At 59.9% G+C, this 43020-nt stretch carries 40 protein-coding genes; 20 read left to right on the top strand and 20 right to left on the bottom strand.

Going from position 1 to position 43020, the window contains the following annotated elements:
* On the top strand, positions 1 to 259 hold a 259-nt coding region (locus tag VK725_RS06045; protein ID WP_325317155.1), incomplete at its 5' end, for an MFS transporter.
* Between the two features lie 120 nt (positions 260 to 379).
* Here the strand turns inward: VK725_RS06045 and VK725_RS06040 are convergent.
* Entirely contained in the window at positions 380 to 913 is a 534-nt protein-coding gene (locus VK725_RS06040) for a dihydrofolate reductase family protein (protein ID WP_325317154.1), read from the bottom strand.
* Positions 914 to 1127: 214 nt separating this feature from the next.
* A complete protein-coding gene (locus VK725_RS06035) occupies positions 1128 to 1706 on the bottom strand; it encodes a helix-turn-helix domain-containing protein (RefSeq protein WP_325317153.1) in 579 nt (192 codons plus the stop codon).
* Between the two features lie 140 nt (positions 1707 to 1846).
* Here VK725_RS06035 and VK725_RS06030 point away from each other — a divergent pair, with 140 nt between their 5' ends.
* On the top strand, positions 1847 to 2581 hold the full coding sequence (locus VK725_RS06030; RefSeq protein ID WP_325317152.1) for an SDR family NAD(P)-dependent oxidoreductase: 735 nt from the start codon (positions 1847 to 1849) through the stop codon (positions 2579 to 2581).
* Positions 2578 to 3270, top strand: a complete 693-nt coding sequence (locus tag VK725_RS06025; protein WP_325317158.1) for an NADPH-dependent F420 reductase — start codon at positions 2578 to 2580, stop codon at positions 3268 to 3270. Before VK725_RS06030 ends, VK725_RS06025 begins: the two co-directional genes overlap by 4 nt.
* A gap of 37 nt (positions 3271 to 3307) precedes the next feature.
* On the opposite strand, the gene VK725_RS06020 is transcribed toward VK725_RS06025, so the two are convergent.
* A complete protein-coding gene (locus tag VK725_RS06020) occupies positions 3308 to 5167 on the bottom strand; it encodes a PDZ domain-containing protein (RefSeq protein WP_325317157.1) in 1860 nt (619 codons plus the stop codon).
* Positions 5168 to 5318: 151 nt separating this feature from the next.
* The gene (locus VK725_RS06015; protein ID WP_325317151.1) at positions 5319 to 5903 is read right to left on the bottom strand and encodes a TetR/AcrR family transcriptional regulator; all 585 of its coding nucleotides are present in this window, start codon (positions 5901 to 5903) and stop codon (positions 5319 to 5321) included.
* A gap of 307 nt (positions 5904 to 6210) precedes the next feature.
* On the opposite strand from VK725_RS06015, the gene VK725_RS06010 reads away from it, so the two are divergent.
* Genes VK725_RS06010 through VK725_RS06000 form a run of 3 tightly spaced genes read left to right on the top strand, consistent with a single transcriptional unit; the run spans position 6211 to position 9070 of the window.
* The gene (locus VK725_RS06010; RefSeq protein ID WP_414648454.1) at positions 6211 to 7209 is read left to right on the top strand and encodes a two-component system sensor histidine kinase NtrB; all 999 of its coding nucleotides are present in this window, start codon (positions 6211 to 6213) and stop codon (positions 7207 to 7209) included.
* The gene (ntrC, locus tag VK725_RS06005; protein ID WP_325317149.1) at positions 7202 to 8596 is read left to right on the top strand and encodes a nitrogen regulation protein NR(I); all 1395 of its coding nucleotides are present in this window, start codon (positions 7202 to 7204) and stop codon (positions 8594 to 8596) included. The genes VK725_RS06010 and ntrC overlap by 8 nt, the downstream gene beginning before the upstream one ends.
* A gap of 21 nt (positions 8597 to 8617) precedes the next feature.
* Positions 8618 to 9070 carry a GNAT family N-acetyltransferase gene (locus VK725_RS06000; protein WP_325317148.1) on the top strand — a complete coding sequence of 151 codons (453 nt, stop codon included), beginning with the start codon at positions 8618 to 8620 and terminating at the stop codon, positions 9068 to 9070.
* A gap of 20 nt (positions 9071 to 9090) precedes the next feature.
* Here the strand turns inward: VK725_RS06000 and VK725_RS05995 are convergent, their stop codons facing one another.
* Both VK725_RS05995 and VK725_RS05990 read right to left on the bottom strand, forming a co-directional pair.
* Positions 9091 to 11577 carry a sensor domain-containing protein gene (locus VK725_RS05995; RefSeq protein ID WP_325317147.1) on the bottom strand — a complete coding sequence of 829 codons (2487 nt, stop codon included), beginning with the start codon at positions 11575 to 11577 and terminating at the stop codon, positions 9091 to 9093.
* Positions 11578 to 11660: 83 nt separating this feature from the next.
* A complete protein-coding gene (locus VK725_RS05990) occupies positions 11661 to 12803 on the bottom strand; it encodes a hypothetical protein (RefSeq protein ID WP_325317146.1) in 1143 nt (380 codons plus the stop codon).
* Positions 12804 to 12920: 117 nt separating this feature from the next.
* On the opposite strand from VK725_RS05990, the gene VK725_RS05985 reads away from it, so the two are divergent.
* Positions 12921 to 14207 (top strand): acetyl-CoA C-acetyltransferase, encoded by a 1287-nt coding sequence (locus VK725_RS05985; RefSeq protein ID WP_325317145.1) that lies wholly within the window; start codon positions 12921 to 12923, stop codon positions 14205 to 14207.
* 137 nt (positions 14208 to 14344) lie between these two features.
* Here VK725_RS05985 and VK725_RS05980 read toward each other — a convergent pair whose 3' ends face one another.
* The 5 genes from VK725_RS05980 to VK725_RS05960 form a co-directional block, all read right to left on the bottom strand.
* Complete coding sequence (locus VK725_RS05980) at positions 14345 to 16240, bottom strand: phospholipase D family protein (RefSeq protein WP_325317144.1); 1896 nt, start codon at positions 16238 to 16240, stop codon at positions 14345 to 14347.
* 20 nt (positions 16241 to 16260) lie between these two features.
* Entirely contained in the window at positions 16261 to 16809 is a 549-nt protein-coding gene (locus tag VK725_RS05975) for a YceI family protein (RefSeq protein WP_325317143.1), read from the bottom strand.
* 11 nt (positions 16810 to 16820) lie between these two features.
* Entirely contained in the window at positions 16821 to 17294 is a 474-nt protein-coding gene (locus VK725_RS05970; protein WP_325317142.1) for a SixA phosphatase family protein, read from the bottom strand.
* A 9-nt stretch (positions 17295 to 17303) separates the two neighbouring features.
* Entirely contained in the window at positions 17304 to 17936 is a 633-nt protein-coding gene (locus VK725_RS05965) for an AAA family ATPase (protein ID WP_325317141.1), read from the bottom strand.
* A 118-nt stretch (positions 17937 to 18054) separates the two neighbouring features.
* On the bottom strand, positions 18055 to 19083 hold the full coding sequence (locus tag VK725_RS05960) for a hypothetical protein (protein ID WP_325317140.1): 1029 nt from the start codon (positions 19081 to 19083) through the stop codon (positions 18055 to 18057).
* A 143-nt stretch (positions 19084 to 19226) separates the two neighbouring features.
* On the opposite strand from VK725_RS05960, the gene VK725_RS05955 reads away from it, so the two are divergent.
* A complete protein-coding gene (locus tag VK725_RS05955; protein ID WP_325317139.1) occupies positions 19227 to 19424 on the top strand; it encodes an antitermination protein NusB in 198 nt (65 codons plus the stop codon).
* A gap of 39 nt (positions 19425 to 19463) precedes the next feature.
* On the opposite strand, the gene speE is transcribed toward VK725_RS05955, so the two are convergent.
* The gene (gene speE, locus VK725_RS05950; RefSeq protein ID WP_325317138.1) at positions 19464 to 20315 is read right to left on the bottom strand and encodes a polyamine aminopropyltransferase; all 852 of its coding nucleotides are present in this window, start codon (positions 20313 to 20315) and stop codon (positions 19464 to 19466) included.
* Positions 20316 to 20582: 267 nt separating this feature from the next.
* On the opposite strand from speE, the gene speA reads away from it, so the two are divergent.
* The 5 genes from speA to VK725_RS05925 all read left to right on the top strand — a co-directional run bounded on the left by speA (position 20583) and on the right by VK725_RS05925 (position 26256).
* A complete protein-coding gene (gene speA, locus VK725_RS05945; RefSeq protein ID WP_325317137.1) occupies positions 20583 to 22472 on the top strand; it encodes a biosynthetic arginine decarboxylase in 1890 nt (629 codons plus the stop codon).
* Positions 22473 to 22574: 102 nt separating this feature from the next.
* Complete coding sequence (locus VK725_RS05940; protein ID WP_325317136.1) at positions 22575 to 23360, top strand: 3-hydroxybutyrate dehydrogenase; 786 nt, start codon at positions 22575 to 22577, stop codon at positions 23358 to 23360.
* Between the two features lie 70 nt (positions 23361 to 23430).
* Positions 23431 to 24171 (top strand): acetoacetate decarboxylase, encoded by a 741-nt coding sequence (locus tag VK725_RS05935; RefSeq protein ID WP_325317135.1) that lies wholly within the window; start codon positions 23431 to 23433, stop codon positions 24169 to 24171.
* 9 nt (positions 24172 to 24180) lie between these two features.
* On the top strand, positions 24181 to 25374 hold the full coding sequence (locus tag VK725_RS05930) for a patatin-like phospholipase family protein (protein WP_325317134.1): 1194 nt from the start codon (positions 24181 to 24183) through the stop codon (positions 25372 to 25374).
* A gap of 18 nt (positions 25375 to 25392) precedes the next feature.
* Positions 25393 to 26256 (top strand): NAD(P)-dependent oxidoreductase, encoded by an 864-nt coding sequence (locus VK725_RS05925; RefSeq protein WP_325317133.1) that lies wholly within the window; start codon positions 25393 to 25395, stop codon positions 26254 to 26256.
* A gap of 76 nt (positions 26257 to 26332) precedes the next feature.
* On the opposite strand, the gene VK725_RS05920 is transcribed toward VK725_RS05925, so the two are convergent.
* The 3 genes from VK725_RS05920 to radC all read right to left on the bottom strand — a co-directional run bounded on the left by VK725_RS05920 (position 26333) and on the right by radC (position 29902).
* Complete coding sequence (locus VK725_RS05920) at positions 26333 to 27031, bottom strand: SPOR domain-containing protein (protein ID WP_325317132.1); 699 nt, start codon at positions 27029 to 27031, stop codon at positions 26333 to 26335.
* A complete protein-coding gene (argS, locus tag VK725_RS05915; protein ID WP_325317131.1) occupies positions 27031 to 28719 on the bottom strand; it encodes an arginine--tRNA ligase in 1689 nt (562 codons plus the stop codon). The genes VK725_RS05920 and argS overlap by 1 nt, the downstream gene beginning before the upstream one ends.
* 511 nt (positions 28720 to 29230) lie before the next feature.
* Positions 29231 to 29902, bottom strand: coding sequence for a RadC family protein (radC, locus tag VK725_RS05910; RefSeq protein ID WP_325317130.1), 672 nt, complete (start codon positions 29900 to 29902; stop codon positions 29231 to 29233).
* Positions 29903 to 30071: 169 nt separating this feature from the next.
* Here radC and coaBC point away from each other — a divergent pair, with 169 nt between their 5' ends.
* The 3 genes from coaBC to VK725_RS05895 are packed head-to-tail and all read left to right on the top strand — an operon-like array spanning position 30072 to position 34100.
* The gene (gene coaBC, locus VK725_RS05905) at positions 30072 to 31277 is read left to right on the top strand and encodes a bifunctional phosphopantothenoylcysteine decarboxylase/phosphopantothenate--cysteine ligase CoaBC (protein ID WP_325317129.1); all 1206 of its coding nucleotides are present in this window, start codon (positions 30072 to 30074) and stop codon (positions 31275 to 31277) included.
* Positions 31274 to 31729 (top strand): dUTP diphosphatase, encoded by a 456-nt coding sequence (gene dut / locus VK725_RS05900; protein WP_325317128.1) that lies wholly within the window; start codon positions 31274 to 31276, stop codon positions 31727 to 31729. The genes coaBC and dut overlap by 4 nt, the downstream gene beginning before the upstream one ends.
* A gap of 19 nt (positions 31730 to 31748) precedes the next feature.
* A complete protein-coding gene (locus VK725_RS05895; RefSeq protein WP_325317127.1) occupies positions 31749 to 34100 on the top strand; it encodes a phosphomannomutase/phosphoglucomutase in 2352 nt (783 codons plus the stop codon).
* Positions 34101 to 34146: 46 nt separating this feature from the next.
* On the opposite strand, the gene VK725_RS05890 is transcribed toward VK725_RS05895, so the two are convergent.
* The 3 genes from VK725_RS05890 to VK725_RS05880 form a co-directional block, all read right to left on the bottom strand.
* Complete coding sequence (locus VK725_RS05890; RefSeq protein WP_325317126.1) at positions 34147 to 34794, bottom strand: DUF4124 domain-containing protein; 648 nt, start codon at positions 34792 to 34794, stop codon at positions 34147 to 34149.
* Positions 34795 to 34885: 91 nt separating this feature from the next.
* Complete coding sequence (pyrE, locus tag VK725_RS05885) at positions 34886 to 35533, bottom strand: orotate phosphoribosyltransferase (RefSeq protein ID WP_325317125.1); 648 nt, start codon at positions 35531 to 35533, stop codon at positions 34886 to 34888.
* Between the two features lie 27 nt (positions 35534 to 35560).
* On the bottom strand, positions 35561 to 36055 hold the full coding sequence (locus VK725_RS05880; RefSeq protein WP_325317124.1) for a GNAT family N-acetyltransferase: 495 nt from the start codon (positions 36053 to 36055) through the stop codon (positions 35561 to 35563).
* Between the two features lie 35 nt (positions 36056 to 36090).
* Here VK725_RS05880 and VK725_RS05875 point away from each other — a divergent pair, with 35 nt between their 5' ends.
* The 3 genes from VK725_RS05875 (at position 36091) to VK725_RS05865 (ending at position 38570) form a co-directional block, all read left to right on the top strand.
* The gene (locus VK725_RS05875; protein WP_325317123.1) at positions 36091 to 36861 is read left to right on the top strand and encodes an exodeoxyribonuclease III; all 771 of its coding nucleotides are present in this window, start codon (positions 36091 to 36093) and stop codon (positions 36859 to 36861) included.
* A complete protein-coding gene (locus VK725_RS05870) occupies positions 36851 to 38152 on the top strand; it encodes an AmpG family muropeptide MFS transporter (RefSeq protein WP_414648453.1) in 1302 nt (433 codons plus the stop codon). Before VK725_RS05875 ends, VK725_RS05870 begins: the two co-directional genes overlap by 11 nt.
* A gap of 133 nt (positions 38153 to 38285) precedes the next feature.
* Complete coding sequence (locus VK725_RS05865) at positions 38286 to 38570, top strand: hypothetical protein (protein WP_325317122.1); 285 nt, start codon at positions 38286 to 38288, stop codon at positions 38568 to 38570.
* A 19-nt stretch (positions 38571 to 38589) separates the two neighbouring features.
* On the opposite strand, the gene VK725_RS05860 is transcribed toward VK725_RS05865, so the two are convergent.
* Together VK725_RS05860 and VK725_RS05855 are read right to left on the bottom strand one after the other, a co-directional pair.
* Positions 38590 to 39717, bottom strand: a complete 1128-nt coding sequence (locus tag VK725_RS05860) for an anhydro-N-acetylmuramic acid kinase (RefSeq protein WP_325317121.1) — start codon at positions 39715 to 39717, stop codon at positions 38590 to 38592.
* An 8-nt stretch (positions 39718 to 39725) separates the two neighbouring features.
* Complete coding sequence (locus VK725_RS05855) at positions 39726 to 41171, bottom strand: OapA family protein (RefSeq protein ID WP_325317120.1); 1446 nt, start codon at positions 41169 to 41171, stop codon at positions 39726 to 39728.
* Between the two features lie 211 nt (positions 41172 to 41382).
* On the opposite strand from VK725_RS05855, the gene tyrS reads away from it, so the two are divergent.
* Positions 41383 to 42594: a tyrosine--tRNA ligase gene (tyrS, locus tag VK725_RS05850; RefSeq protein WP_325317119.1), complete on the top strand. Its 1212-nt coding sequence runs from the start codon at positions 41383 to 41385 to the stop codon at positions 42592 to 42594.
* The last annotated feature ends 426 nt before the right edge of the window (positions 42595 to 43020 follow it).

Below are 43020 nucleotides of genomic sequence, written 5' to 3'. Positions count from 1 at the left end.
GCAGCCGCTGAAAGGCCGCGACTTCGGTATCGGCTGCTCCACGTTTACGAACTGGATCGCCAACATGATCGTGGGCGCCACCTTTCTTACTTTGCTTAACAGCGTCGGTCACACCGAGACATTCTGGCTGTACGCGGCGCTCAACCTGGTTTTTATCGGGTTCACATTCTGGCTGGTGCCAGAGACAAAGGGTGTGACGCTTGAACATATCGAACGCAACCTGATGAGCGGCCGTAGGCTGCGCGATATCGGGCAGTAAATTTCGGCGGGTTTTTCCAGGGGTTCCGGGCGGTAACTTCCGTCCGGAAGCTGTCGATGGAGACTTTGCAGGACGTGCCTACCCGATGCGTCGGCGTTATCCGTCGGGCGCGTTGCGCCATTAAGCAGGAGCGTATATCAACCTGATCACGTCCTCGCCGATTACGTCGCTGGCCACCAAGCGCAGCGGCGGCCGCGGGCCCGTGAAGAATGGCTTGCCGTGACCGAGCACGACGGGGCGGAGGTAGAGTCGATACTCGTCGATAAGACCAAGGTCGGTCAGGCTTCGCGCCAGGTCCGGGCCGGCGACATCGATCTCCCCGGAGTGCTCGGCCTTCAGTCTCTGTATTGCCGCCTCGATGTCATCGTCAACAAGGATGGCGTTGGGGCCGACTGATTTCAGCGAGCGCGACACGACCCACTTCGGTTGGCTTCGCCACAGCGCCGCAAAGTCGTGATCCTCTGCGTCCCAATTAGGCTGGTCCTCATCCCAATAACGCATGATTTCGTATGTACGGCGTCCGTACACCAGACCCGTCAGGCCGCGCACGTGCTCGATGAAGTGGCGAGAGACCAATGGCCCGGGAGGCCCTAATTTCTGATGGTCGACATAGCCATCCAGGGATTGTGACAATACGAACACTAGCTTTGCCATGGGAAACCTCCACTCGGGCGTCGTCAGGAGAGCAGTGGTGCGAGTGCCTTGGAGCCGGTCCATTCATGACGACGACGAGTGGCGAAACCGCAACTCGACAAGACGCCCTGAAAAAATTCTGCTTCTTCTGTATTTGCTATCCCATCAAACGCCGATCGTGCGGGCCATTCCGCAAGCTGACATTACCCTTGATCTATTCGATCGCTGATCTGATTCAACACGCTGCCTTCTTGGCATCGTCGCTCGACGGGTTTGTCAGGATGGCGCTCGCGATAATGTGAAACAGATGATCGGCCCGCGGCGCGAATGCGGGTTGGCCGGCCGTCCAGCCCAGCGCCGACATCAGGGCGAACAGATCGTCCCCATTCATATCGGCGCGCGCCGTTCCCTCGGCCTGAGCACGTTGCAGTAATTGCGCGCCCACCGAGTGCACCGTTGCGCATGACGCGTAAAGCGCGGAGTCCGGGTCGTCGTGGGCGCTCGCCACCAAGTCGACAACGCCGCGATAGCTTTGAACGAATGCCACCACTTCGCGAAACCAGGATACGAGCGCTTCGTCAGGCGGCTTTGACGTTTCGAGTTCGCCCGCCTTCCGCGTCAGTGCATCCAGATTCGTACACAGCAACGCTTCGAACAAGGCTTCTCGCGTCGGGAAATGACGAAGCAACGTGGCCAAGCCGACGTCGGCCCGGCGGGCAATGTCTCGCATGGACGCATCGACACCATGCTCGGTGACGACCTCCCGCGCGACGGCAAGTAGATGACTGTAATTTTTTCTGGCGTCGGCTCGCATGGTTTGCCTTGACAAACGGATCAGTGATCCATATATTTGGATCAGTGGTCCGTATATACGGATCGGTGATCCACAAGATACAGCGCACCTGTCCCAATGGAAACAGAGACGCTGTCCAACGCGACGAAAGGTGTGCAGTCATGGGAAAGCTTGAAGGCAAAGTTGCAGTCATCACGGGCGGTTCGAGCGGCATGGCGCTGGCGAGCGCCAAGCGGTTTGTCGAAGAAGGCGCCTACGTTTTCATCACGGGCCGGAGGCAGGAGGTACTCGACGAAGCCGTCAAGTCGATTGGCCGAAACGTGACTGGCGTACGCGGCGACGCATCCAATCTCGACGACCTCGACCGCCTGTTCGATACCGTCAAGCGGGAAAAGGGCAAGATCGACGTCTTGTACGCGAGCGCCGGCATCGGCGAAGCCGTGCCGCTGGGCGAGATTACCGAGCAGCATTTCGATGCGACCTTCGATCTCAATACGCGCGGCACGCTGTTTGCGGTGCAGAAGGCGTTGCCGCTGTTCAACGATGGCGGATCGATCTTCATGACCGGGTCGGTTGCTTCGGTGAAAGGCTTTCCCGGTTACGGCGTGTACGCGGCGAGCAAGGCGGCGTTGCGCGCATTCGCACGCACGTGGCTCAACGAGCTGAAGGGCAGGAATATCCGGGTGAACGTGCTGAGCCCGGGGCCGATCGCCACACCGATGCAGGACCAGGTTCTCACCGAGGAGGCGAAGCAGATGTTCGAATCTCTGATTCCGCGGGGAAAGATGGGGCGTCCTGAGGAAATTGCGACGGCCGCGTTGTTTCTTGCTTCCGACGATTCGAGCTTCGTGAATGGGGTGGACTTGTCTGTCGACGGAGGCTTCTCGGCCATCTGATATCGCGCCGAAAAGCACGTGCGGCGGCTCTTGCACCAGAGAAGGCCCGAGCGGGTGAACGTCGGGCCATCCACTTCAACACGAATCGGAATGACAACATGACTTACGCAATTGTAGGTTTCGGCGCGATCGGTCAGGCGCTGGCTCGCGCGTTCGCCCGCAAGGGCATTGACGTGGCTGTCGCAAGCAGGCATCCGCCCGAAGCGCTTGCGCCGCAGGCAAACGCGATCGGCCCGACGATCTTTCCCATGACCTTGAACGACGCGCTCGAAGCCGACATCGTGCTACTGGCTGTCCCGTTCTGGCAGCACCGAGAAGTTGCGAAGGTACGGGCAAACTGGAAGGGCAAGATCGTGATCGACGTGACGAACACGCTCGACAATTTGGACAGCCTTCCTTCCTCTTCGGTCGTAGCCCAGGCGCTGCCCGGCGCTCGATTGGTCAAAGCGTTTAACCATCTGCCTGCCCGCGTCCTCGCGGAAGACCCGGCTGTCAACGGCGGACGACGGGTTGTATTCCTGTCGAGCGACGATGAAAGCGCGACCGCAACGGTCGTTGCCTTGGTCGAGCAGCTCGGCTATGCGCCGGTGAATCTCGGCAAGATCGCGGAAGGCGGTCTGCTCGTGCATGCGCGGGATGGGATCTGGGGACCCCTGATCTTCCAGGACCTGTTCAAGAAGGAGCAGTAACGGATTTACGACACGAGCGACGATTGAAGGAGAGCCACTAGCTACGGGTGGCTATTTGGAGGAGACGATCCTTTGTCCCGACATCCCGTTCCAAAGCCGGATACTGTTCTCCGCCGTGATATGCAAGGGTGAGTGTCGTGGCAACACCGTTATTCTCAACAACGCACTCAATGGGGGCTGGCGCTCCTTTGGCGTTGCGGATCGCTTGCTGTAGCTGATCGATCGAAAAAGGCTTTCCATTGATTGAAAGAAGTTTCATACCCGACGCAAAGCCTGCCTTATCTGCGATACCGCCGATGAGCACATCGGTGATGACACCGTCCGACCGCACCTTCATAGCGATCGAATAGTCGAAATCCTTTTTGCCCGCAAGCGCGGTCCACGCATTCGGTGTGTCTCGGTAGACCAAACGATAGCCACCTTGCGTAAAGCCTTTCAACGGAGCTTCTGGAGTGAGCTCGTGGAGACGTTCGTTGAAAAAGGACGCCCAGTCGTGCGGATAAACCGCATTCAGCGCATTGACGAGGTTCTCGACGGTGAAAGGAAGCGTGTCGGGTCCCGTGTCCGTGCCCTTGCCGTAAAAAAGGGCCAGAAAGTCATCGAGCGATTTCTTGCCGCCGGTTCCGTTGCGAATCGTGGTGTCGACTTCCAGCCAAATCAAAGCGCCTTCACCGTAAAAATCGAAACCGCCAAGTCGCCAGCTTTCGTAGGCGGAGCTGTCGGCCGCCCAAAGGATCGGTGCCATCGTTGCCGTGTCTTGAAGATCGCGCCAGGTTTTTCCAGGGCGATGGGCGAAGTGGGCAGCCTTCTCACTCCATTGATCGAGGAATTGTTGCTGCGTCCAGATGCCGGATCGAACGGCGAGGACTCCTGCAAGATAGTCAGTCAGCCCCTCGTAGATCCAAAGATCCGTGCCAATGAAGGGCATCTGATAGTTGGCGGTCATCAGGCTGATGGGGCGCCGATATTGTCCATTCCAGCTATGGACGAAGTCGTGCGAAATGAAATCCCCGTACAACGTGAGAGACCTTTCGCTCGTCAGGAAATCGGCCGGTCTGCGATTGTCCAGAGACTGATGATGATCGAAAGCGTCTCCCGCAATCTGATCAGACAGCGTGACCAGCATGTGGAACGAATCGTAGTGTCGACTATGAAAAAGAATCCCGGCCTGACGAACCAGTTCGCTGAGATGATCGATGTGCGATTGATCGATCTGAAGCGATGTCGGCGTGTCGGCCACCATGTCGAGATAGTGTTTCGGAGTGATCTCCGGAGCTAAGAGGATTTCTCGAAAGTAGCGCCCCGAAATGACCGGCGAATCGATGAGCTGCTCAAGCGAGACAGTATGGAAGGTGACGGAATTTGAAAGCTCGGACGGGGCCGATACGTCATTGGGTTGAAGGGCCGAGGCGAAATGCCAACCCGCTGGCATGACGATGGTCGGCGTGATTTCAATCGAAGCCACCTTCGTGGATTGTCCGTGGTACGGATACAGCAGAACCGTATTCCAATTGAGCGCCGCGATGTTTGCGTCGGTTGTTCCTCCGGATGTTGCATCGGCCGCAGTGATGAAGTCGAAGTTCACTTCAATGGAACTGGCACCCTGCGGAACCACCATGTGGTAGAGGTAAAGCTGCACGGGGTCGCGTTCCCAGCGAATCGGCGTGGCTGCGGCGGACCCAACCCCGTGCGCGGTAATAAATAAGCCAGCCTGCTGATCGATAGGTCCAGCGAGGTGAACGCTCGGAAGCCATCGGGGATAGGCGAGCGTCATCGGACCAGGCGCAACGGGAATGATCTCCGTCGTATGGAGGAGTTTGCGCGGTGCATCGCGCAGATCGACCTTGAGAAGAATCGGTGGCTTCGCACTTGAGGCAGCGCTGCACGCAGCGCTCATGGTCAATACCAAGATGGCGATGAGGCCGTAAGAAGTGATGCGTAGCACGCGTAAGGCGCCCATATGGCTCAAGATCGAAAGATTCTCTAAAGGCCCGCCAAAGGCATGGCCGTTCAGTCCTGCAGAGAAAAGGGGACGTGGTGGTGAAAACTCACTTTCGCGGCGCGCGCTTGACGTCACCTTGCTGCTTCAAAAGGGAGATCGCCCCCGCGATCGCGCGATCGTACGGTTCAGTAGAGTTCGCGGCGCGCGCCAGAACATAAGCACCCTGGAGAACGGCGAGAATGGTCGAGGCGGTATCTTCCGGATTCATCTCCGTGCGAAATTCTCCGGCGCTTTGGCCTTCCACAATGAGCGAGGCCAGTTCCTGCGTCAGCTTCGCGAACATCTCCTGGACAGGTCGCCGAAGTTGCGGGTCCGCAATGATCTCCGGGTCTTGAGTCAGCCTTCCGACGCGACAGCCTCGCAGTGCGTCACGCTCGCGATGGAGGTAGGAAACGATGCGATCTAGCGCGGAGCAAGGTTGCGCGAATTCTTGCCGAGCCGCCTCGTACAGTTGCTCAGCGCTCCGCGCAATCGCGGTTGAAGCGAGCGCCGCTTTGTTTTCAAAGTGGTGGTACATGCTGCCTTGCCCAGCGGAAGCTCTGTCCTGAATAGCTTTGGGGCTCATACCTACATAGCCCCGCTCCCATAACAATTGCTGGGCACTCTCAATCAGACGTTCTCTCGCATCCATGCCTAACACTGTACATACTAGTAGGTACAATATGCAACAAATACCGGCATCTCGCCCCGGACTGGGATGGATATCCGGCACGGCTCACGCCTTTAGTGCAAAAAAATACGCAAAAACAGCGCGATGGGAGCGGTGGCTAGATGGGAGCCGTTGAACTCCATAGTTGGTGCAATCGGTACAAACTTTGGAGTTCCGTCCAACACAATACTTGGTGCGTTTTGCTCGATGTGCAACTGGCATTGCACCAAACCGGCGCATTGCCCACTATGGTGCAATGAGAGAGCAATCCCTCCAATGGGCTGAGCAGATGTCGACTGGGCTGGCGCTGGTCGATGGGCAGTTGCGCGTTCAGTGGATCAATCCGGCGCTGGCGGAGTTGCTTGGACTGGGTTTGCGGCATGCGCAGGGGCAGTTTTTAGCCGGGCTTTTGCCGGATACGCGTGTTGCGGAACAGGCGGCGCGCTGCCTCGCGGAGCAACGCACGGTGCAGTGTCGGGGTGTGGCGTTGTCGGGCATGCAAAGCGATGGACTGCGTGCCGATGTGTCGTTGCAGCCGCTCGATGCCGAAAGTGTGCTGGTGGAAGTGCATGCGTTGGCGGAGTCTGCGCCGACGGTTTCGCCGTTGTCGGCCACGCTGCGCGGGTTTGCGCATGAGGTGAAAAATCCGCTCGCCGGTTTGCGTGGCGCGGCGCAGTTGCTGCAGCGTCGCCTGGACGATGCGGATATGCAGGCCTTGGCGGGCATGGTGATTTCGGAAGCCGATCGCCTGGCGGCACTGGCCAATCGTTTGTTGCATCACGATGGCGCGCCGCAGCTGGGTGCGGTGAATTTGCATCAATTGCTTGAACGCCTTGGCGATTTGATTCAGGCCGAACCTTCGCCGCCCCATCTTCGGCACGACTACGATCCAAGTTTGCCGGATGTACACGGCGATGCAGACCGTCTCTTGCAAGTAATGCTCAATCTTGCGCGCAACGCCATTGAGGCTGGTGCCAGAACGCTGACGTTGCGCAGCCGTGTCGAGCATGGCGTGCGCGTGGGTGACCGCATGTTGCGCAGTGCATTACGGCTTGATGTCCTCGACGATGGCCCTGGCGTGCCACTAGCGTTGCGCGACACGTTGTTCGAACCGCTGGTGTCGGGTCGCGCGGATGGCACCGGTTTGGGTCTGGCTATCTCACGTGAAATTGCACACGAGCACGGCGGCGAATTGCGTTACGTCAGCCGCCCGGGCGAAACCGTGTTCTCGCTTTATCTCCCCTTGCCGCCGCGCGTCAGCGCCGCGTCTGGAAAAAACGATGGCTAATCGTTCCGACATATCGGACATCTGGATCGTCGACGACGATCGCGGCGTGCGCTTCGTGCTGGCCGAAGCATTGCGCGATGCCGGTTTGACGGTGCGCGAATTCGAAGACACGGCAAGCGTGCGTGCAGCCTTGCGCGATGCGACGCCGGCGCTGTTGATCACGGATGTGCGCATGCCAGGCGAAGGCGGATTGGCGCTGGTAGACGAACTGCATGCACGACAGATCGGTCCGGTGATCGTGATGAGTGCATACACCGATGTGGCGACAACAGCCGCTGCGTATCGTGCCGGGGCGGTCGATTATCTGGCGAAGCCGTTCGATCTGGATCAGGCCATCGCAGCGGTGCAACGTGCACTGGCGGATAAACCGCATGCCGATGCGCCGGTGCAGGCGCCCGCTGCGCCGTCGCACGCGTTGCTCGGCGAGAGCGCGCCGATGCGCGAGGTTTTTCGATTGATAGGGCGCGTCGCCGCCAGCGATCTGAACGTGTTGGTCACCGGCGAAACCGGCACCGGCAAGGAGTTGGTAGCGCGCGCGTTACACGAAGAAAGTGCGCGCCGCGGCAAACCGTTCGTGGCGTTGAACACGGCGGCCATTCCGAGCGAGTTGTTGGAAAGCGAATTGTTCGGTCATGAAGCGGGCGCGTTCACGGGCGCGACGCGGCGGGTGGCGGGGCGCTTTGAACAGGCCGAGGGCGGCACGCTTTTTCTCGACGAAATCGGCGACATGCCATTGATTCTGCAGACACGGCTGTTGCGTGTGCTCGCGGGTGGCGAGTTCTACCGGGTGGGCGGTCGTGAATTGATTCGCTGCAACGTGCGCATTGTTGCGGCGACGCACCAGGATCTGGATGCACGCGTCGCGGCCGGACTGTTTCGCGCCGATCTGAAGCATCGCCTGGATGTTGTTCGCATTGAATTGCCAGCGTTGCGTCAGCGGCGTAGCGACATCGCGTTGCTCGCGCAGCACTTTCTCGCCAGTGCTGCGCAAGAACTCAAGTTGCCGCCGAAGCGCTTTTCGAAATCTGCGCTGAAGGCGTTGGCGCAGCGTGATTTTCCCGGCAACGTGCGTGAATTGGAAAATCTCTGCCGGCGTCTTGCCGTGATTGCGTCGGGCACTGAGATCTTGCCTGCCGACCTGGGCAAATCCGTCGAAGGTCCGAGTGGCGACTGGACGGATGCGTTACGCGATTGGGCCGAACGCGCTTTGATGCACGCCGAGGCGGATATTCACACGCGGGCGCGCGAGGCGCTGGACCGCGTACTGCTGGAAGCCGCGTTGGCTGCGCATAACGATCATCGTCAGCATGCGGCGGCGGCACTGGGCGTCGGTCGCAACACGTTAACGCGGAAATTGGGTGCGTCGCGTACGCGACGCAAATCGTGAACAGCAGTTGGAGTGTGCAACGTGGCTACAGTGACAACCCGTCACGCCGAACGTCGTGATATTGCCGTTATTGCCGAGTGGAATGCGGCGATGGCGTGGGAAACCGAACAGAAGCGTCTTGATATCCACCTGCTGACGCGTGGCGTTACGGCCGTCTTCGATGATTCGCGCAGAGGCTTCTACATGATTGCCGAACACGACGGGCGCCCCGCCGGCTGTCTGTTGGTGACGTATGAGTGGAGCGACTGGCGTAACGGCGACTTCTGGTGGATTCAAAGCGTTTACGTGGCGCAGGAGGCGCGGCGTAGCGGTGTATTTCGCGCACTGCATACGGCAGTAGCGCAGCGCGCGGCGGACGCCGATGCCGTGGGTTTGCGTCTGTACGTCGAGACGGAAAACAAGCGTGCGCAAGATACGTATCAGAAGCTTGGCATGGATCAATGCCACTACCTGATGTATGAGCAGATCATTTGATCTACACCGCGATGGCGTTGTCAGGCGACCTGTTCGACAAGGCGCTGATGTAACGCGTCGGCACTCATCGGGGCACCGAAAAGGAAGCCCTGCATCTGCGAACAACCAGCTTCGCGCAGGAATCTGCTCTGAAGTTCCGTTTCGACGCCTTCGGCAATCACGTCTTTGTTGAGGCTGCGCGCCATCGCAATGATGGCGCTGGTAATGGCGGCCGTTTCCGGATCCTGCGTGATATCGCGGACAAATGCGCGATCGATCTTTAGTGCGTCGACCGGGAAATGTTTCAGATAGGAAAGACTGCTGTAGCCGGTGCCGAAATCATCCAGCGACAAACGCACGCCGCGCTGGCGGATGCGGCGAAGCAGGCGAATGGTGCCGTCGCCGCCGCTCATCACTGTGCGTTCGGTGAGTTCCAGTTCAAGCAGCGCGGGATCCAGCCCTGTCTCGCAAAGAATGCTGTCGAGGCGCTCGTAGAACCCTGCATATTGGATTTGCAGCGGCGATACGTTGACGGAAATGGGAATGGGCCGCCCTTCGCGCTGCCAATGCCGCGCTTGCACGCAGGCTTCGCGCAAGGCCCAGGTGCCGATGGAAACGATGAGGCCGGTGTCTTCGGCCACCGGAATGAACTGGTCGGGCAAGAAGGCGTCTTTGCCCTCTACTTGCAAGCGCAGCAATGCTTCGGCGCCCACGATATGGCCCAGCGCAGCGTCGACCTTGGGCTGGTATTGCAGCGACAGTTCGCCGTGTGCAAGCGCGTGGCGCAAGACGTTTTCGATGCGCTGACTCGCCACCGAGCGCTGGCTCATTTCCGGCGAATAGAAACAGTAGCCGTGACGACCCTGCGTCTTGACTTCATACATGGCGGAATCGGCGTTGCGCACCAGCGCATCCGGTTCGATGGCGTCGCGCGGGAACAGGCTGATGCCGATGCTCGCCCGCAGGTCGAGCGGTGGCAGGTGCGGCACGGTGGTTTGCGCGCAAGCGTCGAGAAGCTTTTGCGCAAAACTGGCCGCTTCGTCGGCATCGTCCACGCGCGGCAGCAGTACAACGAATTCGTCGCCGGTGTAACGGAAAGCCAGGTCTTCACTTTCGCGTAGCGTGCTGCGTATCTGATGTGCGACCGCCTGCAAAACCTGATCGCCGACACCGTGGCCGAGGGTGTCGTTGATGCGGCGGAAGTGATCCAGATCGATGTATAGCAGTGCGCATTGGCGATGGCGTTGCATGGCCATGTTCGTCGCCTGCTCGATACGTGCGTAGAGCAGGCTGCGATTGGGCAATCCGGTGAGCGTGTCGTGCTGGGCAAGTTGAATCAGCTTCAAGGCCAGCGTGCGGTTTTCGCTGATGTCATGACAAACCAGCACGCCGCCGGTGATATTGCCGGAATGATCGTGAATCAGCGCGGCGGAGTTTTCTATCGGCGTTTCGAAACCATTGCGATGCAAAAGTATCGCCTTGCCGCTGAAATCAACGACGGCGTTGCGCCGCATGGCTTGCCGTAACGGATTGTCCAGCGGTTGCCGCGTGTTGATGTCGCGCAGGCGGAAAACATCGTCGAGCGGTGAGCCTTTGGCTTCAGTGCTGGTCCAGCCTGTCATCGCTTCGGCGATCGGGTTGAGCGAGGTGACATTCAGCGCGATATCGGTGGTGATCACTGCATCGCCGATGGAATTGAGCGTGACTTCCGCAAGTTGCCGCTCGCGGAACAACGCGTCTTCGTATTGCTTGCGCTTGGAGATGTCCTGGACCTGGCTCACCAGATAGTTGAGCTGGCCCGATTCGCTGCGCACCTGCGACACGCTGAGCAACACATTGACGATATGTCCGTCACGATGGATGTAGCGTTTCTCCGTCTGAAACGCTTCGCGCCTGCCATTGGTGATTTGCGCGGCAAGTGCTTCGCTGACCGGCAAGTCGTCGGGATGCGTGATGTCGCGCCACGCCATCGAGCGCATTTCGGTTTCGGTATAACCGAGCATGTCGCACAACGAGGCATTGACGCGCTGATAGCGGCCGTCGGGAAGAACCAGTGCCATGCCGACCGCAGCATGCTGGAACGCCAGCGAGAAGCGTTGTTCGCTCTCTCGCAGTTGCTCTTCCAGCGCGTGGCGTTCGGTGACGTCGGTAAAGACGGTGAAGACGCCGCAGACGTTGCCCTGATCGTCGAAGTCAGGCGTAAAGCTGCCATGTACGTAGCGGCGGCCGGGGCCGCTGAAAAGCTCGCCTTCGTAGCTGGACCCCTGACCGCTAAGGGCTTGCAGTAGCGCTGCGCGGGCGCGCAGGTAACTCTCCGGATCCATCGCTTCGCTGACGAGACGACCCATGATTTTTTTTGGGTCGATATCGAACCACACCCGATGCGCTTCGTTGGCAAAGACGAAGCGCTCGTCGGTATCGATATAGGTAATGAGTGCCGGAACGCTCTGCACGACATGCGCAAGCAAGTCCATCTCCGTTTGGAGGACGGACGTGCTGCCTTCGATGGGCTGCGTCACCTTCGACATGTCGGTTCCCCGGAGCCACCGGTCAGGGTGTTTTTCTGGGTGCTCGTCGCCACATCATGCGCCGGACCGGGGGCACTTGCCACCTAATGGAGGGCTAGGGACGGTGCGCTGAGCTGCCCATTTTCGTCGAGCTGAATGTGGCCCAGGGCGTGCAGGTCGCTGGTTGAACCGAAATGGTCAGCTAGGATCGCCAGCAAAGGCCCCAGCGCAGCAGGCTGCAACGGATAGGCGTGAGCCAGCGTCCGCGCGCGGCCACCCGGGCCGCGTTGGGCCACGGTGATGGCCACGACACCCAAACCGGGCGCCTCATGCGCGAAAAGTGACGGTACACCGTAGGCCGCATCGGGCGAGTCGATGATGTCGATCAGCGCACCATTGCCAGGCTCGGCAACGCTGTCGGGCGTGCTATCCAGTTGCAGCGGTATGCCATGCGCATGCAACAGCGCACCATACTGGCGCAATTCGAACATCGCGCCTGCAAACGCGTGACGACGCTCTGCAACATCGCCGCTTTGATGCGCCAACCATTGCGCAGGCGATTGAGCCCATACTTTGCCATCCGCGTAACGCAGCGATAGCCCGCGCGCGCTGAGTGTGGTTTCTTCGCGATAGGGCGTGAGCAATGCGGCTTCCAGCAATTGCCAGAGCGGTGCCAGATTGACGTGTTCGTATTGCACGCAGGTGAGTGCGAGTAGGTCGTTGCGGCTTAAAAACCGCGCGTGTTCCAGCCGGACACCGAAGCGACGCATCAACCAGTCGGCGGTGCGCGCACCGGCTTCGCCGCGGCCGACGAGTTCGACTTCCAGCCGATCGGAAAGCTCGCCGGCCAGCTCTGCCGGCGCCAGCAGGCTCAGCGGCAAAAAACGCATGGGGCCGCCGGCGTAGTGTGGATCCGGTTCCAGCGGCTGCGCTGGCATATGGCCATCGTGGTTGCCGAACGCCACGACATTTTCGAGCTGACCGCGCGGAACGCGTCGCGCCAATTCGTCCAGCGTGGCCCAGACGGGAAAGCCGGGGCGCAGCAGTTCCACCGCATCGAACAGCGAGCCGGCCAAGGCCAGCCGGGCCTGCGCCACCTGTGGAACCAGTGCGTGCAGATCTTCGGCCACCAGCTCGGCCAGTTCGGCCGCCTCGTCGCGACCCAGCGTCAGTTGCCGGGGTTGTTCGTCCGGGGAAAATTCCAGCGCCAGAACGGCGGGCAGCGCTTGCAAAGGACCAGCTTCCACGCAGGGATATCCGGTGTGACAAAGGGCTACAAGTCTAACATTCGCGCATTCGGGCTTTCGCCCAGGCACAGAGCGGGTTAGCCTTGCCCGATCAGGTGTATCTGGATAAGTCAGGCTATGGAAAACACGCAGCAGCGCGTCGGCATTATCGGCGGTGTGCGCATCCCGTTCTGTCGCAACAATACTGCGTATGCGGATGTGGGCAACTTCGGGATGTCGGTGAAGGTGCTGGGTGCCTTGGTCGAGCGCTTCGGGCTGCACGGCGTGGAGCTGGGCGAAGTGGCGATGGGGGCGGTTATCAAGCACTCCTCCGACTGGAATCTGGCCCGCGAAGCCCTGCTGAGCTCCGGTCTGGCGCCGACGACCCCCGGCATCACCACGGCGCGTGCCTGCGGTACGTCGCTGGATAACACGATCATCATCGCCAACAAGATTGCCGTCGGCCAGATCGAGGCGGGCATCGCTGGCGGTTCGGACACCACCAGCGATGTGCCGATCGTTTTCACGCCGCGTCTACGCAAGCGCCTGCTGGCGATGAATCGCGCGAAGACGCCGATGGAAAAATTGAAAACCGCGGTGCGCGGATTTTCACTGAGCGAGTTGAAGCCGTCGTTTCCCGGTGTGGCCGAGCCGCGCACGGGGATGTCGATGGGCGATCACTGCGAAAAGATGGCGCGCGAGTGGCACATCGGCCGAGTGGATCAGGATCGCGTCGCACTGGAAAGTCACCACAAGCTCGCGGCGGCGTATGAAGCGGGTTTCTTCGACGATCTGGTCATCCCATTTCGCGCGTTGAAGCGCGACGGTTTTCTGCGTCCCGATACCACGATGGAAAAGCTCGCGACGCTGAAGCCGGCGTTCGACAAGACATCCGGGCACGGCACACTCACGGCAGGCAACTCCACCGGCTTGTCGGACGGCGCTGCGGCCGTGCTGCTGGGAAGCGATGCGTGGGCGGCCAAGCGCGGTCTGAAAATTCAGGCTTATTTGCGCGATGCCGAAGTGGCCGCCGTCGACTTCGTACACGGCGAAGGTTTGCTGATGGCGCCCACCATTGCGGTGCCACGCATGCTCGCGCGCCATGGACTGACGTTGCAGGATTTCGATTTCTACGAAATCCACGAAGCTTTTGCGGCGCAAGTGCTTTGTACATTGCGTGCATGGGAATCGGCGGATTACTGCAAGAATCGGTTGGGTCTGGATGCGCCGTTCAGTTCGATCGATCCGGCCAAGCTCAATGTGCATGGTTCCAGTCTTGCTGTGGGACATCCCTTCGCCGCCACGGGCGCGCGCATCGTCGCTACGCTGGCCAAATTGCTGGAACAGAAGGGTTCGGGTCGCGGATTGATTTCCATCTGCACGGCTGGCGGCATGGGTGTCACAGCCATTTTGGAACGCCCGTAAGTCCTTGGAGTCTGCTCAAAATCTCAGTGAGAGACCAACTTCTTCATGGCCGTCATTCCAGCTTTCACTGGAATGACGGCTCGAGGAACTGTCTTTTTTGGCTGCTTCTGCGCGCGCCATAGATTTTGAACAGGCTGTTAGAGAACACCTTGCCAGCCTGCACCGAATGCGGTGATGAAGCGCGTGTAGATCAGCTTGGGCGAAATGTCGACATCCGGGAAATCGCCGGCTGGCGCGTAGCAGTGCTCGAAATTCGGATCGGCGGGCAATAGTGGTGTACATCCCGGTTTGATGTCGTAGCTGCTCGCGTAGCGGAACGGCCAGATATCGAACAGCGGAAGCCTGGCTGATACGTCGCTGATCGCCAGGCTGATGTTGCCAAGCACGGGAATCACGGGCTCGCGCTTCGCAATTACCCACGCATTCTCCGGCAGCGTGGATTGCATGATGGAATCGCGCAGCTGACTGGCGAAACGTTGATCGTAGATGATCACGCCCGCTTCGGTGTTGTAATGATCGGAGCGTGGATCGAAGTTGTGTGTGCCGACCATCGCCAGGTCGTTATCGACGACGATCGACTTGGCATGCAAACCAAATCGGCGACCGGGGCTTCTCAGTGGCGCGGGACGATTGCGTCGGCCGTTAGTGCCGAAAAGGCCCGGCCGTCGTTCCGTGCCTGGTGCACGTTTGTGTTTTAAGCCGGGCGTTGCAGGTTCCGCTGTCGCGTCGTCATCGTCTTCCTCATCGTAGACGTTCGCCTGCTCATAGGCGTCGTTCGCGATCTCCGCGTGCGGCTTCATTTCATAGATGTTGAAGCCGTACTTCGTAAGGTAGGTTCGGCGACGCTTGTACGACACCGCGTAAACCGCAAAAGCATCGGTCGATGCCAGCGAATTGGTGGAGACGATGATCTTCGGCGATGGCGCTTCGTTGTGCAGCTTCTTGAAAATACGACGCGCACGGCTACTCATCACAAGATAGGGTGTTTGCAGCACGACTTCCTGTTTTGCATCGGTGACCAGACGCATCAGGCGCATCGTGAATTCGCGTGCGTCGCGCTTGTCTGGATTTTCCGTCTTGCCCGGACGATCGCTGAAGTATTCCACCTTGCTTGTGATCAGACTTGGTTGAATCAAATGCTCGGTGAGCCATTCAGAATCCTCCGCTTCGGCCTGTGCGCTGGCGACGCGTGACGCATTGGCATAGTGCGGTGCCGGCCACGGCGGCGGATTCGGATCGTGAAGAATCAGGCGATTGACGTCGCGAAGATGCGTCAAAGGCACGGAACGTTTGTGATTCCAGAAAAGCTCGAAGCTGGCGGCCATCGACTTCGCTGCGGGACCGCCCACCATCACATCGCGGTCGACATAGTCGAAATCGTTATCCCAATTGAAGTAACGATCCTGATAGTTGCGTCCGCCTGTGATGCCGATGGCGTCGTCCACCAACAGCAGCTTGTTGTGCATGCGTTGATTGAACCTTATGAAGCAGCAGACGAGGCCGGCGGCAAATTCCAGTGGCGGCGTGCGCGAGTTCTGAAAGGTCGGGTTGTAGATGCGTATCTGAAGATGGGAGCTGGCGCGCGCCACTTTTTCAAGCACCGCGGGATCTTCGAAAGAAAACAATTGATCCGCGACGATGCGCACGTTGACGCCGCGACGGGCAGCGGCGATCAGTTCGTTGAGAATGAGCTGGCCGGTGTCGTCTTCGTCCCAGATATACGTTTGCACGTCGATCGATTCGCGCGCGGCACGAATCAGGTTGATGCGCGCGACCAGTGCGGCCTCGCTATCGTCGAGCAGCGTGACGACATGTTCGGGTTTGTCCGGCGTGGAATGGGCGAGTGCCTGATTGGCGGCATCGAGCAAGGGAGAGGGCGTCGCGCAGCGATCGGAACGATCGCATGTGACCTGCCGATCCGTGTTGGCGGCAACGATCGTATCGGCCCGTTGAATCCGCGCACGCGTCAACGTGCAGCCTTGCAGCAGCACGACCAGCAACACAATGACGAATAGACCGCAGCGCAGACGCATGCGCCGATGATAACCGTGGCTCAACGACTTTCGCGTTGCAGCGTGATGCTCAAATTCAGGTCGACGCTATCCGATAGCGCGAGGCGATCGGCGGTCATACCGAACGCACTTCGCTGCAGGTTACCGTGCAGCATGATCTTGCAGGGGTTGGGCGACATTTCTTCACAGTGCACGGGCTCCACTGCAAAGCGAATCGGCGCGGTGACGCCGCGCATGGTGAGGGAACCCGTCAGCGTACCGCCTCGGTCCAGATCGGCCTGTGAAATCGGGTTGGAGACGAAGTGGATCAGGGGATGATGACCCGCGTCGAAGAAGTTAGGCGCCATGACCCACTGACGCATGCGCGAGGTCGGCATCGCGACGCTGTCCACGGAAATCGTGGCATCGACCACCCAGCTATCCGGACTCGGGCCAGGCACCACCTCGCCCGCAACCTGCGTGAAATGACCGTCGACGTGCTCCAGCCAAAGCACGCGCACTTCGAAGGTCGCCTGCGAGGCAAGCGGATCGATGCGGTAATCCGTTTCGCTGGCCGCTGCCGAGGCCGCAAGAAAAAGCAGCGTCAGCAACCAGAGCCGCCTCACGGCGACCAGAACGCATCCAGCCGTGCGCTTCCCGGCTCCAGCGGGCCATCCAGATGAAGTACGGCCAATCCCGCCGGCGGCATACCACGAAATTCGTCGGAGCGACCTTCCACAAGTAACGCCACCAGCCGTTCGATGCCTGGATTGTGGCCGACCAACATGACGGTATTTACGTCGTCGTGTTGATCGAGCAGGGCCAGCAACTCACCTGGCGTGGCGTTGTAAATCTCCGTCGCTTCCTCCATCGTCGGAGCACGCTCCAGCGCCGCTAGTGCAAGCGTTGCCGTGGCGCAGGTGCGTTCGGACGGCGAGCACAACACGCGGTCGGGCCGAATGCCGTGCGACTTGAGCCATGCGCCTGCGGCGCGCGCCTCCTGTTCGCCACGGCCGCTCAGTCGGCGCACATTGTCGTCGGCGCCGGGGGACGCGGGTTGAGCTTCGGCATGCCGTAGCAGGATCAATTCATGCATAAAAATTCCTTAGTGCTTTCGCTTGATCCAGCGTAACAAAGGTGCCCAGTCCTGTTGGTGCCCGCGAACCTGTTCGGAGTTGTAATCGAAGATGCCTTTGCCCAGCGACGTGAGTAACACATACGCCTGGGTGTCGCGCAGTTGTGCGATGACCGGGAAGGGTGCCTCTTCGGCGAGCTGTTCCATCGCTTCCTGACTGGCATGGGTCCATGGCTTGAGCCGATTGCCGACGAGCGCGACCGGCAATTTGCCACGCTTGATACGACTGATGCTGCGCAAATGCCCGAGAAAATTGAGCGTGGCGTGCATGTCGAAGGACGATGGCAGCACCGGCACCACCAGCATGTCGGCCTTTTCCAGATAAGGCTCGAGTTCGCGCTCATGCGAGCCGGCGGGGGTGTCGATCAATAGGCGATCGGTGTCCTCGGGCACTTTGTCGAGCGATTTTCGTCCGCCTTCCATCGCCAAGACACCGGGCACATTCTCCGGACGCAGACTGGCCCAGCGGAAACTGGAACCCTGTGGGTCGCTATCGATGATGGCGGTGCGCTTTCCGTCCTGCGCCCAATGCGAAGCCAGCTGAGTTACCAGCGTGCTCTTGCCACAACCACCCTTGCTGCTTGCTACCAACACCGTAAGCATCGCCTGCCCCTAGCGTCGTGAATTGGGTTCAAGGGTAGCGGGGGAGAGGGGAACAAGGGAACAGGCAACCATAGCGCACTGCAACGAAGTCGGCGCTGTTCCTGTTCCCCCTGTGCGCTCAGTTGGTTTTGGAAGCCTGAGCGTCGGCGGGTGCTTCGGTGGGTATCCCGTCGTCGTGTAGCGCGGCCAGTATCAGGCTCATCTGGGTGCCGCCGGTGCGAGCCAAGGCCAGCAGATGCTGGGATTGGGCTTTGTCATTCCGGGCGCGGACGGAGAGTTCGGCGAAGTTCTGTACCTGCCAGACCAGGTTGCGTCGCGCACTCTGGGCGTCTTGCTGCTGGGCCGGGTCAGGGCTGAGCACTTCACGCAAATGCAAGCCGAGCGAGCGACCCAGCGGGCTGGAACCCCACTCCAGGATCTTGCCGAGCTTCAGGCAATCGTCCTTGACGGAGGGGTCCTTGGGCGCCTTGTTTTCGCAGTAGGTCGCCGTGTCATGGAGTGCCGGTTGCGGAATGCCGGAGGCACTGCTGAAGGCAATCAGCATTTGAACGCCGCTCGGGCCTGCATTGGAATTGGGGTCCATGGTGGCGGGCGGCGGGGGCAGGGTGCTGACGGTCCCGGCGAGGGCTTTCAGGCCCACGCCGGAATAGTCGTCATAAATCTTGGCGTTGGCCGCATTCGTCAGATCCTGGCGTGCGTCCTGCGACTTCATGGTGTTGACGTCCTGACTGAGCTTCACCAACCAGACCGCCGCATTGTCCGGTGCCTGCTGGACCAGCTGGGCGATGGCATCGGCGTTCGGGCACTCCTTGGCCCTGGCGTCGCAATCGGCCAGGCGGACCCAGTTTTCGGCGGGGCCGGCGTCATCTGCGTGGGCAGCGCGCTCGATCAGCGCATGAAAGGAATTGATTTTGTTCTGATTGGGCAACGGCCGCGCCAGCAGCGCGGCGGCAAGCAATCGATCGGCGGCTGCGCTCGGCGCCAGCACGCTGACCAGATCGCTTTGGAACGCGAGCAGCGCATTGACGCGCGCCTCGTCCGCTTTCGAGGCATTGGGGCCGGGATGATCTTGCGGACTGGCGATGACGACCGTCGAGGCGCCAAGCGTGCAGAGAAGGGTGAGGACCAGGGGGCGCCATCCGCGCATCAGAGATGCTCCGTCGTTCATAAAAGCGGGCAGCATACCCCGCGTGGACTAAGGCTGTTCTGAACGGCTGGATTCAGATGACCCGGTAAGCGGCTGCACTTGTTAGCATGGTCGCTTGCCATTCCGGTAGGTGGGAGAGAGCTGTGGATTCGTTTTTGACGCTGGCACAGGGGAACGTCCCATGGTTTGCGGGATGGGGCACGCTCGCCTTGATCAATGCCGGCCTGGCGCAGGGCAAGAACCGCAGCGGACTGTGGTGGTTCTTGCTGTCGCTGCTATTGGGTCCCGTTACGACCCTGGTACTGGTGGTACTGCCCAAGGTGCGCAGCCGGTTGTTCTGATACCCGCTGCATGAGCGGGCAGCTGATCATTCGCCGCAGTTATTCGCCCAGCGCTTCGCGCATGAATTCGGGCGTCGCCAGCGCGCCCTTATGCACGTCGGCGTTGTAGTAGCGCGTGGGGAAGTTTTTGCTGATGGCACCGCGTTCGCGGAAGCCGACAAGATCGCCACCTTTGCGGGCCATCGTGCAGCTCCACCAGCCGGTCGGGTAGCACGGCTGCGGGAAGGGCAAGGTGCGCACGGCACTGAAACCGGCCGTACGCATCGCAGCGCGCATCGACTTGATCAGTTCCAAATGCGCAATCGGCGATTCGCTCTGCTGCACCAGAATGCCGCCGTGACGCAGCGCCTTGAAGCAGCTCGTGTAGAACGCCGCGTTGAAAAGGCCTTCTGCCGGACCGACCGGATCGGTCGAATCCACGATGATCAGATCCAGCGATTCCGGCTCGGCTTCGGCCATGTATTTGATGCCGTCGATAAACAGCAATTCGGCGCGCGGATCGTTGTTCGATTCGCACAGCTCCGGAAAATACTGTTCGGCAAGGCGCGTGACGCGCTCATCGATTTCCACCTGCACGGCGTGTTCGACTTCTTCGTGCTTGAGCACTTCGCGCAGCGTGCCGCAGTCGCCGCCGCCGATGATCACCACGCGCTTGGCACGCGCATGGGTGAACAGCGCCGGGTGGGTCATCATTTCGTGATAGAGGAAGTTGTCGCGGCTGGTGAGCATCACGCAGCCGTCGATCACCATCAGGTTGCCCCAGTCGGTGGTCTGGTAGATCTCGATGGTCTGGAACGGGGTTTTCTCGGCATGAAGCGGTTTTTCCACGCGATAACCGATGGAGGAACCAGAAGCCTGATGCGCTTCGGTGAACCAGCTGGGCTGCGACATGACGGGACGATCCTGAGAAGCAAGGTTAAAGAGACGCAATTGTACCGATAACGGTGGCGATGCGGTTGACCTCAAATTGTCGCGCCGGGCCTATTACACTAGGCATTCGGGTCGCGCCCACCCCATGCGGACGCCACCTGACGAGTCCTTCCGGCCCCGCGGCGTGCGAGGCTTCCGGCCGGTGGACTTAGCGTTCGTCAAGGCTCGCCGCTGCGACGATGTCATCTTTAGGGTCAATCGAACGGCCCGCATAAGGAGATACCGTCCATGGCGAATTCCTGGAATACCCAGACCGCGCGTCACACCTATGCCGTGCCCTACTGGGGCGATGGCTATGTCGATGTGAACGATGCCGGTCACATCGTGATCCGACCTCATGGCTCGAAAGGGCCAGCTTTTTCGCTGCCCGAGATCGTCGAACGCGCGCGCGCCGAAGGCTTGCGCTTGCCCTTGCTGGTGCGCTTCCCGGACATCCTCGCCGACCGCCTTTCGCGCCTGCAGGGCGCGTTCGCCAAGGCGATTGGCGAGTGGAACTATGCGGGCGGCTATACGGCCGTCTATCCGATCAAGGTGAATCAGCAGCGCGGCGTGGTCGCGGAACTGGTCGCGGCCGGCGAACATGGTTTTGGTCTCGAAGCCGGTTCGAAACCCGAGCTGATGGCTGTGCTGGCGATGGCACGTCCGGGCTCCATCGTGATCTGCAACGGCTACAAGGATCGCGAATACATTCGGCTTGCGCTGATTGGCCGCAAGCTCGGTTTGCGCATTCATATCGTCGTCGAAAAGCCGTCCGAACTGGAACACGTGATTGCCGAAGCGAAAGCGTTGAATGTCGAGCCGTTGCTTGGCGTACGCGTTCGTCTTGCGTCGATCGGCGCGGGCAAATGGCAGAACACGGGCGGTGACAAGGGCAAGTTCGGTTTGTCGCCCGCGCAAGTATTGGATCTCGTCGAGCGTCTCGATGAAGCGGGTTTGAAGCACACGCTGAAACTGCAGCACTTTCATATGGGCTCGCAGATTTCCAACGTGCGCGACATCGCCAACGGCATGCGCGAAGCCACGCGCTATTTCGTCGAACTCACGCGCCTTGGTGTGCCGCTGGAGATCGTCGATGTCGGTGGCGGTCTCGGCGTGGATTACGAAGGTTCGCGTTCGCGTAGCCACAACTCCATCAACTACTCGCTGGAACAATACGCGGCCACCATCGTGCAATCGCTCGCCGAAGCGGTTGAAGCGGAAGGTTTGACGGCGCCGCACATCATCACCGAAGCTGGTCGCGCGATGACCGCGCATCACGCGGTGATGGTGATCAATGTGAGCGAAGTAGAAGCGGTGCCTGCCGGCAGTCTGCCGTCTGCCGAAAAAGACGAGCCTGCGGTCTTGCGTCATCTGCGCGAGGTGTACGAAGAGCTCGATGTGCGTCCGTCGCTGGAGCTTTTCCACGAAGCGCAACATCATCTGCAAGAGGGTCAGACCCTCTACGCGCTGGGTCAGTTGTCGTTGGCCGATCGCGCGCGGCTGGATGAGTTGTACTACGCCATCGCCAACGCGGTGCGTGCACGCTTGCTGCCTGCCGAACGCGCGCATCGTCAGGCGCTGGATGATCTTGACGAAAAGCTCGTCGACAAATACTTCGTCAATTTCTCGGTATTCGAATCGGTGCCGGACGTCTGGGCCATCGATCAGATTTTCCCGATCGCGCCAATTGCACGATTGAACGAAGAGCCGACGCGCCGCGGTGTGCTGGTCGATCTCACCTGCGATTCGGATGGCCGCATCGACCACTACGTCGATGCCGAAGGCGTGGACGTCAGCATTCCGCTGCACGAGCTGAAAAACGGCGAGCCTTATCGCCTGGGCATTTTCATGGTCGGCGCCTATCAGGAAACGCTGGGCGATATCCACAATCTATTCGGCGATACCGATGCAGTGAACGTGCGCGCGGACGGCAACAACTATGTGTTCGCACACAAGCGCCGCGGCGATACCACCGATTTGATGCTCGATTACGTCGGATATGACCTTGAGGCATTACGTCGCAGTTATCGCGAACGAATCAGCGCCGCCGGCGTTAGCGGCGAGCAGGCCGAACAGCTGTTTGTAACATTGAATGAAGGCTTGACCGGCTATACCTACCTATCCGAAGGCGTGCGCTGATGTAGCAGGATCACGGCGTCTCGCAAGCAAGCGAGGCGCTCTGAACCGGATGGATGTGCCGCCCATAATCCTTTCCCCATCCCCCATCCGAAGGAGTGGCATATGGCAAGTCTCGACGGCAAGGTTGCATTGATCACCGGCGCTGCAAGCGGCATTGGCAAAGCGATCGCAGAGCTTTACGCAAAGAACGGTGCAGCCGTGGCGATTGCGGATATCAATCAGCAGGCGGCGGATGCTGCCGCGGCAGAGATCAAGGCAGCGGGCGGCAAAGCTATCGGCATCGAAATGGATGTCACCAACGAAGACGCGGTGAATGCAGGTACCGACAAGACAGTCGCCGCCTTCGGTCATCTGGACATTCTCATTTCCAACGCGGGCGTGCAGATCATCAACCCGATCGATCAGTTCTCTTATGCCGATTGGAAAAAGATGCTCGCGATTCATCTCGACGGCGGTTTCCTAACGACCAAGGCCGCGCTCAAGCACATGTACAAAGATAACCGCGGCGGCACGGTGATTTATATGGGCTCCGTGCATTCGCATGAGGCCTCGAAACTGAAGTCGGCCTACGTCACGGCGAAGCACGGCCTGCTCGGTCTGTCACGCACGCTTGCCAAAGAAGGCGCAGCGCACAACGTTCGCTCGCACGTCATCTGCCCGGGCTTCGTGCGTACGCCGCTGGTTGAAAAGCAGATTCCGGAACAGGCAAAAGAATTGGGCATCAGCGAAGCGGATGTCATCAAGAACGTGATGCTGAAAGACACGGTGGATGGTGTATTCACCACGGTCGAAGACATTGCTGAAACGGCTTTGTTCCTGGCGGCATTCCCGAGCGCAGCGCTGACCGGTCAGAGTTTTGTGGTGAGCCACGGCTGGTACATGCAGTAAGTATTTTTGTCGTGTGCGTGGTGCACGTCTGCGGGCGTGCGCCATCTCGTGCCGCCACAAGGAGACCTTTATGAAAATTGCCGACGTCAAAGCCAACGCGTTCGCCATGCCGCTGACAAGCCCGGCGTTTCCGCCAGGGCCCTATCGTTTCGTCAATCGCGAATTCCTCGTCATCACCTATCGCACCGACATGGACGCGCTGCGTGCTGTCGTGCCCGAGCCGCTCGAAGTGACCGAGCCGCTGGTGAAGTACGAATTCATTCGCATGCCCGATTCCACCGGCTTCGGCGATTACACCGAGTCGGGGCAGGTGATTCCCGTGACATTCAATGGTGAACGCGGCGGTTACGTTCACTCCATGTATCTCAACGATCATCCGCCGATTGCCGGTGGCCGCGAGTTGTGGGGTTTTCCGAAGAAACTCGCCACTCCTGTGCTGGATACCGAAATCGATACGCTGGTCGGTACGCTCGATTACGGCAAGGTGCGCGTGGCCAAGGCGACGATGGGGTTCAAGCATCGCCCTGCGGATCATGCAGCCATTCTTGCCGGTCTCGCTGCGCCCAATTATCTGCTGAAGATCATTCCACATGTCGATGGCACGCAGCGCATCTGCGAACTGGTGCGTTACTACACCAGCAACGTCACACTGAAAGGCGCGTGGACAGGTCCCGCTTCGCTGGAGCTTCATCCCCATGCGTTGGCGCCCGTTGCGGATCTGCCGGTGCTGAAGGTGGAGTCGGCGTTGCATTACATCACTGATCTCACGCTCGATCTGGGAACAGTGGTTCACGATTATCTTGCTGCATAGAGGCGCTCCATGACTGGGCAGAAGACGTCAACGTCGAAGGTCGCCACGCATCATCCCGCGCAGGATGCCTACAAGGTCACTGCGCTGGTTCTGCAGGGCGGTGGTGCGCTCGGTGCGTATCAGGCAGGTGTATATCAGGCGCTCAGCGAAGCGGGCTTGCATCCAAACTGGTTAGCGGGCATTTCCATCGGTGCGTTGAACGCCGCCATCATCGCGGGCAACGCCCCCGAAGATCGGGTCGAGAAGCTCACCGAATTCTGGGAGACGATCTGCAAGTCGGCGTTTTGGCCCAATCGTCCGGCGTTGCCGTGGCCGGAAACAATGACGTGGCCGCAGATATTCCGTGATGGCGTCAATACCTTGTCGGCGTGGCGCGCATTGACCGAGGGGCAATCGGGTTTCTTCCAGCCACGCACGCCGCCGCCGGTACTGCAGTTGCATGGCACGCCCGCTACGGCGAGCTGGTATGACACCGCGCCGCTGCGCGAAACGCTGGAGCGGCTGGCGGATTTCGACCGCATCAACGATAGCCGCACGATGCGTGTGTCGGTAGGTGCGGTCAATGTGCGCACGGGTAATTTCGCGTATTTCGAAAATCGTCATCACAAGCTGCGGCCGGAACACTTCATGGCATCGGGCGCACTGCCTCCCGGGTTCCCCGCCGTCGAGATCGACGGCGAGTACTACTGGGACGGCGGCATGGTCTCCAACACACCGCTCTACAAGGTGCTTTCCGACCAGCCGCATCGCGATGCGCTGATCTTCCAGGTGGATTTGTGGAGTGCGTGCGGTGCGTTGCCGCGCGACATGAGCATGGTCGCCGAGCGCAGCAAGGACATCCAGTTCTCCAGCCGCACGCGCATGGTGACCGAATACATGCGTCTGACCCGCGAGCAACAGAGTTTCCTGCACGACCTGATGAAGCTGGTGCCGGAAGACAAGCGCAACGATCCGGCCTATCGCCGGGCAGAGAAACAAGCCAACGGCTCACTCACCAACCTCATCCATCTGATTTATCGTGACAAGCCCTACGAGGGGCATTACAAAGATTATGAGTTCAGTATCACGACGATGCGTGAGCATTGGCAGAGCGGTCTGACCGATATGCGGCACACGCTTTCGCGGCCGCACTGGCTCGATCCCCCAAAACGAGAAGACCCATTCGTGACGCACGATGTGCATCGTGCGTTGAATAACGACTGAGAAAGTGAAGGACAACGCATGACTTTGAAGGCTGCTTTTATCGGGTTGGGCGCGATGGGCGCACCGATGGCCGGGCATCTCAAGCAACATGGCTTGCTGCATGCAGTGGCCAATCGCACGCACGCGAAAGCGGAGCAGTTGGCGCGCGAGCTGAGTGTCGCCGCGCCGGCGACATTGGCTGAGCTGGCGCCGCAATGCGACGTGATTGCATTGTGCGTGACCGCGGATGCCGATGTACTCGACACCGTCGAAGCGCTCGCGCCGCATGTGCGTCCCGGCACGATCGTGATCGATCATTCCACGGTCGATCCCGAGACGGCGAAGAAAGCGGCTGCACGCCTGAAAGAAGTTGGCGCGCATTTTCTCGATGCGCCGGTTTCCGGTGGCGTTGAAGGCGCAAAGAACGGCAAGTTGTCGGTGATGGTCGGCGGCGATGCGGCGGTGCTGGAGCGCGCCCGCCCGGTGCTCGAATCGTATGCGCTGCGCGTCACGCATCTGGGGGACGTGGGCGCCGGTCAGGCGACCAAGGCGGTGAATCAAGTGCTGGTTGCGGGTATTGCGCAAGCGGTTTGCGAAGGACTGGCACTGGGCGAGGCATTGGGTCTCGATCCGGAACGCCTCATTCCCACATTGGGTGCAGGCGCGGCGGGTAACTGGTTTCTCGAAAAGCGCGGCGCGACGATGTTGAAGAACCAATTCAGCGTCGGATTCAAGCTGGCGTTATTGCACAAGGATCTTGGCATCGTGCGCGGCATCGCTGAAAAGGCTGGCACATCGCGCAATGTCATCGAGCGTTCGCTGGCGGACTATGCCGAGCTGATGAAGCAGGGTCATGGCGATGACGATATTTCGGGACTGATACGCCTGAAGCGGCGCCATTGAGATACCCCGACGTCGCTCCATGTCGTGCAAAAAAAGGCCACGCATTGCGTGGCCTTTTGCATGAAACGCGCGAGGATTACTTACCTTCTTTCAACGCAATGGCAGGAATGCCTGCTGCGGAGAGTCGTTGCTTGGTCGATTCGAGATCGGTCGCCGAATGGAACGGCCCCAATCGCACACGGTGGTAAGTCTGACCGCCGACGTTGACCGATTGCACATTGGCGACGAAGCCCTGCAACGCCAGTTTGGCTTTCAGTGTTTCGGCATCGGCCGCGCTTGGGAAAGCGCCAACCTGAAGCAGATAGCCGCTAGCGGTCGGGCTGGCTGCCGGTGCCGCAACGGCAGAAGCAGGGGCTGCCGTGATGTTCTGCGTGACAGCCTGCGGCGCATTCGGCGGCAGCTGCGGAGTCGTTGCGGGCGTGTTCTTCGTTTGTTGCGCGGCCTGTTGCTGCTGTTCGGCTTTGGCTTGCGCGCTGATTTCCGAATCCGGGATGCGCACTTCCTTCTCAGACAGTACGGAGTAGAAGTCGTATTGCGGTTTCTTCGGAGTCGTTGTGCTGGTCGTGGGCTGCAGACCTTCATCGCTACCCGGCTGCGCGGTCGCTTCCGGATTCGGCTGCGGGCCTTTGGGCGCCATCGGCACCATGGAATGACGCATCAGCACAACCACGACGAGGGCCCCGATCAGTACCCCGATAAGTACTCCCGCCCAAGCCGGAAATCCGCCGCCGTTGTTGCGAACGGCCTGCCGGCCCTTGCCCTTGCGTGTTGCCATTACATGCTCTCCGGGGCGCTGAGGCCCAACAAATCCAAACCATTTTTCAGAACTTGCCGCGTGGCAATCACCAAGGCCACGCGCGCGTCGCGCACATCCTTATCTTCGACCAGGAACTGATGCGAGTTGTAGTAGGTGTGGAACGCATTGGCCAGTTCGCGCAACCATGCAGCGAGAAGTTGAGGTTCTAGATTGGCGGCAGCGTTCTCGACCATTTCCGGATACTTGGACAGCTCCGTCAGCAGGATCTGCTCATGCTCGTTGTCAAGGCGCGATAGATGCGCCTGACCATTCACCAAGTCGACAGCGAAACCTTTCTCAGCCGCCTGACGCATCACGCTGCACACGCGTGCGTGCGCGTACTGGATGTAATACACCGGATTGTCGTTGCTCTGCGAGCGCGCCAGGTCGATGTCGAAAACCAGCTGCGAATCGCCTTTGCGTGAGATCAGGAAATAACGCGTGGCGTCGCGGCCGGCTTCGTCGATCAGATCGCGCAGCGTGAGATAGCTGCCAGCGCGCTTGGAAATTTTCACTTCCTCGCCGCCACGCATGACGGTGATCATTTGATACAGCACGTAATGCGGCCAATCCTTTGGAATGCCCACATCCAATGCCTGCAAGCCTGCTTTGACGCGCGCCAAGGTGCCGTGATGATCGGCGCCCAGCACCGTCACGGCATTTTCGTAACCGCGTTGCCACTTGCTCAGGTGATAAGCCACGTCCGGCACGAAATACGTGTACGTGCCATCGGATTTGCGCATCACGCGATCTTTGTCGTCGCCGAAATCGGTGGTGCGCAGCCATAGCGCGCCACCTTCTTCGTAGGTGTGGCCGTGTGCGAGCAATTCGCGCACCGTTTCTTCGACCTTGCCGTCGGTGTAAAGCGACGACTCCAGGAAATACACATCGAAATCGACGCCGAACGCTTTCAGGTCCAGATCTTGTTCGTGACGCAGCGCCGCCACGGCGAAGCGACGGATGGCATCGAGGTCGTCGGGATTTTTTGCGCCAGTTACCGTGTGACCGTCGGCCGTCACCGATTCGCCAGCCAGATACGCTTTCGCAACGTCGGCAATGTAATCGCCGCGATAACCGTCTTCCGGCCAGCCCGCGTCGCCCGGCGCGATGCCGCGCGCACGCGCCTGCACCGAAATGGCCAGGTTCTGAATCTGCACGCCAGCGTCGTTGTAGTAGAACTCGCGCTTGACGTTCCAGCCGGTGGCGTCGAACAGGCGGCTCAGGCAGTCGCCGATCACCGCGTTGCGGCCATGACCGACATGCAGCGGGCCAGTCGGGTTGGCCGACACAAACTCCACGCCCACCGTTTTGCCCGCACCATCGTGGCTACGTCCGTACGCATCGCCGTCGACGAGGATGCGACGCACCTCGGCGTGATAGGCATCCTGCGCCAGAAAGAAGTTGATGAAACCCGGACCCGCGATTTCCACCTTGCCGATCAGCCGATTGGCGGGCAGGGCGGCGACCAGTTTTTCGGCTAGATCGCGCGGTTTCGCGCGTGCGGGCTTGGCCATCAGCATGGCGGCGTTCGTGGCGAAATCGCCGTGTTCGCGGCTTCGGGTGCGCTCAATCACGAAATGGGGCGGTTCGACGCCCTCCGGCAGGGTGCCATCGCTCTGAAGGGTCTGGATGGCCTTGTAGACCAGTTCGTGCAGCGCGTCTTTCACGGGTGGAGATCAATAGGGATGGGACCGCGCATCCTATCAGACCCAACGCCACAGGCCCTCGTTTCAGCGCTATTTCAAACGGTTCCCGCGACCAGAAGGGTTCCTGCTGCAACGCGACGGATCAGGCTGTGGATAAGTCTGTGGGGAAAGTGAAGGCGGCGTAGGGTCTGCTGCACAAAAGCCCGACGGAAATCAAGCTGTCATCCAATTAATCGTTTTAGATCAATTGATTGAGAGACTAAGTTGATGTGCTCTTCAGTAATATGCCTGTAAATGGCGCTGCGGCGGCAATGTGCATAAGTCTTGCCACTTCGTTCGGACGGAGCTGCCCACTGGATGTCACAACCCAGTCATGACGCGCCGCGACAATGCGCGGGTATCACTGGCGTCTCCCCCGCCGGATCGATACGGGACTGCCGCATCCCGCTATACCCTCCCCTCATGCGGCCACCGGCGCGAACCTCTCGGTCGCGCCGTTTTTTTGGCCGCAAAAAACTTAAGGCAAACCCTACTAGAGCAGCCCGCGCGCCGCCATGGAGACCGGTTGGGCTTGTCCGATGACCAGATGGTCCAGCACCCGGACCCCAACCAACCGCAACGCCTGTCCCAGTTCGCGGGTGATGGCCTGATCCGCCGCGCTCGGTTCGGCAATGCCGCTGGGATGGTTGTGCGCGAAAATCACCGCCGCAGCGTTATGCCGAAGGCACGCACGCACCACTTCCCGTGGATGCACGCTCGCACCATCGATGGTCCCACGGAACAGCTCTTCAAAGGCCAGCACGCGATGGCGGTTGTCGAGATAAAGGCAGCCAAAAACTTCATAAGGCAGATGACGCAGGCGGGCGGTGAGGTAATCGCCACTGTCGCTGGGACTGTCCAGGGCGCGGCGCTCGGCCAGCTGTTCGGCGAGACTGCGGCGAGCCAGTTCGAGTGCCGCGGCGATGCGCGCGCGTTTTGCCGGCCCCAGACCGCTGGCACGAATGTCCTGATCGGGGCCGCCCAACAGGGCGCCGAGACTGCCTGCACGTGTCAGTAATTCCCGCCCCAGTGCGATGGCGTCCTTGCCACGCACACCGCTACCCAGCAGAACGGCTAGCAGTTCTGCGTCGGATAAGGCGGCGCTGCCGCGAGCCAGCAATTTTTCGCGGGGGCGTTCGCCCTCCGGCCAGTGTCGAATGCTCATGCCGTCAGCTTGAAGCTGCCGATGCGATCAAGGCAGCAGTTGCCGTACATGAATCCGGTAAGCTAGCCGTCTAGTTGAAGGTCAGGCCCTGCCTACATGGGCCGATGACGCTGTGGCCTGCGGGCAGACAGGGTCGGTGACACCTGCGGAACATTGATCAGAGCATCCCATGAGTCTTTCTCAACGCCGCATATTGCTGGGAGTGTCGGGCGGCATCGCTGCCTACAAATCCTGCGAGCTCGTCCGCCGCTTGCGCGATCTGGGCGCGCATGTGCGTGTCGTGATGACGGAGAACGCGACCCGTTTCGTGACCCCCACCACTTTTCAGGCGCTCTCCGGTGAAGCCGTGCGTACGAGCTTGTGGGATGAGTCGGCCGAAGCGGCGATGGGACATATCGAGCTGGCGCGCTGGGCTGAGCGCGTCATCATCGCTCCAGCCAGCGCCGACCTGATGGCCCGTCTTGCACATGGTCATGCCAACGATTTGCTTACCACGCTGTGTCTGGCCACCGCTGCGCCGGTCTATCTCGCGCCGGCCATGAACCAGCAGATGTGGGCGCATGCCGCGACGCAGGCGAATCTGGCCACGCTGCGCTCGCGTGGCGTTCATATCCTTGGTCCGGCTGCCGGCGATCAAGCATGTGGCGAAGTGGGCTCCGGGCGAATGCTCGAGCCGCATGAATTGCGCGAAGCCATCGTCGCGTCGTTTGGCGATCGCGTGCTGCACGGAAAGAAGGTCGTCGTCAGCGCCGGTCCGACGTATGAGGACATCGATCCGGTTCGTTTCATCGGCAATCGCAGCTCCGGGCGCATGGGTTTTGCCGTTGCCGAAGCGGCTGCACAAGCCGGTGCGCAGGTGACCCTGGTGGCCGGTCCCGTGACGTTGGCGACACCACATGGCGTCGCCGAGCGCATCGACGTGCGCAGTGCGGCGCAGATGCATGCCGCGGTGACGAAAGCGGCAGCCGGTGCGGATATCTATATTGGCGCTGCCGCGGTAGGCGACTACCGGCCCAACGCCGTGTCCGAGCACAAATTGAAGAAACAATCGGGTTCGGACCTGACGCTGCAACTGGCAGAGAACCCGGACATTCTCGCCAGTCTTTCGGCACAGCGCATGCATCCATTCCTGGTTGGATTCGCCGCAGAAACGCAAAACGTGGAGAACTATGCGCGCGACAAACTGCAACGCAAGGGATTGGACATGATCGCCGCCAATCAAGTCGGCGATGGGCTGGGATTTGAAACCGCCGATAACGCGATCACGCTGTATTGGCCCGACGGTTCGGCCGAATTGCCGCGTGCCGACAAAACATCGCTCGCGCATCAACTGATCGAGCGCATCGCCACGCGTTACAAGGCGGTGCGAGGATGATCGATGTCGAGCTGAAGATCCTCGATCCGCGCCTGGGCGACAGCATTCCTCTACCGCAAGCCGCTACCGCAGGCAGTGCGGGCATGGATCTACGTGCCGCGCTGGAACAACCGCTGACGCTATCCCCAGGCGAAAGTGCGCTCGTTCCCAGCGGCATGGCTATCCACATCGGCGATCCGGGCTGGTGTGCGTTGATCGTTCCGCGGTCGGGACTTGGTCACAAACACGGTTTGGTGATGGGTAATCTGGTAGGTGTCATCGATGCGGACTACCAGGGGCCGCTGATGATTTCCTGCTGGAACCGTGGCACGCAGCCGTACACCATCGGAGTTGGCGAGCGAGTTGCACAGTTGTTGCTCGTGCCGGTTGCACAGGCGCGATTGAAAATCGTTGACGAATTCGTGCCGTCGCAGAGGGGCGAGGGCGGATTCGGATCCACCGGAAAACATTGAGACACGTGGGGAATGGGGCATGGCGATGAGCGGCGCACAATTGCGTTTGCCAAATGTGCAGGTACGGTGGGACAGATTGCTGATGCTCGCCGGCGGCACGTTGCTGCTGGCATTTGCCGTGCTCTGTGCCTGGCAAACATGGTTGATCGGTAACCAAAGTGGCGCCATCAGGCAAATCCACGCCGCGCAGGACGATGCTGTTCGTGCACTTGGCGAGGAAATTTCCACGCTGCACGATCAGGCGAGTTGGGCTGTTTCCGCTCTGGATACCAGCGGTCTTCCCACCAATTCGGATGCGGTGCTTGCGGCGCTCAAGCAGCGATTGCCACAAGCCAGCAACGTAGAGCTTTATAGTGCCGGCCTGGACGAAGTGCTGCACGCGAACTATCACGATTTTGGTTATGCAAAGGCCGCACAACTGATGGCCGCGCCGGATGCGGAAGGTGTGCCGCCGGTGCAATCGCAGACCGAAAAGGGCGAGCGCCGCCTCACGATGGTGTTGCCGCTGGGGTCGCAGCAAAAGCCGCTTGCGTGGGCATGGATCGAATTTCCTTTCGCGCCCGTTGCCGATCGATTCAACAACCTCGCGACCGGCGGTGGGCGGCTTGAGCTGCATCAGAGCAGCGATCGCGGTGAGAATCTGCAGTTGCTGGCGCACGGCGGCTCGTCAGCGTTCGACGCCGAACCGGAAGGAAAACCCGTAGCAGGTAGCAGCTTCAACGTGGTCGCCGTTCTACCTGGCGCCTATATCGTGTTGCCACAGTCGGTGCCCATTGCGATGTTCCTGAGTCTGCTCGGCCTGGCAGGCGCTGTGGGTCTGCTTTGGTTGTATGTGCGTACATCGCCCGCGCGCCGTCGTGTTGTCGCTTCTGTTGAGGAAGAAAGTTTGTCAGACGTTATTGCTAAACAGCCCGCACCCGTACCAGCACCGCCGGTCGTCCGTCCTGCTGCAGCTCGCCCGATCGCCAAGCCGCCTGCAGCCGTTCCAGTTACGGTGGACCCCACCATTTTCCGCGCCTATGACATTCGCGGTGTCGTTGGTAAGAGTTTGACGGCACCCGTCGCGAAGCTCCTTGGCCAGTCGATCGGTACCGTCATGCGCGAAAAAGGTTTGCGCGAGATGGTGGTGGGACGTGACGGTCGTCTTTCCGGCCCTGAACTTGCCGGTGCGTTGTCCGATGGTTTGCGTGCAGCAGGCATCGATGTGATCGATATCGGTGCCGTGCCGACGCCGGTGGTGTACTACGCGGCGTATCGTTTCAACACCGGCTGCGGTGTTGCAGTAACCGGTAGTCACAACCCACCCGACTACAACGGCTTCAAGATCGTAGTAGGCGGTGAAACGTTGTCGGAAGGCGCGATCCAGGATCTCTACAAACGAATCGCCGCCAATGCGCTTGAAAGCGATGAAAAAGGCAATCTGCGTCATGTGGACGTGGTGCCGGACTATATCGAGCGCATTACTTCAGACGTTCAAACCGAGCGCCGACTGAAACTGGTCGTCGATTGCGGCAACGGCATCGCTGGTGCCGTTGCGCCGCAGGTGCTCGAAGGTATCGGTTGCGACGTGATTCAGCTGTATTGCGATGTGGACGGCAACTTTCCAAACCATCACCCCGATCCATCCGATCCGCACAATCTTGAGGACCTGATCCTCTCGGTAAAACAGACCGGTGCAGATCTCGGCATCGCCTTCGATGGCGATGGCGATCGCTTGGGTGTGGTCACGCGCGACGGCGAAATCATCTTCCCCGATCGCATGCTGATGCTGTTCGCGCGCGATGTACTGTCGCGCCAGCCGGGCGCCACGATCATCTATGACGTGAAGTGCACGGGGCATCTGAAGGGTCAAATCCTCGATGCCGGCGGCAGCCCATTGATGTGGCGTACGGGTCATTCGTTGATCAAGGCGAAGATGCGCGAAACGGGCGCAGAACTCGCCGGTGAAATGAGCGGTCACTTCTTTTTCAAGGAACGCTGGTACGGCTTTGACGACGGCATCTATTCCGGGGCGCGTCTGCTGGAAATTCTCGCCGGCGACATCGAAGGCCGCACGCCCGAACAGATCTTCGCTACTTGCCCGAAAGGTGTCTCTACACCCGAACTGAAGGTCGAGATGGCCGAGGGTGAGCACTATCGCTTCATGGAGAAATTCCGTGAAAAGGCGAACTTTGGCGACGCGACGCTCATCACCATCGATGGCGTACGCGCCGATTGGCCGGACGGTTGGGGATTGGTGCGTCCGTCCAACACGACACCGATTCTGGTCTTGCGTTTCGATGCCGATAATGCCGAGGCGCTCAAGCGCATCCAGGACCTGTTCCGCACACAGATGCTGGCGGTCGATCCGACGCTGAAGTTGCCGTTCTGAAATAGTGCAGCCGGAGCTGGGTGACGTCGCGTCGCCCGCTCTGTCATCAGTAGCCGCGTTCGGCCTTTTCCTGAGCTTTCAGGTCGCGGTAGTGCTGCAGGTCTTGCGCTTGCTGTTGTACGACAATTGCACGATTGGCCTGTTGACGATGCAGCAAGTCGCGTTCGTTGGCGACGACGTTGCGCTGTGCGGCGATCTGATCGGCGAGCGATTTCGGTATAGCTTGTTTCGCGCGTTCGTTATCGGCCGCACGATTGAGCAGATCCGTCAGCGCGGCATCCTGCGTATGCAGATTAACGCGGGTCGTGGACATCTGCTCATCGAGACTTTCCAGGACCTGCTGTTGCTGCTCCTTCAGCGAATCCTCATCCGGATAGGTGTTCAGCAGATTCAGATCTCCGCGCTTGCGTGCCTCGATGGCACTTTGCTGAGCCGCTTGCTCTGCCGCCTGCTTTTGCGCAGTGGCGCGTTCGGTCGGTGTCATCAGCCGTGCAACGTGCGTCACGATCTGGCCGTCGTTATTGATCACGTCGTAGCCGTATCTCACAGCATCATCCGTGAGGCTGTCGCTGAAATGCGTCTGACCACCGGTGTCCACCCAGCGGTAATGAACCTTGGCCGTCGTCTGCGCAAATACCGCGCCGGCCAGGCCGAGCGAAAAGACAACGGACGTGATGAACACGAATCGACGCATGACTCCCTCCTCGCCCCAGTATAGCCGCGGGTTTTGACAAGATGGACGACAGGTATGCGCCAGCGTGACTGAATTCACTGCAGCGGGTGGTTCATGCCTTCACGCCATAACGTTCGCGGTAGGCGAGCAGGCGCTCATGCTCGGCCGCAAGATCCGGCCGTTCGCCAGCGTAAGCAAGTACGTCGCTGAAACCGGTGATGGCTACCACCGGAATACCGTAATCGCGCTGCACTTCCTGCGCGGCGGAGAGTTCGCCCTGGCCTCGCTCCTGACGATCCAGCGCGATCAACACGCCTGCAGGCGTAGCGCCTTGAGCACGAATCAGTGACAGGGATTCACGCACGGCCGTACCTGCCGTCATGACATCGTCGACGATCAGCACGCGCCCCTTCAGTGGCGCACCGACGAGCACGCCGCCTTCACCGTGGTCCTTCGCTTCCTTGCGGTTATAGGCCCAGGGCAGATCGCGCCCGTGTTCGTCTGCCAGTGCCATCGCCGTTGCCGCGGCAAGGGCAATGCCTTTGTAGGCGGGGCCGAACAGCATGTCGACCGCCAGTCCGGAATTGACCACCGCGGCGGCATAGGCGCGACCGAGCCGGGCCAGCGCCGCGCCTGAATCGATGCGTCCCATGTTGAAGAAATACGGACTTTGACGGCCGGATTTGAGTGTGAACTCGCCAAAACGCAGCACGTCGCGCTGCAGGGTCAGTTCGATGAAGTCGCGCTGATAGTCGTGCACGGGAAACTCTCTTGAGGTCGTCGAAGTTCAGGGAAGATCGCGCCAGAGCAAGTGCTGTGGCCCGGCGCGTCCGCCATGGTACAGCTGTCCGGTATCGACGAAGTGGGCGCGAAGATACAGGCGCAGCGCGGTGAGGTTGCGGCAGTTCACAAGCAGCACCAGCAATTGCGCTTGCGGATGGCGCCTGGAGAGGTCGTCGATAACGGCAGTCAGTGCTCGCGATGCCAGTCCTTGTCCTTGCCAACGGTAATCGACAAAAAAGGAACGCAGCCCCAGCGCGGGCCGGTCATAGTCGCGTTCGACAATGCTGGCCGCGCTGATTTCAATCCGGTAGTAGCCCACAGGTTCTTCGTTCCGAAGGATGACCATGGGCGTGCTGCCAGGACAGTGTTCGGCGTCCTCCAGCGATGGTGCGATGTCGCTGACGAAGTCCCGCTGCGGCGCAGTGACGCGCAATTGCAGCAACGCCGGCCGCAGCTCGGGCGTGACGGGCGTGACACGGATGGCGGGTGACTTCTCCATGGTTGCTATGATGGCGCATCACACGAGGAACGCCCATGCGCATCATCAGCCTTAACGCCAATGGCATCCGCTCCGCCGCGAACAAAGGCGTGTTCGAGTGGTTGCGAAAACAGCGTGCGGATGTGGTCTGCCTGCAGGAAACCAAAGCGCAGGAAGATCAGCTGACAGATCCCATGTTTCGACCCGATGGGCATCACTGTTTTTATCGTGATGCCAGCAGCAAGAAGGGTTACAGCGGCGTGGCCATCTATGCCAAGCGCGAACCCGACAAAGTGATCACCGAACTGGGCTGGGATGAATTCGACAACGAAGGCCGTTATGTCGAGGCGCGGTTCGGCAATCTGAGCGTTGTATCGCTGTACGTACCCTCGGGGTCGTCGGGCGACGAGCGGCAGCAGTTCAAGTTCAAAGTGATGGACTGGATTACGCCGATCTTCGACAAGTGGCTGAAGAGTAAACGCGACTACGTCATCTGCGGTGACTGGAACATCGTGCACACCAAGGACGACATCAAGAACTGGAGTTCCAACCAGAAAAATTCCGGTTGCCTGCCGGAAGAGCGCGCGTGGCTGGATCTGCTGTTCCATAAGCGCGGTTGGGTCGACAGTTTCCGCGCACTCAAACCGGATGCGGTGGAGTACACATGGTGGTCCAATCGCGGCCGCGCTCGCGAAAACAACGTGGGGTGGCGCATCGATTATCAGGTTGTGACGCCGTCATTGCGTGATCGCCTCAAGCACTGCTCGATCTATCGCGACGAACGCTTCTCCGACCACGCGCCTTACATCGTCGACTATGCCGACTGAGTCTGTGGCTTCACCGGCGGCCAAGCCTTCCATCTGGCGCTCGTTTTCGCAGCCCGCTGCGTGGACGCTGTGCCTGTTAGGCTTCTCGTCGGGATTACCGTTTTTGCTTGTCGCGGGAACCGCGGCGTTCTGGTTGAAAGAAAACGGAATTGTGCTGGCCGACATCACGATGATCGCCAGCGCGGGCATGACGTACGCGTTCAAGTTTCTTTGGGCGCCGTTGCTCGATCATTCGCGTTTGCCGTTGTTCGGTCGCTTGGGCCAACGTCGCGGCTGGTTGCTGTTCGCGCAGTTAGGCGTGCTCGTTGGGTTGGTCGCAATGGCGGTGTTTACACCACATCAACTCCCCATGTTCGTCGCTGTCACGTTGCTGGTTGCCTTTATGGGCGCCACACAAGATATCGCGATCGATGCTTACCGCATCGAGATCGCGCCCGCGTCGGCCCAAGGCGCGCTTGTGGCGACCTATTCATTGGGGTATCGGATTGGTTTGCTGATGGCGGGTGCGGTTGCGGTGATCCTCGCCGATCACATCGCATGGACGCTGGTCTACGTGTTGATGGCAGCGATGATGGTGGTTCCGATTATCACGACGCTCGTTATGCGCGAGCCGGACGTGCGTCATCCGACACCAACCTCCTGGCGTGGCGCCATGCAGGAAGGTGTGATCGATCCCTTCACGGATTTCTTTCGCCGCTATGGCTGGAAGCTCGCTCTCCTGGTTCTGTTTTTCATCTTGCTGTTCAAGGTTCCAGAGCAGTCCATCGTGGGCGGTGTAATGAGCCCGTTCTATCGCGACATGGGTTTTTCCAAAACCGAAATTGGCGCGGTCACGAAGATCTACGGTGTATGGATAGGCATCGCTGGTGCATTCGTAGGTGGTGCAGCCGTCGCGCGCTGGGGTGCATGGCGCACGTTGGGTGTGGCGATTGTGTTGGAAAGCTGCAGCAACTTGCTCTACACGTTGCTACTCACGCGACACGGCGAGTTGTCCGTCCTGACGTTGGCGATTTCCGGTCAGAATTTTGCGGAAGGTCTTCTGGGGCCGCCGACGGTGGCGTTTCTGTCATTGCTCGTGAATCGCAGGCATACGGCGACGCAATACGCGTTGCTAAGCTCGCTGGTGAACCTGCCTGGAAAACTGCTCGGTTTCTTCGCGGGTGGCATTGTGACGGCACTGGGATACGGAAGCTATTTCCTGATCACGGTGCTCTCGATACTGCCCGCCATGTTGCTTTTCGGTGTGCTCTGGCCGCGCTTTCGTCGCGAGCAACCAGAAGCAAATAGTTAACTAAACGCACTTACCGACGCATTCACATCGCAACTGCCAACTGGCCCACGAATCGCCGCCATGGTGATTGCTCGCGGGCGCCGTGTTGGCGACCATCAAGACACAGGGGCTACGTGGCACGGAGTGGAGCCATATGCCGGATATCATGATTCGACACATCGACCGCCTTATGGTTGAGCGCATAAAGACACTGGCGAAAGAGCGCCAAGTGGCGGTCAACGACGTCGTACTGCAGGCGCTTCGGCACGGTTTGGGTGTTTCCGAAAGCGCAGGTTTGCTTGCGGAAAGTTCGCGCGAATCGAAAGAGCTCGCGGCGCCCGCCAATGAGTGGGATGCAAGCGAGCAGGCGGCTTTTCAGGAGGCGATGCAGGCACTCTCTGTGGCGCGCCCCGAGCAGCTTGCCACGGGAAGTCGCTGATCTTTCGTTGACCGATGGATCAGCGGAGTGTGCGGGGCGCTGCGTAGATCGCGCCCAATACCCGCCATCCACTCGCACCGGTCACGGCAGGCAAGTTGCCGGGCAATCCAAGCAGGCGCTGCCGGGCAAGCCACGCAAACGCCGTGGCCTCCAGATAATCCGGATCGACGCCGTAATCGGCGGTGCTGTGCATCGCGCGCGGTTGCAACAATGCGCGCAATCGTTCAACCAGGACGCTGTTATGCACGCCACCGCCGCAGATCAACACATCGGAGGCATCGCGGGCATGTTGCGCAATCGCGTTCACGACACTTCGCGCGGTGAGTTCCAACAGTGTCGCTTGAACATCGGCAGGCGATCGCGTTGCCGGTTCCAGTTGCGCATCCAGCCATGCGAGATGGAAATGTTCACGCCCCGTGCTTTTCGGCGGTGGCAGCGCGAAATAGAGATCCTGCAGAAGCGTGGCAAGAAGCGTTTCGTCGACGCGACCGCTTGCTGCGAACGCGCCATCCCGATCGAACGCTTCGCCACGATGTCGCAGGCACCATGCATCGAGCAACCCGTTTGCCGGTCCCGTATCGAAGCCAAGCACGTCGCCATTTGCCGAAAGTACGGTGATATTGGCGATGCCGCCAAGATTAAGCACCACCCGCGTACGACCTGGTTTGGCCAACAGCATGGCGTGCACGGCGGGTAGTAGTGGCGCACCTTGTCCGCCTGCCGCGACGTCCGCACGACGGAAATCCGCAACGACATCGATATTGTTGCGTTCGGCGATCACACTCGCATCGCCAATCTGCAACGTGAAAGGGTGTTCGCCCGTTGGTCGATGACGAATGGTCTGACCATGCGAGCCAATGGCGCGTACCGACGCCGATGACGCGCCGCTCAGCTTGAGAAGTTCTTGCGCGCTATCGGCGAAGACGTGACCGATCGCCACATCGAGGCGCCCGTAAGCATCCAGATCGAGTCGTGCTTCGTCCTGTGCAACACGCAGAATCTGCGTGCGCAACGCATCCGGCCACGGATGCGTCAGCGCGTGCACAAGTTTCGGGGTGTTCTGCTCAAATCGCACCAGCGCGGCGTCGATACCGTCGGCGCTGGTGCCGGAAATCAGGCCGATGTAAAGCGCCGACGCGTCATCCACGTGAGGGCTCAGTCGTCGCTGCGTTTGGTGGAATCAGCGCGCGCGAGCTTGTAGTTGTTGTCGATTTCCATCAGTCGTGCAAGCTGCGGTTTCACCGCGTTGCTCTGGAACATCGCCATTTGCGCGCCGGCCAGTGGCTCCGGCTTGGGCAGCGTCACCGTTTGCGGGTTGCGCTGTACACCATCCACGCGGAATTCGTAGTGCAGATGCGGGCCGGTCGCCAAGCCCGTCATGCCGACGTAGCCGATGATGTCGCCCTGGTGCACGTGTTGACCGATGCGTTCCGTCGCAAAGCGCGACATGTGCCCGTATGCGGTGCTGATGTGCGAATCGTGCTGGATGATCACGAAGTTGCCATAACCATTCATCCACGCGCGGTACTTGATTACGCCATCGCCTGCAGCATGAATCGGCGTGCCCGTCGGCGCGGCGTAATCGACACCCTTGTGCGCGCGCATCAAGCCGAGAATCGGATGCATGCGCGCCGCGCTGAAGGGCGAGGAAATGCGCGTGAAATCCACCGGAATACGCAGGAAGGATTTCTGGATGGGACGCCCGTCTTCGCTAAACCAGCCGATGCTTCCATCAGCACGCTTGAAGCGATACGCCGTATAACGATGGCCCTGGTTGACGAACTCGGCCGCAACGATATCGCCCTCGCGCAAATACGCGCCATCGCGATAAACGTTGTCGTAAACCACGGTGAAGCTATCGCCCACGCGCAGATCCTGTACGAAGTCGACGTCGTATTTGAAGAGGTCAGCGAGCTTGATCACCATCGCATTGCTCAGGCCTGCTTTCGCAGCGGCAGCAAAGAGCGAATCGTCGATCACACCGTGCGCAACCTGCTCGCGCGTCTCGACTGTACGTGCCGCGATGGTTTCGGCAGGCTTAGCGCCGTCGAGTCGAATCACAGCGCGCGTAGCTTCGTCCTTATCAAAACGAATGCCTTCAAGGCTGCCGCTGCGACCGATCAGGAAATCGAATTCCTGACCCGGCTGGATATGGTGCAGCGCCGATTTTGCGTCGCCTGCGCTGTCGACCACATGCTGCAGATCCGTCAGGCTCAAACCCTGACTCTGGAAAATGTCGGAGAGTGTCTGACCGGGACGAACCTGCACCACGCGCCAATCTTCCACTGCGGGTGCCTTGAGCGTGGGGGCTTCGATCTTCGGCAGGGCAAGGGGGAGCAGCGTGTGTTCAATGGGTTCGACTGTGGTGGGCTTCATCGCTGTCGCCCACGCAGGAATCAGAAAGCCGGACAGCAACGTAATCAGCAACGCCGTTGCCGCGAGCATCCAGCGTTCGCGATACCAATGGATAGGCGTGCCTTCACTCTGGCGGTTGAACGACCAGTGCGAGCAGTGCTGGTAGAAGTGTGAGTGGCGGCGTTGGGCCTTGCGGCGGATGGCCTGTTTGCGCGCGCTACGCGCGTCGAGCTTGCCTTCGGCCATCGCTAGCGGACCTTCTTCTTATTATTCATCGTGCGACCGCCCCCGCGGTACAAAGTATCAATTGCCGCGTACCATAACGACCTTGTGTAAAGTGCGTCAATGCCTTTTCCATCAATGGTTTGCATGATGTTTCCGGTTAACGCACAATTAACGGTATTGACGGCCGGCATCACCTATTTGGCTGCCTAAGCAACTAAATCACGAGGAATGCATGAACGAGCTTGACCAGGCGCTTGCCACCATTGCGCGAGGCGCCGACGAGATCATCAAAAAGGAAGAATTGGTCGAGCGACTCAAGCTTGGGCGTCCCCTTCGCATCAAGGCGGGCTTCGACCCGACTGCGCCGGATTTGCACCTGGGCCATACGGTGCTGCTCAACAAAATGCGGCAATTTCAAGATCTCGGACACCAGGTGATCTTTCTGATCGGCGATTTCACCGGGATGATTGGCGATCCGACCGGCAAGAACGTCACGCGCAAGCCTCTTACCCGCGAGGATGTGCTGGCGAATGCAGAGACCTACGCCGAGCAGGTCTTCAAGGTGCTCGATCGGGAGAAAACCGAGCTGCGCTTCAATTCCGAATGGTTCGGTCAGATGACCGCGACGGACATGATCAAGCTCGCCGCGCAGCACACGGTGGCGCGCATGCTCGAGCGCGACGATTTCGCCAAGCGCTTCGCCGCGCAGCAGCCCATTGCGATTCACGAATTTCTGTACCCGCTCACGCAGGGTTACGACTCCGTGGCGCTGAGGTGCGACGTCGAGCTCGGTGGCACAGATCAGAAATTCAATCTGTTGATGGGTCGGGCGCTGCAGGAACATCATGGGCAGCCGCCGCAAATCGTGTTGACGATGCCGCTGCTCGAAGGCCTCGACGGCGTCAACAAGATGTCCAAATCGTTGGGCAACTACATCGGCATCAACGAGCCGGCGATCGATATCGTCACCAAGACGATGAAGATCGGCGACGAGCTGATGTGGCGCTGGTTCGAGCTGCTGAGCTTTGACGTGTCGCTCGACGAGCTTGCGCAGATGAAACGCGATGTGGCGAGCGGTGCGCTCAATCCGCGCGATGCAAAGCTGCGATTAGCGCGTGAGCTTGCCGCGCGCTTCCACGACGCGGCCGCTGCGGAACTGGCCATTGCAGGCTGGCACGCCGTGGTGCGTGGCGAGGGCGATACCCGTCTTTTGCCGCTTACCGAAATTGCGGTGCCTCTAGAAGGGTTGCGTTTGCCGGCGCTACTTACGGCCGCAGGTCTTACGCCGAGCAATGCAGAAGCCAATCGCAAGCTCAAGGAACGTGCTGTGCGCATCGACGCGGAAGTTGTCGAAGATGCGCAGCGTATGTTTACACCGGGTTTTGAGGGGGTTCTGCAGATCGGCAAGCGTAATTTCGCACGCGTTTTGCTGACACAGGGGTAATAAAGTCGAGCGCGACGATGCAGATCGTCGTGCTCGATATTTCACGCATCGACGAAAGCGATCGTCATCGCACTACGCGAAAAAAAATTTTCGCGCAATCGCTTGCCAAACTCGCAAGCCCTCCCTAGTATTCGCCACCCCGCCGCCGCATCTCTCGCGCTCGGCAATCTCCTCAGCAAAAAAGCTTCGCTGAGGGTGTTGACGGAAGTACGAAGAGATGTAAAATGGGCGGCTCACCCCGGACGAAACGTCCTTGGGGCGACCTCGCAAGAGGTTGGATTGAAACGATCTTTGACAGTGTGCGCAGGTGACTTGTGTGGGCGTCTTGCGATGGAAGGGAAACCTGTCCAATAAATGCAAGCGTCTAACCTAAGAGTCAATTCAAAAAGCTGACGTTTTACGGTTAGGACAACGCTTCAGAAAGAT

This window comes from Dyella sp. (assembly GCF_035486915.1).
GTDB lineage: Bacteria > Pseudomonadota > Gammaproteobacteria > Xanthomonadales > Rhodanobacteraceae > Dyella_B.
Note: the sequence above shows the minus strand (reverse complement) of the source record. Positions and strands in the feature narration are given on the sequence as shown.

Bases quoted from the DNA above. Each gene is read 5' to 3' on its own strand.
- ntrC (WP_325317149.1), top strand. From the start codon at position 7,202: ATGGCTAATCGTTCCGACATATCGGACATCTGGATCGTCGACGACGAT.
- VK725_RS05960 (WP_325317140.1), bottom strand. From the start codon at position 19,083: ATGCGCGGATGGCGCCCCCTGGTCCTCACCCTTCTCTGCACGCTTGGC.
- VK725_RS06015 (WP_325317151.1), bottom strand. From the start codon at position 5,903: ATGGATGCGAGAGAACGTCTGATTGAGAGTGCCCAGCAATTGTTATGG.
- VK725_RS05865 (WP_325317122.1), top strand. From the start codon at position 38,286: ATGCCGGATATCATGATTCGACACATCGACCGCCTTATGGTTGAGCGC.
- VK725_RS05895 (WP_325317127.1), top strand. From the start codon at position 31,749: ATGGCGATGAGCGGCGCACAATTGCGTTTGCCAAATGTGCAGGTACGG.
- VK725_RS05970 (WP_325317142.1), bottom strand. From the start codon at position 17,294: ATGCATGAATTGATCCTGCTACGGCATGCCGAAGCTCAACCCGCGTCC.
- VK725_RS06040 (WP_325317154.1), bottom strand. From the start codon at position 913: ATGGCAAAGCTAGTGTTCGTATTGTCACAATCCCTGGATGGCTATGTC.
- VK725_RS05875 (WP_325317123.1), top strand. From the start codon at position 36,091: ATGCGCATCATCAGCCTTAACGCCAATGGCATCCGCTCCGCCGCGAAC.
- VK725_RS05985 (WP_325317145.1), top strand. From the start codon at position 12,921: ATGGAAAACACGCAGCAGCGCGTCGGCATTATCGGCGGTGTGCGCATC.
- speA (WP_325317137.1), top strand. From the start codon at position 20,583: ATGGCGAATTCCTGGAATACCCAGACCGCGCGTCACACCTATGCCGTG.
- VK725_RS05995 (WP_325317147.1), bottom strand. From the start codon at position 11,577: ATGTCGAAGGTGACGCAGCCCATCGAAGGCAGCACGTCCGTCCTCCAA.
- VK725_RS06020 (WP_325317157.1), bottom strand. From the start codon at position 5,167: ATGAGCGCTGCGTGCAGCGCTGCCTCAAGTGCGAAGCCACCGATTCTT.
- VK725_RS05930 (WP_325317134.1), top strand. From the start codon at position 24,181: ATGACTGGGCAGAAGACGTCAACGTCGAAGGTCGCCACGCATCATCCC.
- VK725_RS05935 (WP_325317135.1), top strand. From the start codon at position 23,431: ATGAAAATTGCCGACGTCAAAGCCAACGCGTTCGCCATGCCGCTGACA.
- coaBC (WP_325317129.1), top strand. From the start codon at position 30,072: ATGAGTCTTTCTCAACGCCGCATATTGCTGGGAGTGTCGGGCGGCATC.
- VK725_RS05855 (WP_325317120.1), bottom strand. From the start codon at position 41,171: ATGGCCGAAGGCAAGCTCGACGCGCGTAGCGCGCGCAAACAGGCCATC.
- radC (WP_325317130.1), bottom strand. From the start codon at position 29,902: ATGAGCATTCGACACTGGCCGGAGGGCGAACGCCCCCGCGAAAAATTG.
- VK725_RS05925 (WP_325317133.1), top strand. From the start codon at position 25,393: ATGACTTTGAAGGCTGCTTTTATCGGGTTGGGCGCGATGGGCGCACCG.
- VK725_RS05890 (WP_325317126.1), bottom strand. From the start codon at position 34,794: ATGCGTCGATTCGTGTTCATCACGTCCGTTGTCTTTTCGCTCGGCCTG.
- VK725_RS06010 (WP_414648454.1), top strand. From the start codon at position 6,211: ATGTCGACTGGGCTGGCGCTGGTCGATGGGCAGTTGCGCGTTCAGTGG.
- speE (WP_325317138.1), bottom strand. From the start codon at position 20,315: ATGTCGCAGCCCAGCTGGTTCACCGAAGCGCATCAGGCTTCTGGTTCC.
- VK725_RS05965 (WP_325317141.1), bottom strand. From the start codon at position 17,936: ATGCTTACGGTGTTGGTAGCAAGCAGCAAGGGTGGTTGTGGCAAGAGC.
- VK725_RS06035 (WP_325317153.1), bottom strand. From the start codon at position 1,706: ATGCGAGCCGACGCCAGAAAAAATTACAGTCATCTACTTGCCGTCGCG.
- VK725_RS06030 (WP_325317152.1), top strand. From the start codon at position 1,847: ATGGGAAAGCTTGAAGGCAAAGTTGCAGTCATCACGGGCGGTTCGAGC.
- VK725_RS05870 (WP_414648453.1), top strand. From the start codon at position 36,851: ATGCCGACTGAGTCTGTGGCTTCACCGGCGGCCAAGCCTTCCATCTGG.
- tyrS (WP_325317119.1), top strand. From the start codon at position 41,383: ATGAACGAGCTTGACCAGGCGCTTGCCACCATTGCGCGAGGCGCCGAC.
- VK725_RS05880 (WP_325317124.1), bottom strand. From the start codon at position 36,055: ATGGAGAAGTCACCCGCCATCCGTGTCACGCCCGTCACGCCCGAGCTG.
- dut (WP_325317128.1), top strand. From the start codon at position 31,274: ATGATCGATGTCGAGCTGAAGATCCTCGATCCGCGCCTGGGCGACAGC.
- VK725_RS05980 (WP_325317144.1), bottom strand. From the start codon at position 16,240: ATGCGTCTGCGCTGCGGTCTATTCGTCATTGTGTTGCTGGTCGTGCTG.
- VK725_RS05920 (WP_325317132.1), bottom strand. From the start codon at position 27,031: ATGGCAACACGCAAGGGCAAGGGCCGGCAGGCCGTTCGCAACAACGGC.
- VK725_RS05940 (WP_325317136.1), top strand. From the start codon at position 22,575: ATGGCAAGTCTCGACGGCAAGGTTGCATTGATCACCGGCGCTGCAAGC.